The sequence below is a fragment of the Streptomyces sp. NPDC055400 genome, assembly GCF_053644375.1.
The window spans coordinates 6589-62238 of sequence record NZ_JBSHLM010000014.1 but is presented as its reverse complement, the minus strand read 5'-3'; the positions used below and the strand labels follow the sequence as shown (position 1 = coordinate 62238).

The window sequence follows — 55650 nt, the reverse complement described above, 5'->3', positions numbered from 1 at the left end:
AGATCCGGCCGCAGGATGGCGATCCGGTCACTTTCCAGCACGGAACGCACAGCGTGCAGCCGGTGAACGACCAGGTCCGGCACGGAAGCAGGACACAGGACGATCACGTAGCCGTGGTGCTCGATCAGGGTGTGCATCTCTACGATCGCGCGATCGAGGTCGTACGGCTGTGCCCTGCCGCCCTTGTCCTCGGCCGAATGCAGCACGGCGGCGGACGGCGTATGCCGGTCGGACGCGGCGAGGACCAGGTCAGGGCTGGTCACGGCTATCGCGGTCGGCACGCTCGTACACCCCCCGGTCTCTGTGCACTCCTGTCTCAGCACCATATCCGCGCATTGCCCGCTCAACACCCAACTTCCCGGTGTTCACCGGGTGGTTGCCCAGGCGGTCGTTGCGGCCTGGCCAGGAACCGGTAATTCCAGAGGTCTTGACAACCCAAATGGTCTGGACCAGTTTGTACAACCAGCAACTGCCCCTCCCCCCACATCTGAACCGGAGGCAGCAATGGCACGTACGACGGCAGAACCCGCGCGGAAGCGTTCATTCCTAGCGGCGGTGCTGACCACTCTGGCCCTGGCCCTGACCGGCACGGCGACGGCCACCGCCAACCCCGCCAGGGCGGCCGCGGCACCCCCGGCCCACGCCGTCACCGGCTACTGGCAGAACTTCGACAACGGCGCGACGGTCCAGAAGCTCAGCGACGTACCGGGCGACTACGACATCATCGCGGTGGCGTTCGCCGACGCCACGACGACGCCGGGCGCGGTCGACTTCACGCTCGACTCGGCGGGCCTCGGCGGCTATACGGAGGACGCGTTCAAGGCCGACATCAAGGCGAAGCAGGCCGCCGGCAAGTCGGTCGTCATATCGATCGGCGGCCAGAACGGCACGGTATCCGTCAATGACGCGAATTCCGCGACGAACTTCGCGAACTCGGTCTCCTCACTGATGCAGGAATACGGCTTCAACGGCGTCGACATCGACCTCGAGAACGGCCTGAATTCGACGTACATGTCGCAGGCCCTGAAGTCCATTGCCGCGAAGGCGGGTTCGGACTTCGTCCTGACGATGGCCCCGCAGACGATAGACATGCAGTCGACGTCGGCCGAGTACTTCAAGACCGCACTGGCCGTGAAGGACATTCTGACGGTCGTCAACATGCAGTACTACAACAGCGGTTCCATGCTCGGCTGCGACGGCAAGGTCTACAGCCAGGGCTCGGTCGACTTCCTGACCGCGCTCGCCTGCATCCAGCTGGAGGGCGGCCTGGACCCGTCCCAGGTCGGCCTCGGCGTACCGGCCTCCACCAGCGCGGCGGGCAGCGGCTACGTGTCCCCGTCCGTGGTCAACGCGGCCCTGGACTGCCTGACCAAGGGCACGAACTGCGGCTCCTTCAAGCCGTCGAAGACGTACCCCGGCCTGCGCGGGGCGATGACGTGGTCGACGAACTGGGACGCGTCGACGGGCAACAGCTGGTCCTCGACGGTGGGCCCGCACGTACACGGCCTCTGAACCACCACCCCCACCCCCGCCCGAACCACCACCACCCCAACCCCGGCCCGAACGCCCGCAATCTCCCCTCCGATCCGCAGCGCCGCCGCTCCCCCGGCGGCGCTGCCGTGCGTCGGGGGTGCGCGCGCCGGACGGGTTACTCGGCGCGGGAGTGGACGATTGGGGCCACCCCTCCCCCGCCACCGATACAGTCCACTGGCCCAAAACCTCCAATCCCCCCTGGGAGACGTCACCGGGGCTGCGACCATCACCTGGGAAGACGGCGAGGCCGATCACCTGCTCTGATCCGGCTCCGTGACGCGCAACGTGGCGTCCGCGTCCGCGTGGCGGCCCGCCCGTACCGCCCCCGTCGCGCACACGAACGTCGCCGCCAGCAGCGTCCATTCCAGGGTCGCCGTCCAGCCCGGGACCAGGTCGTACGTCCTGCCGTCCGCGTAGACGCACGTCGTCTGCGCGGGGAAGGGCGTGCGCTGGACCGACTCCGCCCGTTCGTAGATGCCCGTGGTGAGCGCCGAGCAGGTCTGGAGCGGGTCACTCTTCGGCGAGCCCGTGGTGAGGAACGCGAGGGCGTAGACGGCGGCGAGTGCGGCGGCGCCGGTGATCGCCAGCTTGCTCAGGCGGGACGCCGCCTTCGCGCCGCGGATGCCGCTGAGTTCCAGGGCGAGTGCGCCCAGGCCGGACACGGTCAGGACCACGAGCGCCGCCCAGAAGAGCCAGACGAGGGCGCCGGCGCTGGAGAGGGTCGTGCCATCCTCGTACACGCAGCTCACGTTGGGCGGGAAGCTGCTTCCCTCCAGGCGGAAGTTGCCACCCGGGCCGATCATTCCCTGGGCGCACCGCTCGTCCTGCTCGGAGATCCCGGTGACGAGCCAGGACACCGCCCACACGACGAACGTGGCCCCTAGGGCAACCCCGAAGACTCCCCACAACCGGTCGGCGTCACGCTGCGATGCACGTATGTTCGGCATGACGCGGGAGCCTAGCCCGTGCCCGGGGGAGGACTCAGAAGAAGTCCGACCAGGGCTGGTCCCAGATCTGCTGGGCGCACAGGACTACGAAGAGCAGGCCCGCCACCGTCAGCATTCCGTTGCTCAGCCAGCTGTTGCGCCACTCCCGGGGCGTGCGGGAGGAGTTGAGGAGCCAGATCAGGGTCAGGGCCAGGAAGGGCATGAAGGCCGCGCCCAGTACTCCGTAGAGGATGATCAGGCGGAACGGCTGGCCCTGGAAGAGGAGGACGATCGGGGGGAAGGTGAGCCAGAGCAGGTAGGCGCGGAACGGCCAGCCCTTCTCACGTCGGCCCGTCGCCACGCCCTCGCCCGTCACCGACACCCGGTCCGCGCGGACGCGGATGCGGCGGTAGCGCTCCACGAAGTCCGCGAACATGAGGCTCACCCCGTGCCATACGCCGATCAGGGACGTGAACGACGTGGCGAAGAAACCGATCAGGAAGAGCTTGGCCGTGGCGGTGCCGTATTGGGTCTGCAGGATGGCTGTCAGGTCGATCAGGCCCTTGTCGCCCGACGCGATGGACGTGTGTGAGGCGTGGAGGAGTTCCGCCCCGACGAACAGCATCGCCACTACGAAGATGCCCGTCGTGATGTACGCGACCCGGTTGTCCAGGCGCATGACCTTCATCCAGCCCGCGTTCGTCCAGCCCTTCGCGTTGACCCAATAGCCGTACGCCGCAAGCGTGATGGTGCCGCCGACGCCGCCGATCAGGCCGAGCGTGTTGAGGACCGAGTCCTTCTCGTCGGGCAGGACCGGGAGCAGGCCCGCGAACGCGTCGCCGAGGTGCGGCGTGACCCGGATCGCCAGGTAGACCGTCACGACGAACATGACGCCCACCAGGGCTGTCATGACCTTCTCGAAGACGGCGTACTTGTTGAACCAGACGAAGGCCAGGCCGACCAGGCCGCAGATGATCGCCCACGGCTTGATCGACCAGTCGGCGGGGAACAGGCCGGGGAACAGCGCCTGGAGCGGGAGCGCGCTCGACGACATCGCCGCCGCGCCGTACACGAAGCCCCAGACGACGACGTAGACCACGAAGAAGTACGTCGTCCAGCGGCCGAGGCTCGCCCAGCCGTCGAACAGGGTGCGGCCCGTCGAGAGGTGCCAGCGGCCCGCCGCCTCCGCCAGGCTGATCTTGACCAGACAGCCGATCACGGCCGCCCACAGGAGCGTGTAGCCGAAGTTGCTGCCCGCGATCAGCGTGGCGACCAGGTCGCCGGCGCCGACGCCCGTCGCGGCGACGACGATGCCGGGGCCGATGTACTTCCAACTCGACTTGCGGGGTCTCGCGTTGAGGCCTGCGGTGCCGGTGCCCGTTCCTGTGGTGCCCGTGGTGTCCGCCATACCGTCAAGGAAGCGTAAAGCGCGGCAGGGGGCAAGAGGGCATGCGGGAACTTGTGCCGGTCAGTCCTCGAAGTACGCGTCCAGGACCTTGTCGAGCTCGTCCGCCCACTCCTGGGCGCGCGCCTTGTCCGGGGCCTCCACGTCGTTCGGGTACCAGCGGCTGTCCGGGGTGTGGACCGTGACGGTGAGACGGCGCCGGGACGTGCCCACCTCGACCGCGCCGATCTCGTCCCAGCGGAACTCGGCCTCCTGGTCGTCGAGTCGGAGGCGTACTCCGGTCGCGTCCGCCGTGATCGAGCCCCGGCGGTCGGAGGCGGTGAAGTCCGTGTCGGCCGTGTCGGCCGTGTCGGCGGAGGTGGGGTCGGCCGGGGCGTCGGCCGGGTCCGCGGCGGGCTCGGACTCGGACTCGCCCTCGGTCTCGGTCTCGGTCTCGGTCTCGGAGACAGACTCCGGCCCCGACTCCGGCTCCGGCTCGTCCGCCGGTTCCGACGGTTCCGCCTTGTCCAGCGGGAGACCGTTCTCCTCCAGGGCCTGGCGCGGGGGCATGAGGCCGGGGACGGAGGCCGGGTCGGCGCCTGCGGCGTCTACGGGCGTGACCTTCTGAGTGTCTATGCGCTGCTCCACGGAGCGAAGTATGGCGGACGAGCCTGTGGGGCGGGAGCCTCAGCCCTGCGGAAGATCCGTGCGCCGCGCGCCGGGGAGCCGGTCATGGTGTGCGCGGTTCTCCCCCTGTTGCTGCTGTGCGTGCAGGTCGTGGCGCTCTGCTGGGTGTACGCGCCTGATCCCTCGGGGGGTTACGGGTGTTCCGGGATCGCGGGCCTCACGCAGTGAGGCGTCGGGTCCGCGGAGTGTTGCTCCGTCGGTCCGACGCCTCAGCCGTCAGTGCACAGCCCGTGTGCTAGACGAACAGGCTGATCACCGCCGCCACCGCGAAGCCCGCCACCGACAGGACCGACTCCAGGACCGTCCAGGTCTTGAGCGTGTCGCGTTCCGAGATGCCGAAGTACTTCGCGACCATCCAGAAGCCGCCGTCGTTGACGTGCGAGGCGAAGATGGAGCCCGCCGAGATGGCCATGATGACGAGGGCCGTGAAGGGCTGGGAGTAGTGGCCCGCCTCGATCAGCGGCCAGACGATGCCGGCCGTCGTGACGATCGCGACCGTGGCCGAGCCCTGGGCGACGCGCAGGACCAGGGAGATCAGGTAGGCGAGGACGATGACGGGCAGGCCCACGTCGTTGAACGTGTCGGAGAGGGCCTGGGCGACGCCGCTGCCCTTGAGGACCGCGCCGAAGATACCGCCGGCACCGACCACCAGGAGGATGTTGCCGACCGGCTTGAGGGAGGCCGTGGACACCGTCTCCAGGGACTTGCGGGACCAGCCGCGGCGGATGCCGAGCAGGTAGTAGGCCAGGAGCAGGGCGATCGTCAGGGCGACGAAGGGGTGGCCGAAGAACTCGATGACCGAGCGGACCGTGGAGGGGTCGAAGGCGATCGAGGAGAACGTGGCCAGGAGGATCAGGACGAGCGGGGTGCCGATGATCGTGAAGACGGTGCCGAGGGGGACCGGCTTCTCGGTCGGCTTCACGCCGGCCTTGCGCTGCTCCTCGGCGAGCGCGGCCTTCGCCTCGTCGGCGGCCTCGACCATGTCCTGCGGGACGGGCACGAAGATGCGCTTGCCGATCCACGCGGACCAGACCCAGGCGGCGAGCACGGCGGGGATGCCGCAGATGATGCCCATGAGGATGACCCAGCCGAGCTGCACGTGGAGCAGTCCGGCGGCGGCGACGGGGCCGGGGTGCGGGGGCAGGAACGCGTGGGTCATCGACAGGCCGGCGAGCAGCGGCATGGCGTAGAGGACGATCGACTTGCCGCCGCGCTTGGCGGCCGCGTAGACGATCGGCGCGAGGACGAAGATGCCGACGTCGAAGAAGACCGGGATACCGAAGATGAGGCCGGTGAGGCCCATGGCGAGGGGGGCGCGCTTCTCGCCGAAGAGGTTCAGGAGGCGGGACGCCAGTACCTCGGCGCCGCCGGAGACTTCGAGCACCGCGCCGAGCATGGTGCCGAGTCCGATGATGATCGCCACATGGCCGAGGGTGCCGCCCATGCCGGACTCGATGAGGGAGACGGCGTCGGACTTCTGGACGGTGCCGAAGAGCTCGGTGACGGAGAGGCCGGCCGCGAGGCCGACGGCTATGGAGACCGTCAGGAGGGCCACGAAGGGCTGGAGTCTGACCTTGATGATCAGGAAGAGCAGAAGGACGATGCCGAGCGCTGCGCAGGTGAGCAGGCCCGCGGTGCCGCCGATGACCGTCAGGAGGCCGCCGGTGTGGGGTGGCGCTGGGGCGGGGGCGGTCGCGGCGAGTGGCAGGAGGGACATGAGGGGGGACCTCGTAATTCCATGCGGCTTTCGGGGCAGGGGGAATCGCGGCGCGGCGCCTCGGGGATCGGCGCCGCACCGTGATGACGTACGGGGGTTACGGGTGTTGCCGGGGCGTCAGCTCAGGACGGCGAGCGCGTCGATCTCGATGAGGAGACCCTTGGGGAGACCGACGTAGACGGTGGTGCGGGCGGAGGCGGGGGCCTTGAGGCCCTGCTCCTCGAAGTACGCGTTGTAGATCGCGTTCATCTCGGCGAAGTGGTCGACGTCGGTGAGGTAGACGCGCATCATCATGACGTCGTCCCAGGTGGCGCCGCCCTCTTCGAGGATCGCCTTGACGTTGGCGAAGGTCTGGAGGGTCTGCTCGCGCAGGGTCGGGCCCGCGGGGGTGGGGGCCTGGCCCTCGACGGCCGGCAGGAAGCCGACCTGGCCCGCGACCTGAAGGATGTTGCCCTTCTTGACGCCGTGCGAGAACTTCGCGGGCGGGGTCGTGTGGGTGGCGGGGGTGAGCGCGGTCTTCTCGGTCATCGTGAAGTGACTTCCTTCGTGGGGGCTTCGTTACTGGTGGCCTTGGTGGCGGCCTTGGTGGCGGCCTCTTTGGAGCCGGGTACGGCTCCGGAGTACTCCCGGCTGATCGCGTCGGCCGTGCGGCGGACCAGCGGGAGCAGGGTGAGGAGTTCCTCGGCCGTGACGACCACGTTCGGCGCGGAGACCGACATGGCGGCGACGACGCGGCCGTCCGCACCCCTGATGGGAGCTCCGACGCAGTTGATCGACTCCTCGTGGCCGCCGAGGTCGGTGGCCCAGCCCTGTTCGCGGACGACGGCGAGTTCCTTGAGGAAGGCGCCGGCGTTCGGGGTCGAACGGGCCGTGTACGTGGGGTAGTCGAGCTTCTCGGCGATGGCGCGGCGCTCGGCTTCGGAGAGGTCGGCGAGGAGGAGCTTGGCGACGGCGGCGACCGTGATGGCCACCGGCTTCCCGATGCGCGAGTACATGCGGACGGGGTAGCGGCTCTCCACCTTGTCGATGTAGAGGACCTCGTTCTCCTCGTACACGGCGAGGTGGACCGTGTGGCCGCACTTCTCGTTGAGCGCGGTCAGGTGGGGGTGGGCGATCTCGCGGACGTCGAGGTTCTCGACGGCTTCCTGGGCGAGGGCGAACAGGCGCGCGCCGAGGCGGTAGCGCTGGTCGGACTGGCGGTAGACCAGGCCGTGTTCGTGGAGGGTGCGCAGCAGGCGCAGGGCGGTGGACTTGTGGACGCCGAGGCGGTCGGCGACCTGGCCCAGGTCGGCGGGGCCCTCGGCGAGCAGCGGCAGGATGCTCAGCGCTCGGTCGACTGTCTGGCTCATGGCCTACGTACCTCCTCGTCGGCCCTCGCGTCGCCGGCGGTCCAGCCGGGGCCGAGGTGCAGTGTGCCCCAGGAGGCGTCGTCGAGGTCGGCGAGCCGGTCGGCGTGGGCGCGGCTCGGGGGTGCGGCGAGGTCGCCGGGGGTGGTGAGGGCGGCGGCGGCCATGAGGTGGCCGTGGCGCAGGCGGGCGGGTACGGGCAGGCCGCGCAGGGCGCCGGAGAGGTAGCCGGCGGCGAAGGCGTCGCCGGCGCCGACCGCGGCGACGACGTCCACGCGGGGGGCGGGCTCGGTGTGGCGTACGCCGTGTTCGTCGTAGGCGACCGCGCCGTGGGCGCCGCGCTTGACGACGAGCGTGGCGGGTTCGGGGAGGGCGGCGCGGATGGCGTCGGGGCCGCCGGTGATGCCCCAGGCGTCCTCGGCCTCGTCCTCGCCGACGAAGACGAGGTCGGCGCCGCGGGCCAGGTCGAGCAGGACGCGGGCGTCGTCGGGGCGGGGCCACAGGCCGGGGCGGTGGTTGACGTCGAAGGAGACCAGGGGCCGGCCGGCGGGGGTGCGGGCGGTGAGGTCGGCGGTGAGGTCGAGGCAGCCGGGCGAGAGCGCGGGCGTGATCCCGGACAGGTGCAGGACGCGGCCGGAGCGGATCGCGGCCAGGTCCATGTTCTGGCTGGTCATCGCGGAGGCGGCGGATCCGGCGCGGTAGTAGGCGACCTCGTGGGCGTCGGTGGCGCGGTCGCCCGCGGTGCGGAAGTAGATGCCGGTGGGGCGGACCGGGTCGCGGCGTACGGCGGAGGTGTCGACGCCGTACGCGCCGATGGTGTCGACCAGGTGGTCGCCGAAGCCGTCGGCGCCGACGCGGCTGATCCAGCGGACGGTGTGTCCGGCGGCGGCGAGCACGCACGCCACGTTGGACTCGGCTCCGCCGATGCCGCGGTCGAAGGACGGTACGTCGGCGAGGCGCCCGGGTACGGAGGGCACGAAGGTGACCATGGACTCGCCGAGCGTGACGACATCCACGGGTGCGTGGTGCGCGGGGGCGGCAGGTCCGGTGGCGGTCACGGTGGTTCGGGCTCCTCGTGGGATCTGGGCTCATGCAGGAGGGGTCAACGGCTCCGTTGACCCGGCGTTGGCTCGGATGTTAGACAGCAGTAAGCGACATACGCAATGACCGTTGCAATATTTGCAACGGCCTTCTTACGAGGAGGCTCCATGGCCGCCGACAGCGCCGTCAACGCCGTAGCCCGGCTCAGGGATCTGGATCTGGAGCGGGTCGACCACCGCTTCAAGGGGCTGCCCCCGGACGCGGAAGGCCTGACCGTCGGCGAGCTCGCGGCCGAGCGCCGCAACCTCTTCACCGGCGGCTTCACCACCCCGGTCCTCGCCCTCTCCGCCGAGCGCCTTGAGCACAACCTCGCGCTCATGGAGACCTACGCCACTCGCCACGGCCTGGCCTTCGCGCCGCACGGCAAGACGTCGATGGCGCCGCAGCTCTTCCACCGCCAGATCGAGCACGGCGCGTGGGGCATCACCCTCGCCGTCCCGCACCAGGTGCGGATCGCGCGCGCCTACGGCATCCAGCGGATCTTCCTCGCGAACGAGCTCGTCGACGCGGCGGCCCTGCGCTGGCTCGCGGGCGAACTCGACCGCGACCCCGGTTTCCGCTTCATCTGTTACGTCGACTCGGTGCGCGCCGTCGAGCTGATGGACGCCGCACTCGCCGAGGCCGGGGCGACGCGGCCGGTCGACGTGGTCGTGGAGCTGGGCGCGGGCGACGGCGCGCGCACGGGCGTGCGGACCGAGGCCGAGTGCTTCGACATCGCGAACGCCATCGCCGCGGCGGACACGCTGCGCCTGGTCGGGATCGCCGGTTACGAGGGCGAGGTGCCGGACGCGTCGCCCGAGACCGTGGGCGCCTGGCTGCGCCGCATGACCGCGCTGCTCGTCGATTTCGACAAGGCGAACCGCTTCGCGGACCTGGACGAGATCGTGGTCAGCGCGGGCGGCAGCGCCTGGTTCGACGCGGTGGCCGAGGTCTTCGCCGAACTGCCCGGACTCTCCGCTCCTGTACTGAAGTTGCTGCGCTCGGGTGCGTACGTGTCGCACGACGACGGCCACTACAAGCACCTCACGCCCTTCAACCGGGTCCCCGAGGAGGGCGCCCTGCACCCGGCGTTCCGGCTGTGGGCGCAGGTCGTCTCGCGCCCGACGGCGGAGCAGGCGTTCACGAACGCGGGCAAGCGCGACGCGGCGTACGACCTCGACCTGCCCGAGGCGCAGGTCGTGCGGGACGCCCGTACGGGCGAGGTGCGCGAGGCCACCGGTGTGACGGTGACGGGGCTTTCCGACCAGCACGGCTGGGTGCGTACGGACGGAGGCGAGGACCTGGCGGTGGGCGACTGGCTCGGCATGGGCCTGTCGCACCCGTGCACGTCCTTCGACAAGTGGCAGCTGATTCCTCTCGTCGAGGCGGACGGCACGGTTGTGGACTACGTCCGGACGTTCTTCTAGGCCCGTGATCTTCTGCGGCTCCGGTGGGGGTTGTCCGCGCCCCGCGGCGGAGCCGCTGAGGGCACAGCCCCGACGCACCCGCACCCGAACACCCGCACCAAGAGAGGCACCCTCCATGGACCTGGTCATCCGTGACGCGCGCGTCATCGACGGCACCGGCACCCCGGAATACCGCGCCGACGTGGCGATCACAGACGGCCGCATCGAGACCATCCACCAGCACCGGGCCGGAGGCCCCCGCCCCTCCGCCCGGAGAACGCTGGAAGCGCACGGCCTCGCCCTGTCCCCCGGCTTCATCGACATGCACGCCCACAGCGACCTGGCGCTGCTGCGCGACCCCGACCACAGCGCGAAGGCCGCGCAGGGCGTCACGCTCGAAGTCCTCGGCCAGGACGGCCTCTCGTACGCGCCTGTGGACGACCGCACGCTCGCGGAGGTCCGCCGCGCGATCACCGGCTGGAACGGTGGTGCGCCCGGGGACACGTCCGTCGACTTCGACTGGCGCACGGTCGGCGAGTACCTGGACCGCCTCGACCGCGGCATCGCGGTCAACGCCGCGTACCTGATCCCCCAGGGCACCGTACGGATGTACGCGGTCGGCTGGGACGACCGGGACGCGACGCCCGAGGAGCTCGACCGCATGCGGCAGCTCGTCGCCGAGGGCATGGAACAGGGCGCCGTCGGCATGTCGTCCGGCCTCACGTACACGCCCGGCATGTACGCGAAGGACGCCGAACTCACCGAGCTGTGCCGGGTCGTGGCCTCGTACGACGGTTACTACTGCCCGCACCACCGCTCGTACGGCGCCGGGGCGCTCGACGCGTACCGGGAGATGGTGGAGCTCACCCGGGAGGCGGGCTGCCCCCTCCATCTCGCGCACGCCACCATGAACTTCGGCGTGAACAAGGGCAAGGCGCCCGAGCTGATCACCCTGCTCGACGCGGCGCTCGCGGAGGGCGCCGACATCTCGCTCGACACGTACCCGTACACGCCCGGCAGCACGACCCTCGTCGCGATGCTGCCGAGCTGGGCCAGTGAGGGCGGCCCCGACGAGATCATGAAGCGGCTGCAGGACGACGCGACCGCGGAGAAGATCCGGCACCACATGGAGGTCATCGGGGCGGACGGCTGCCACGGTGTGCCCATCGAGTGGGACGCCATCGAGATCTCCGGCGTGTCCGACCCGGGGCTCGCGTCCTGCGTCGGCAAGACCGTCCAGGAGTCGGCCGACCTGCGCGGCGAGGCGCCGTGGGTGACCGCGCGCCGTCTGCTCATCGACGACAAGCTGGGCTCGACGATCCTCCAGCACGTCGGCCACGAGGAGAACGTCCGGGCGATCATGCAGCACCCGGTGCACACGGGCGGCAGCGACGGCATCCTCCAGGGCCTCAAGCCGCACCCGCGCGCCTACGGCACGTTCCCGCACTACCTCGGCCGGTACGCGCGCGAGCTCGGCATCATGTCGCTGGAGGAGACGGTCGCCCACCTCACCTCCCGCCCGGCCGCCCGTCTGCGCCTGCCCGACCGGGGCCTGGTCCGCGAGGGCTACCGCGCCGACCTGGTCCTCTTCGACCCGGAGACGGTCGCGGCGGGCTCCACCTTCGAGGCCCCGCGCACCCTTCCCCTGGGCATCCCGCACGTCCTGATCGACGGGAAGTTCGTGATGGAGGACGGCCGCAGGACGGACGTGCTGGCGGGGCGGGCGGTACGCCGGACGCCGTGAGGCCCGGTGCGCCGCCCGCCCCCGACAACCCCTACGGCGTCGGCGTCTTCCAGATCCCCCTTCCGTGCGTCGCCACGTACATCTGGCGGCCGTCCGGGCTCGGCGACAGATAGACGGCCGGCGCGGTCGGCAGGCCGGTGCCGAGGCGCTGCCAGTGGCCGTCCGCGCGGGCGGTGGTGAACACGCCGAGGTCCGTGGCGACGGCGAGGGTGCCCGACGGCGTCATCAGGAGCGCGTTCGCGGGCGCGTCGGGGAAGGAGTCCGCGGCGGTGGGGTCGCCGCTGACGTCCTGCCAGGTCGCCCCGCCGTTCGTGGTGCGCCATACATGGCCGTAGCCGGCGCCGGGGCCTTCGTTCCAGTGCCGCGAGAAGCCGTTGACGACGGCGTAGACCGTCCCGCCCGAGGCGTCGGAGGGGTCGATCGCGACGTCGGAGATGTAGCGGTTGGGGAAGTCGGCCGGGAGGGTCACCTGGTGCCATGTGCCTCCGTAATTGGTGACGATGCCCCGGCCGAACGTGGCGCCCGGGTTGCAGGAGCCGCACCAGGCGCCCCACACGACCCGGTCACGGCTGGCGACGGCGGTCGTGGAGTGGCCCGCGCCGGTGTCGTAGAGCTGCGTCCAGTCGTCGCCGTCCTCGGTGTCCCAGGTCTTGGTGTCGCCCCAGATGTACTGGCCGCCCGCGACCCAGTAGCCGGAGTCCTTGTCGTCCGCGGAGAACGGCGCGATGAAGCGGGCGTTCGGGTCCTCGGGCGCGATGTCGGTGATGACGTCCTCGGCGCCGTCGTCGCTGGCCGTGTAGCCGCAGTTGCGGGTGATCTGGAGGGCGAGGTTCGTGTACTCGCCGACCGTCTCGCAGCCGTTGGCCGGGTTCACGAGCTGGTCACCGCCGTCACCGCCGAAGGGGGCCACCATCTGCCCGTCGGGGTTCAGCCGCTGCCCCTGGTACGTCGACCCCTTCGGCGCGAGCAGGGAGACGCCGTTGTCCTGGAGGCCGCCCCAGACCGCGTCGCCGGAGCCGTCCGTCATCCTGCCCGCGCCCACCGAGTAGTACTGCAGGGAGCGCAGGGTGCCGGACTCGTTGAGGTTGCGCCAGCCGGGCGTCTTCTGGGCCGTGGGCCGGGCGTAGGCGCCGCCGTCGTTGCCGACGTAGACCTGCGAAGTGGCGCCCTTCCACTGGGAGAAGGCGATCGCGTGCTGGTCGGAGTGCATGACGTCGCCGTCACAGGTGTTGCTGTCCTGGTCGTACGAGAAGCAGGAGAGGCCGAAGTTCCAGTAGCGGCCCACCGCATGCCAGTTGGCGCCGCCGTCCCGCGTCTCGAACATCTCCTCAAGACCGAGGTAGACGTGGTCCGGATCGGCCGGGTCGACGGCAACGGTCTGGTCGTACCAGGCCTGGGAGCCGGGCTGGTAGCCGGCGCCTATCTCGTTGACCTTCATCGCGGAGCCGCTCGCGGAGAGCTGCGCGGCGTTCGCGATCTGCTTGAACGGGCCGTCGGCGTTGCCGCTCCGGCTGACGTACACGCCCGCGAGGACGGAGTAGACACCCGAGCCCGAGGCCTTGTTGAGGAGCTTCGGGGACTCCATGGAGACGTAGAGCTTGCTGCCGTCGGCCGCGTACGCGAAGGACGCGTTGCCTATCTCGGCGGGGTTGACCGCGCCGGCCGGGTTGGCGCGGTGCCAGCTGGTGCCCGCGTCCTCGGAGTAGTAGAAGCCGTTGTATCCGGCGCCGCCGCGCCAGGCGACGTCGGCGAGAAGCTTCTTGCCGCCGCTGCCGGGCTGGACCGCGATGTCGTTGGCGATGTCGGCGAACTCGGGGGTCGTGCCGCAGGCGATGCCGCTGACGCCGGTGCCCGCGCAGGGCGCGAGGACCTTCGTCCAGGGCGTCGGCTGCGCTGCCGTGAGCGGGCGCCGGTACACGCCGTGCGAGGAGGCCGCGAAGGCGTATCCGGCCTCCTTGTCGAAGGTGACGGTGTGGATGGAGGTGCTGTCGAGCTCCGTCCCGCCGACCTTGTCGCTCTCGCTGAAGGTGCCGGTGGCCGGGTCGGCGAGCCGGTAGACGCCGCTGCCCAGGTAGTTGTCGGCGGCTGTGTTGGCCTCGCCGGTGGCCAGCCACAGGGAGCCGTCGGACCCGGTGGCGAGGGCGCCCACCGAGAGGGCGGGCAGGTGGTCGGCGATCGGCGTCCAGGTCGCCCCGTCGTCGGTGGAGCGGAACACGCCGCCGCCCGCGGCGCCCGCATACACGACACCCTTGTGTGTCGGGTCGGTGGCGAGCGCGGCGATGCGCCCTGCCGAATGACCCGCGCCGCCCCCGGAGTTGGAGGCGGACTGATCGCGGTAGTGGAGCGCGTCCTCGTTGTACGGGGAGGTGGTGACCTCGCTCCAGGTGCCGGTCTTCACCGGCATGTTCTTGATGTGTTTCCAGGCGTCGGTATAGGCGCCCGCCGCGACCTGGCCGCTGGGTGAGAGCCTCGGGTCGTTGAACGAGTCGATGGACTCCATCAGTTCGTGGGACTCGTCGCCCGCCACCGCGTGTCGGCCGTGCCCCCCGTCGTCCTCCCCGTACGCGGCGACGGATCCCGTCCCCGCGACAAGGAGCGCCGCCGCACCCAGGGCGAGGGCCGTTCTGGCCCGCCCGCCGGGTCTGCGTCCGTCGGAAAACCAGTGCATGGTCTCTCCGGTTTCTTCGGCACGGAGCGGCGGCCGCCCCACACGACCACGCTGGATCTCCTGCTGCCGAGCGCCGGGAGCGTACGCCCGCGTTCCGGATCAACTCCTGGGGTTTGCAAGGACTTTGGAGAACCTGTCAGGCGGGCCAACGGTCCAGGGTCCCGGTAGCCGTTCCGGTGCGCTGCATCCGCTGCAGGCCGAGCCGGTTGCCGAGCAGCGCCGTGACGACGGAGGGCACGACGACGAGGTACATGAGCTGCCGGTAGACGAAGATCTGCAGGGGCAGCGTCCACAGCGGCTCGAACTTCTCCCGGTCGAGGCGGAGCGCGTACACGGCGCTGAAGACCTGTACGGCCGTGAACGCGAGCCACACCGGGGCGGCCTGTCCGGCTCCCTGGAAGAGGAGTCCGTACAGCGCGAAGATGTCGACGAGCGGGGCGAGCAGCGGCAGGATCGTCTGGAGGACCGTGAGGTACGTGAGTCCGCGGCGGCCGAACGTGCCGGCGGGGCCGTTCGATCAGGGCGCGGCGGTGCTTCCACATCGCCCGGAGCGTGCCGTAGCACCAGCGGTAGCGCTGCTTCCACAGCTGGGAGACGGTCGACAGGACCTCGGTTCAGGCGATCGCCGACTCCTCGATGACGGGGCCGCCGGTGAAGAGCCGCTCGGGCGCCTTCCGGCAGGATCCCGCGGGCGGCTGCGTGGCGGCTGTCTCGTGGCGCCCGTAGCCGCTGAACAGCGGGGCGGTGGCGGCGACCGCGAGGGTCAGCAGGAGCAGCACCCAGTGGCCGCGCGGGTTGCGTCTGCGACCTCGCCGGGAGGGGGCGGATCGGGACCGGGTGGGGCGTGAGGGGGTGGAGGTGGTTGAGCGCCTGGCTCGGCTCACTTGGGTCCCTTGGTCGTACCCGAGGAGCTGTGGCCCCGCCCCGGGTTGTCACCGCCGTTTCCCCTGGCCGGTGCTGACGTGGTGGGCGCCGTGGTCGAGGGCGCCGTGCCGGCGGAGGGCGCTGCCGACTGCTTGCCGGTGTCCTTGTCGACGCTCGCGCTGGGGCTCGCGGACGGAGTGCCGGCGGGTGCTGCCGGGTCGCGGGACTTCCCCGGGGTTGCTTCCCGCTCACTGGCGGACGACGAGGGCGAGCGCTCGGCACGCGGCGCCTTCGTGCCGCCCTTGTGCGGCCCCCAGGGCAGCGGGCCGCCGGCAGGTCCCGAGCCGAAGAGCCCGGCGACCACGACGCCGAGAAACACGACGCAGGCCGCGCCGAACCCCACGGCGACGCGCCGCATGAGCTTCCGCCTGCGCCCGGACCCGTCGACGAAGACCGCCCGGCCTTCGTCGGAGGGTACGAGTACGGGCAGGGGCGAGGTGGATATGAGGTCGCCGGCGGGGGCTCCGGCCGGGGCGTCCAGGTATGCCGGGGCGTGGTGCGGCAGGTCCGGGTACGGCTCACTCCGGTAGGGATCACCCTCGTACGGCGCATCCGGGTGCGACCAGGTCGCCGTCGCCGTGCTGGGGGTGCTGCCAGGACATGAGCGCGGAGCGTAGGGAACCGGAGTGCTTCCTGCGAAGCTGTCGGCGAAATGGGGGCAAAGCGACACGCCCGTGATGCCCCACGTGTCCGAAAACACGGAGCGTCCCGCGGTACCCGGCCGTAAGCTCACGGCATGCAGGTGATCCAGTCGACGAAGCTCGCCAATGTCTGTTACGAGATCCGGGGCCCGGTGCTCGAGGAGGCGATGCGTCTGGAGACAGCGGGCCACCGCATCCTCAAGCTCAACACCGGCAACCCGGCCGCCTTCGGCTTCGAGTGCCCGCCCGAGATCCTCGAGGACATGCTCCGCAACCTCGGCGACGCGCACGGCTACGGGGACGCGAAGGGCCTGCTCGCGGCACGCCGCGCGGTGATGATGCACTACCAGACCCTGGGCGTGGAGACCGACGTCGAGAGCGTCTTCATCGGCAACGGCGTCTCCGAGCTGATCGTGATGGCGATGCAGGGGCTCCTCGACGACGGGGACGAGGTCCTCGTCCCCGCGCCGGACTACCCCCTGTGGACGGCCGCGGTCTCCCTCTCCGGCGGCACCGCCGTGCACTATCGCTGCGACGAGCAGTCCGACTGGATGCCCGATCTCGCCGACGTGGAGCGGAAGATCACCGACCGCACCAAGGCGATCGTGATCATCAACCCGAACAACCCGACGGGCGCCGTCTACAGCGACGGCATGCTCCGCGGCCTCACCGACATCGCCCGCCGCCACAACCTCCTGGTCTGCTCGGACGAGATCTACGACAAGATCCTCTACGACGGCGCGACGCACACGCCGACCGCCGCCATCGCCCCGGACCTGCTGACCCTCACCTTCAACGGCATGTCGAAGGCGTACCGGGTGGCCGGCTACCGCGTGGGCTGGATGGCGATCTCCGGGCCGCGCGCGCACGCCGACTCGTACATCGAGGGCCTCACGATCCTGGCGAACATGCGCCTGTGCGCGAACATGCCCGGCCAGCACGGCGTCGTCGCGGCGCTCAGCGGGCGCCAGACGATCAACGACCTGGTGCTCCCCGGCGGCCGCCTGAAGGAGCAGCGGGACACCGCGTACGAGCTGCTGACGCAGATCCCGGGCGTGACGTGCGTGAAGCCGAAGGGCGCGCTGTACCTCTTCCCGCGGCTCGACCCGAAGGTGTTCAAGGTCAAGGACGACCGGCAGATGGTCCTCGACCTGCTGCGCGCCGAGAAGATCATGGTCGTGCACGGTACGGGGTTCAACTGGCCGGAGCCGGATCACTTCCGGGTGGTCACGCTGCCGACGGTCGGCCAGCTCACGGAGGCCGTGACCCGCATCGGCCGCTTCCTGGACGGCTACAGCCAGCCCTGAGCGCCGCCCGCCCCCCTTTCGGGGACAGGACTCAACTTTAGACTGAATCTAAGCTAGGATGGTCTTCAAGCTACCCGCCTGGAGGCCATCCCATGTACGAGCCGATCCGCAGCAAGTCGGTCCATGCCATGGCCGACCCCGGCGACTTTCCGCACCGCTCCCGCGAGGAGGAGCTCGACATCCAGCTCGCGGGGCACCTGGCGGCCCTGCTCGCCGTCACGGACGAGCTGCGCGCCCTGGCTCCGTCCGCCGACCTGGACACGGCGGCCGAGCGCCTCGCCGCACAGGTGGCCCGGCTCCGCGGCGGACGCACCCCCCTGCGGGCGAAGCCGTCCGCAGCGTGCGAGCCCGAGGTTCTGCACGCGCGGGCCCACGCGCTCGCGGGCCGCGCCCTCGTCGTCGCCGCCTCCCGGGCGGACACCGCCGTCGCCATCCTCGCGGCCGAGCGCATGGACGCCCACACCGTCGCGCCGGCCGAGCCGAAGCAGCTCAGCACGGCCCGCTGACCGCTGCGGGTTCCCTCGAACGGCCCCGGTCCGCGTGCACCCTCGCGACGCGCGGACCGGGCGCCCCACAGCATCCGTTCCGGCCGACGACCCCGCCGATCCATCGGCGGGAGCATGAAGAAGGCCGGCCTCCCGTACCCGGGAAGCCGGCCGGACCCCACTGGGCCGATGCTCAGGGGCAACTGATGCGCGTGTCACCCGGGTCAGTGCTGCAGTTGTCGAAGTTGGGGCCACCGTTGGCCGTGTCGTTGCCGGACACGCTGTCGGTGGTGACGATCCGGTCGGAGCCGTAATTGCCGTACACGGTGTCGTTCCCGGCGTTGCCGTACAGGGTGTCGTCGCCGGAGCCGCCGTCGATGTTGTCGTTGCCGTAGTCGCCGTAGACGACGTCGGAGCCGCCGTTCGCGGTGATGGTGTCGTTGCCTCCCAGGCCACAGATCACGTCGCGGCCGGACGTGCCGCTGAGGGTGTCCGCCCCGCTGGTGCCGACGATCGTGCAGCCCCGGGAGTTGCTGACGGTGCTCGTCGCCGTGGTCGTGTTGTTGCCGCTCGCGGGGTCGGTCTCGTTGGCGCGGACCGTGGCGGCGTTCGTGAGCGTGCCGGTGGTCCGGGGTTCGCCGACCACCGTGACCGTGGCGGTCGCGCCCGGGGCCAGCGTGTTCAGGGAGCAGGTGGCGCTGGTGGCGGTGGTGGTGCAGCTGCCCTGCGCGGTCGTGGCCGACACCAGGGTCGCACCGGCTCCGGAGAGCGTGTCGCTCAGTGCGACTCCGGTGGCGGACGCGGTGGAGGTGGCGGCGTTGGTCACGCGCACGGTGTAAGTGGCCCGGTCGCCCAGGGTGACGGAGGACGGCCCGGTCTTGGTGACCGAGAGGTCGGCGGTGGGCGGGGGCGGCGGGGTCCCGCCACCCTGGTAGCGGGCCAGGGCGAAGTCGATGTTCGTTCCGCCCTGGCCGGCGGCGACGATCGCGCCGTCGGACTGGAGCGCCACGCCGTGGGCGACGTCGGTGGCGCCGAAGCCCGTGATCGCCTTGCCGCCGGCGCCGAAGCCGCTGTCCAGGCTGCCGTCGGTGTTGTAGCGCAGGACCGCGAAGTCGTCGCCGGAGCGGCCGGCGACGACGATCCGCCCGTCGCTCTGCAGCTTCATGTCCTCGGCGCTGCCACCGGGGGTGACGACCCGGCCGTCGCCGTCGAAGCTGGTGTCCAGGGTGCCGTTGGTGGTGTAGCGGGCCACCGCGAACCGGTCGCCGCTCGCGCCGGCCGCGACGATCTTGCCGTCGGACTGGACCGCCAGCGCCTCCGCGGAGTCGTAGTCCCCGAGGTCGGTGCGCTGGATGCCGTTGCTGCCGAACCCGGTGTCGAGGCTGCCGTCGTGGTTGTAGCGGATGAGCGCGAAGTCGAAGCGGGTCGTCCCGACCTCGCCCCCGACGAGGATCTTTCCGTCGGGTTGCAGGACCAGGGCCCGCCCGTCGCCGCCTTCCTCCGTGGACGGCCCTGCCGGATTGGTGGTCACCATGCCGTCGCCGCCGCCGAAACTCGGGTCCGGGTTGCCCTCTGAGGTGTAGCGGGCCACCGCGGCCTGGCCACCGACATAGCCGGCGGCGACGATCTTTTCGACGCCGGTGTCGGGGTCGGTCTCGATGGCGACGTCCGTCGCCTCTTCGGGTTGGCCGAAGTCGGTGAACACCCTGCCGTCGCCGCCGCCGAAACTCGTGTCCAGCGAGCCGTTGCTGTTGTACCGGGCCACCACGAACCAGCAGCAGTTCTCGTACCCTCGCCAAGCGCCGCCCGCCACCACGATCTTGCCGTCGGACTGCAGCGCCACGGCGCGGGCCTCGCCCCACTGGAACGGGAACTCTTCGGGCGGGAACCTGTTGTTGATGGCGGTCTTCACCTTGCCGCCGCTGCCGAAGCTGGTGTCCAGGGTGCCATCGGCGTTGTGGCGGGTCAGCGCGAAGTCGCTCTCCTGGCTGGAGCTGTCTTCGGAAGCGCCGACGGAGACGATCTTGCCGTCGGGCTGCACCGTCACGTCGTTGGCGTGGTCGGTGCCGCCGAGACCGGTGAGGACCTTGCCGCCGCTGCCGAAGCCGGGGTCCAGGTCGCCGGGGGCGGCGACCGCCGCGCCGGGCAGGGCCAGGACGAGCGCCAGGACGGTGGCCGCCACCGTCCCGGCGCGGGCCGTGAGGGACCGGTGGCGCGGTGCGGAGCTTCGGCGCCACCCTGATCGCGCAGGACGGGTGAGCGATCTCAGACGAAGTGCGACCGATCGCACCTGAGGTGTGAACATGGGCGACAGCCTCGCGCCCCTCACACACAAGCCCGTCTGCCACGAGCCGCCTTGCGCCCACCGGGCGCAGCAAAGTACCCACGCGGGTGAGGGCCCGGCGCCCGTCGGACGAACAGGGCCCCGCACGCCGTTGTGCGGGGCCCTGTCACCTGTCGTGCTCCGAGGGGCGTCAGCCCAGGCGCTTCACCAGCGCCCGGTACTCGTCCCACAGCTCCTTCGGCGTGTGGTCACCGAAGGTGTTGAGGTGCTCGGGGACCAGAGAGGCCTCATCGCGCCACACCTCCTTGTCGACCGTCAGCAGGAAGTCGAGGTCGGAGTCGGCCAGGTCGAGGCCGTCCGTGTCGAGGGAGTCACGCGTCGGCAGGATGCCGATCGGCGACTCGACGCCCTCGGCCTTGCCCTCCAGGCGCTCGACGATCCACTTCAGGACGCGGCTGTTCTCACCGAAGCCGGGCCACACGAACTTGCCCGCGTCGTTCTTGCGGAACCAGTTCACGTAGTAGATCTTCGGCAGCTTCGCCTGGTCCTTGTCCTTGGCCACGTCGACCCAGTGGGCCATGTAGTCGCCCATGTTGTAGCCGCAGAACGGGAGCATCGCGAACGGGTCGCGGCGCAGCTCGCCGACCTTGCCCTCGGCGGCGGCGGTCTTCTCGGAGGCGACGTTCGCTCCGAGGAACACGCCGTGGTTCCAGTCGAAGGACTCGGTCACCAGCGGCACGGCGGAGGCGCGGCGGCCGCCGAAGAGGATCGCCGAGATCGGCACGCCCTTCGGGTCCTCCCACTCGGGCGCGATGATCGGGCACTGCGAGGCGGGGGTGGTGAAGCGCGCGTTCGGGTGCGCGGCCGGGACGCCCGACTCGGGGGTCCAGTCGTTGCCCTTCCAGTCGGTGAGGTGCGCCGGAGTCTCCTCCGTCATGCCCTCCCACCAGATGTCGTTGTCGTCGGTGAGCGCGACGTTCGTGAAGACGGAGTTGCCCCACAGCGTCTTCATGGCGTTGGCGTTGGTGTGCTCGCCGGTGCCGGGCGCGACACCGAAGAAGCCGGCCTCGGGGTTGATCGCGTAGAGGCGGCCGTCCTCGCCGAACCGCATCCAGGCGATGTCGTCGCCGATGGTCTCGACGGTCCAGCCGGAGATCGTGGGCTCCAGCATGGCGAGGTTGGTCTTGCCGCACGCGCTCGGGAAGGCGGCGGCGACGTACTTCGACTCACCGTGCGGCGGCGTCAGCTTGAGGATGAGCATGTGCTCGGCGAGCCAGCCCTCGTCGCGCGCCATCACGGACGCGATGCGCAGGGCGTAGCACTTCTTGCCGAGCAGGGCGTTGCCGCCGTAGCCGGAGCCGTACGACCAGATTTCGCGGCTCTCCGGGAAGTGCGAGATGTACTTGGTGGAGTTGCAGGGCCACGGCACGTCCTGCTGGCCCTCCTCCAGGGGCGCGCCCAGCGTGTGGACGGCCTTCACGAAGAAGCCGTCGGTGCCGAGCTCGTCGAGGACGGGCCGGCCCATGCGCGTCATGGTGCGCATCGAAACGGCGACGTACGCGGAGTCGGTGATCTCGACGCCGATCGCGGAGAGCTCCGAGCCGAGCGGGCCCATGCAGAACGGGACGACGTACATCGTCCGGCCCTTCATCGAGCCGCGGAAGATGCCGCCGTCGCCCTCGCTGCCCTGAAAGATCTCGCGCATCTCCGCGGGGGCTTTCCAGTGGTTGGTGGGGCCCGCGTCCTGCTCCTTCTCGGAGCAGATGAACGTCCGGTCCTCGACGCGCGCGACGTCGGTCGGGTCGGAGGCGGCGTAGTACGAGTTCGGGCGCTTGATCGGGTCGAGCTTCTTGAACGTTCCCTTGTCGACCAGTTCCTCTGCGAGGCGCTCGTACTCGGCCTCTGACCCGTCGCACCAGACCACCCGGTCCGGCTGCGTCAGTTCAGCGATCTCGTTGACCCACGAGATCAGTTCCTGGTGCTTGGTGGGGACATTGCCCAAAGAAACGGGAGCCGCGATGTCGCGCGCCACGATTGCTCCTAAATGAGGGGTTTTTGTGTTGTTGCCCCTTGGGGGCTGCGACCCGGATGCTTCACGTGTTGATCCCTCTGGCGCTCATCCGGTGCCGACCGCACTCATATGATCATCCGACGCGGGCGCCCATATGTCCAGAGGGCCTCACAGCTGAGCGAAGTGAGGATCGCCACTCGTATGCGTCACTGACCGCCACTCGCATTCGTCACTTACGGTCCCGTAGGTACGATGCGGCACATGACTGCCGCCACGCCATCCGAAGTGACCGCGACAGAGCCCGTTCCGGTGAAACCCCGGCTGCGCGGCTGGCTGCACGCGGGGATGTTCCCCGCAGTCGTCATCTCCGGCCTGGTGCTGACCGCGCTCGCGGACTCCACCCGCGGCCGGATCGCGTGCGGGATCTACGTCCTCACAGCCTGCCTGCTCTTCGGCGTGAGCGCGCTCTACCACCGGGGCAACTGGGGCCCGCGCGCGGACGGCGTACTGCGCCGCCTCGACCACGCGAACATCTTCCTGATCATCGCGGGCACCTACACGCCGCTCACGATGCTGCTGCTCCCCGAGGCCAAGGGCCAGTGGCTGCTGTGGGGCATCTGGGCCGCCGCCGCGGCGGGCATCGTCTTCCGCGTCTTCTGGGTCGGCGCCCCGCGCTGGCTCTACACCCCCTGCTACATCGCGATGGGGTGGGCGGCCGTCTTCTTCCTGCCCGACTTCCTGCACGCGGGCGGCACGGCCGTGCTCGTCTGCGTGATCGTCGGCGGGCTTCTCTACAGCGCGGGCGGCGTGATCTACGGGATCAAGCGCCCGAACCCGTCACCGCGCTGGTTCGGCTTCCACGAGGTCTTCCACTCGCTCACGCTCGCGGCGTTCGTCGTGCACTACGTCGGCATCTCGCTGGTGGCGTACCAGCACGCCTGAGGCCGCCGCCCCGCGGCTGGACCGACCCTGTGGCGCTGGCCCCTGTTCGCGGCCCCCGTCGCCCTGGTCACGGCCCTCGTCCTGCGCGAGCGGCGCAGCGAGCGGCCGCTCCTCGACCTCACCCTGCCGGCCGGCCGCGGCTTCCTGCTCAACACGCTCGCGGCCACCCTCGGCATGAACATCGTGCTGCTCGTCGTGGGCGCCGCGTCGCTGGTCACCGCCCTGCTCGCGGCCGCGCTGCTCCCCCGTACCGCGCCGTCCGCCGGCGTGGCCCCGGCCCCCGGTGATGCCCGAGAATGAGCCCCATGGCCGCCTCCACACGCTCCACCCCCGCCGCCGACCACCCCGGGATGGGCCTACGCGAACGCAAGAAGCTCAAGACCCGGGTCGCGATCAGGGACGCGACGTACCGCCTGATCACCGAGCAGGGGTACGACGCGACGACGGTCGAGCAGATCGCCGAGGCCGCGGAGGTGTCGCCGTCCACGGTGTTCCGGTACTTCCCGACCAAGGAGGACATCGTCCTCACGGACGAGTACGACGCGGTCCTGGAGGCCGAGCTGCGGGCGCGGCCTTCGGACGAGTCGATCATCGACTCGCTGAAGCACGTGACCGCGCAGGCCGTGCACCTCGGGTTCGACGACAATCCCGAGATGTCACGCCTGCGGACCAGGCTCCAGGTCGAGGTGCCCGCAGTGCGCTCCCGGATGATGGAGTCCATGTCCGTCACCGGGCAACTGCTGTGCCGGGTGATCGGCGAGCGCACCGGCCGCGACGCCGACAGCCTTGAGGTTCGCGTCTACGCGATGGCGCTGGTCGGCGCGCTCATGGAAGCCACCCTGTACTGGGCCGAGCACGGCCACCAGGAAGAGCTGCGCGACCTGCTGGACCGGACGCTGGAGACGTTCAGGACCGGCCTCTAGGCGCCGGACACCCCCTGGCGCCTGGCAGCGCCCGGCCCGTTTCAGTCCTGCAGCTTCGCCGCGAGCTCCTGGGCGTCGGTGACAGGGGCGTCGCAGGTGAAGTTGCGGCACACGTACGCGGCCGGGCGGCCGTCGACGAGCGGCCGGTCCGCCAGCAACGGCAGTTCGCCGGAGCCCGCTTCGCCCACCGCGACAACCGCGCCCGGCGCCGTGCCGAGCAGCGCCGTGCGATGAAGTTCACCGCCGATCTCGCCCACGACGGCGACCTCCTTCGGCCCGTCGAGCAGCGCCTCCGCGACGGCGAGCCCGTGCCCGATGAAACGCGGGGCACGCGGCCCGAGCGCCCGCACCACACCCAACGCCCGCTCGGCGGCGGTGCGATGGGGCTCCGAACCGGTCTGAGCCGCGTACGAGAGCAGCGCGCCCGCCGCCGCGCTCCAGCCCGAGGGCGTGGCGTTGTCGGTCGGGTCCTGCGGCCTGCGGATCAGCTGCTCCGCGTCCGCCGCCGTGTCGTACAGGGCGCCGGACTCCGCGTCGGTGAACTGGTCGAGGACGTGGTCCAGGAGGAACCCGGCGAACTCCAGCCAGACCCCCTCGCCCGTCACGGACGCCAGCGTGAGGAAGCCCTCGGCGACATCCGCGTAGTCCTCGAGGACCCCGGCGTTCGCGCCGGCCCGGCCGTCCTTGCTGGTACGGGCGATGCGCGCCCGCGCGTCCATGTGGAGCCGTACGAGCAGGTCGGCGGCGGCGAGTGCGGCCTGCACCAGGTCCGGCCGGTCGAAGTACGCGCCGGTCTCCGCGAGCGCGGCGATCGCCAGGCCGTTCCACGCGGCGACGACCTTGTCGTCCCGCCCGGGGGCCGGCCGCTCGGCGCGCGCGGCGAACAGCCTGCGCCGGACGTCCTCCATGCGCGCGGCGTCGAACTCGGCCTCTTGCTGCGGGAGTTGGAGGACGGAAGCGCCCTCCTCGAAGGTGCCCTGCTGCGTCACGCCGAAGTACTCGGCGGCCAGCTCGGCGTCCGCGTCGCCGAGCACCTCGCGCAGCTGCCCCGGCGTCCACACATAGAACGCGCCCTCGACGTGGCGGCCGTCGGCGTCCTCGCTGTCCGCGTCCAGCGCGGACGCGAACCCGCCCTCGTTCGTCCGCAGCTCCCGCACCATGAAGTCCGCGGTCTCCAGTGCGACCCGCCTGGCCGTCTCCGAACCCGTGGCCCGCCACAGATGCGCGTAGGCGCGGCACAACAGCGCGTTGTCGTAGAGCATCTTCTCGAAGTGGGGCACGACCCATTCGCGGTCGACGGAGTAGCGCGCGAAACCGCCGCCCAGCTGGTCGTAGATCCCGCCGTGCGCCATCCGCTCGCACGTGTCGTCGGCCATCTGGAGCGCGCCCTCGGCGCCGGTGCGGGCGTAGTGGCGCAGCAGGAACTCGATCACCATCGACGGCGGGAACTTGGGGGCGCCGCCGAATCCGCCGTTCGCCTCGTCGTACTCGCGGGTCAGGCCGAGCAGCGCCTGCGCGAGCTCGCCCTCGCCGGGGATCTGCGTGTCCCCGTACGGCAGCTCGCGCCCGGCCAGATCGCCCACGATCTTCGCGGCGACCTCGGCGACCTCGTCCTTGCGCTCGGCCCACGCCTGCGCCACGCCCTCCAGGATCTGCGGGAAGGACGCCATTCCGTGCCGCGGCTCGGGCGGGAAGTAGGTGCCGAAGTAGAACGGCTCGGCTTCGGGCGTGAGGAACACGGTCATGGGCCAGCCGCCCTGGCCGGTGGCGGCCTGCACGGCCTCCATGTAGACGGCGTCGACGTCGGGGCGCTCCTCGCGGTCGACCTTGATGCTGACGAAGCGGTCGTTCATGAGGGCGGCGGTCGTCTCGTCCTCGAAGGACTCGTGCGCCATGACGTGGCACCAGTGGCAGCTGGAGTATCCGACGCTGAGCAGCACCGGGACCCCGCGCCGCCGCGCCTCCTCGAAGGCGTCGGCCGACCAGGGCCACCAGTCGACGGGGTTGTCGGCATGCTGGAGAAGGTAGGGGGACGTCTCATGGGCCAGTCGGTTCGGCATGCGCCCCATCCTCGCGCACACCGGTCGCCGATCGGCCCTTTGATCCCGGGCCTCTCGCGCCGTGACCCCATACGCAGCACACTTGACGCGGAACCGTTGCCGCCGGAGGGGGACCTGAGATGCGAGACAGCCATCGGGCGGAAGCCGAGGGGCTGTTGGCCCGGGCCGTGGAGGAAGAAGTACGGCGTTCGGGCGGGCGCACGGACGGCGGGGTGCTGCTGTCCCGTGCGCGCGGTGCGCTCGACGCCATGGCGGAGACCGCCACCGAGGAGTACACGCAGTACACACACGCCCTGGACGAGGCCGAGGCCGGGCAGATGTCGTTCGGGCAGCGCTTCGCCCAGGAGCGGGGATCGACTCCGCTGCTGGTCACGGCCGTTGCCGCGGTGGGCGCCTGCCTGGCCGACCTGCTGCTCGGCACGGGCGCGGGGACCGCGGTCGGCGCGGGCGCGGCCGTCGCCGTGCTGGGCGCCGCCACGACCGTCGCGAAGGTGACGGCCTCTCACGTGCCCGCCGCGAGCCGCCGCGCCGGGGCGAGGAGCCAGCCCGGCGGGCCCGAACAGCTGAGACTGCAGTGGCTGACGGCGCTCGACGTGCGGGGGATCCGGCCCTTCCTCGATCAGCAGCGCGTCCTCGCCGCCACCGCGGGGACCGGCGCGAAGAAGCCGACACCGCAGTTGCGCCGTACCGACAAGAGCGCGGCGGCCAGGCGGCGCAACGTCCTGGAGCAGTCTTTCGGCCAACTCCCGGAGCCGCAGGGCCCGTTCGCGGGCCGCAGGGCGCAGATGCAGCGCATCGCCCAGTGGGTGCACGCGGCGCGCGCGAGCACCGAGACCCGGCCCACCGTCGTCGTGCTGCACGGCGCGCCCGGCTCCGGCCGCACGACGCTCGCGGTGCGGGCGGCGCACGAGCTGCGCGACCAGTTCCGCGGCGCGTGCGTCGTGGACCTGCGGGGCGACGCGCCCGAGGCCCCGCTGTCGACGCGGGACGCGCTGCTCCATCTGCTGAACCGGCTCGGCGCGCCGCGCGAGCAGCTGCTCTTCCGGGAGCGTTCCTCGCAGGAGCAGCAGGTGCGGCGCCTCAGCGAGCTGTACCACCAGCATCTGACGGGGCTCGCGGTCACGGTCGTCCTGGACGACGCGAACGACGCGGAGCAGGTGCGCACGCTGATCCCCGAGCGGTCCGACAGCCTCGTCCTGGTGACGGCGCGCAAGCCGCTCGACCTGCCGGCGGACGTCCCGGCGTGGGTGCACCAGGTGCCGGTGGACGCGCTGGACGCGGCGGGCTCGGAGGAACTGCTGCGCGAGTCCGCGGAGGACGACTCGGGGCCCTACGACTCCGAATCATCGGACACGGTAAGGGAGTTGTGCGGTGGTCTGCCGCTGGCGCTGTGCATCGCGGGCTCCGCGATCGGGCCGCGCACGACGCGCGCACTGGCGTCCGACCTGGGCGCGTACGGGCCCGTGGAGCCGGTCGAACGGGTGCTGTGGCTGCGCTACACCGACCAGCCGGAGGCGGCCCGGCGGCTGCTGCGGCGGCTCGCGCTGGCCGGGCGGGCCTCGCTCGGTGCGGCCGCGGCGGCCGCGCTCCTCGCGACGGACGAGTCGGAGGCCTCCCGCCATCTGACGGCGCTGTCGCGCGCCGGGCTGATCGACCACGTGCGGGGCAGCCGGTACCGGCTGCACGACCTCGTCCGCTCCTTCGCGCAGGCCCGTCTCCTCGACGAGGAGGAACCGGCCGAGCGGACGGCCGCTCAGGAACGCCTCATCCAGAACTACGCGGAGCTCGCGGACTCGGTGATCCGGCTCGTCGACGGCAAGATGTCGACGCGCGCCGGCCAGGTCGGCCCGCACGGCTTCACCTCGCTGGACGCCGCGCTGCGCTGGCTCGACGACGAGTCCAGCTTCATCACGGCGACGCTGCGTGGCACGGAGGGCGTCGACCAGGCGGCCGTGCTCAATCTGCTCGGCGCCCTGTGCGACTACTGCCTGTTGCGCGGCGACCTCTACCGGCTCGGCGAGATCAGCGAGCTCACCCAGGCCGTCGACCAGGGGCTTCTCGTGCGCTCGGTCCAGTGGCGCACGGGTATCGCGGCGCGCCAGCTCGGCGAGCTCGACAAGGCGCGTACGACGCTGGCGTCCGTGGTGGACCTCTACTTCGAGGCGCACCACAACGCGGGCGCGGCCCGCGCCCTGTGTTCGCTGGGCATCACGCTGCACCACCAGGGTCAGCTCAAGGAGGCGGCGGCGAAGCTCCGCGAGGCCCTCGACCTCCAGGTCACGGAGGAGACGGCGGGCGACCGGGGCTGGACGATGCATGCGCTCGCCGCGGTGGAGCGCGACCGGGCCCACGTACAAGAGGCGCTCGATCTGCTGACCTCGGCGCTGGCCCTGCACCGCGAGAACGAGTCCGTGCACGGCGAGGCGTGGGCGCACTTCCAGCTGGGGCAGCTGTGCCTGCGCATCGGCGACGTGCCGGGCGCGGAGCGTGAGCTGCGCACCGCGCTCGACCTGTACAGCCGTACGCGCGACAGCCGCGGCGAGGCGTGGGCGCTCACGCAGCTGGCGCGGGTGCACCTGGTGGACGGCGATGCGTCGGCGGCCGTCGACGGACTGCGCCAGGCCGCCTCGCGCCACCGCGACAACGAGGACGCGCGCGGCGAGGCCTGGACGCTCTACTACCTGGGCCAGGCCCTGGAGGAGAGCGGCAACCTCGACCAGGCGGTACGCGAGCTGGAGCGCTCCCGCACGATGTTCTCGCGGATGCGCGACGTGTACGGGCTCGCCTGCGCCCGCCACCACTCGGCCCGGGTCACGCGTGACCAGCGCGCCGCGCAGACGGGCTCGCTGCGCAACTCCGGGTTCGCGCGCCAGCTCCTGGTCGACGCCCGCGCCGACTTCCAGCGCATCGGCGTCGCGCACGGCGAGGGGTGGACGTGCCTGGAACTGGCGGTGGTGGACGCGGGCAACGGGCGCGCGGCCCAGGCCCTGACCCTGTGCGAGGAGGCGGCGGCGCTGTTCGCGTCGTACGGCGACCGCCGCGGTGAGGACTGGGCGGACTTCCTGCGGTGCACGCTGCTGCCGTACGCGTCCCCGGGCGGCTCGGAGATCGGCACGGCCGTGGCGCAGGAAGAGCTGTCCCAGCTCGCCCGCGCCACCCACGCCGGCCGGGACGCCAAGCTCGACGACTACGTGGAGGCCTACCAGCTCCTCCTGGAACGCGGCGCGGATCTGGAGGCAGGCTGGCAGGCCTGGCGCCTGGGCATGGTCCCCAAACGCCACGCCCGCGACGTGATGGGCGTGGAGGTGGGGGCGGTGAGGTGAGAGGGCGGGGCACTGCTGGGCGGCGCGTGACGCGAGGACGCTCAGCGCGAGACGGTGCGTGGCGCGAGGGCGCGAGGCGCTTCGGGGGCCTGAGCGCGTAGGGCCGGGGATGTGGCGCCGGATACGAGGGGGCTGCGGGCGCGCGCGAGCGTGCCAGCGCAGCGCGAAAGCGCTCGGCGCGGCTCACTGCCGTGCCGAGCGTGTTCCGTTCAGCGGGGCGTCAGCCCTTGGCGGGCGAGGCCGGGGAGCCGGCCGCGGGGTCCGCGGCGGCGTCCGTCTTCTCCTTGAAGTCGACCTTGCCCATGTGGCGGTTCATCGACTTCATCAGGCCCCAGACGGCGACGGCCATCACCGCGAAGACGATGAAACCGAGGACACCCGGGGTCACCTTGTTCTCGTCGACCTCCTTGGCGAGGGGGACGAGGTGCGTCATTGCCAGGCTTGCGCTTGCGCTCATGTCAGGCATTGTCGCGGATGCCCGCAAAGAGGTCGTCCTCGGGGAGGGAGGTATCGACGAAAGACTTCGCGAGCTCGTACTCCTCGGTCGGCCACACCGCCCGCTGGAGCTCCATCGGGACCCGGAACCAGCCGCCGTCGGGGTCGATCTGCGTGGCGTGCGCGATCAGCGCCTTGTCGCGGATCTCATAGAAGTCGGCGCACGGAATGTGCGTGGTGAGCGTCCGCTCGACCCGCTCGAACTCGTCCCACCGCTTGAGCCACTCCGCGTAGGGCGACTCCAGGCCGTTGTCGAGCATCGCCTGGTGCAGCGCCTCGGTGCGCGGGCGGTTGAAGCCCTGGTTGTAGTAGAGCTTCTGCGGCTGGTAGGCCGCGCCGTACTCGGACTCCGGGTACTTCTCGGTGTCCGCCGCGCCCTCGAAAGCCACCATCGAGATCTTGTGGGTCATGATGTGGTCGGGGTGCGGGTAGCCCCCGTTCTCGTCGTACGTCGTGACGACCTGCGGACGGAACGAGCGGATCTGCCTGACCAGCTCCCCGGCGGCCTTGTCGACGTCCTCGAGCGCGAAGCAGCCGTCGGGCAGCGGCGGCAGCGGGTCGCCCTCGGGCAGGCCCGAGTCGACGAAGCCCAGCCACTCCTGGTCGACGCCCAGGATCTCGCGGGCCTCGTCCATCTCCTTCTTGCGTACCTCGTGGATGTTCTCCTCGATGTACGTGTCCCCCTGAAGCTTCGGGTTGAGGATGGAGCCGCGTTCCCCGCCCGTGCAGGTCACGACAAGGACGGCCACCCCCTCGGACACGTACTTGGCCATGGTGGCCGCGCCCTTCGACGACTCGTCGTCGGGGTGGGCGTGAACGGCCATCAGTCGCAGCTGCTCAGTCAAGACAAGATCCTCAGTGAATGACTCGGTGAATAAGGCGCCCTCGGTCATACAGCGCATTGGGCGGCTTCTATAGTGACGGAACCGGGGGGCGGAAAATTCCGGCAGTCTGTCCGGGGCCGGTCCTCGACCCGCCCCGCGCGAGAGGAACGATCATGAGTGCGGTGAGTGAGCAGCTCCCGGACGGCCGCTACGGCCGCTCCCGCTCCGCCGACGAACGAGCGGACCGCACCCTGAAGATCGTCGGCGCCGTGCTCGGCGCCCTGCTCGTCGTCCTGATCGGCTGGTTCGGCTACCACTACGTCTTCGGTACGAAGATCAGCGCCGAGGTCATCACCTTCAAGGCCTCCGACGCGGCGGTCAAGGTGCACCTCGAGGTCCGTAAGGACAGCGACGCCAAGGGTTACTGCACCATCCGGTCGCAGTCCGCCGACGGCGCCGAGGTGGGCCGCGCGGACTTCCGCTTCGACCAGCGCGACAGCCGGATCGACAAGGTCGTGACGCTGCGCACCACGGCCCGCGGCACCAGCGCGGAACTGCTCGGCTGCCACACGGGGTGACCACACGGCGACCGTACGTTCGGCCGTACTGCGGCCGTACGGGTTTCGGCGCCTGACCTGCGGTGACGAATTCTTGATGGCATATGTCCTCCCCCTTCGGCACGTGAATTGTTAGGCTCGTGGTTTCGCCCACCCGTGAAGGCACATGCTTCTGGGTAGGGCGATGCTTTGTATTCCCAGTACCTACGAGGAGCACCTGTGACCCAGACCAGCGAAGACGTCACCTGGCTCACGCAGGAGGCGTACACCAAGCTCAAGGACGAGCTGGAGTACCTGTCTGGTCCCGCGCGCGCCGAGATCACCGTGAAGATCGCGGCGGCACGCGAGGAGGGCGACCTGCGCGAGAACGGCGGGTACCACGCGGCCAAGGAGGAGCAGGGCAAGCAAGAGCTCCGCATCCGCCAGCTGACCCAGCTCCTGGAGAAGGCCAAGGTCGGCGAGGCGCCTGCCGCGGCCGGCGTCGCCGCCCCCGGCATGGTCGTCACGATCGCCTTCGACGGCGACGAGGACGACACCATGACGTTCCTGCTCGCCTCGCGTGAGTACGCGAGCGCCGACATCGAGACGTACTCGCCGCAGTCCCCACTGGGCTCCGGCGTGAACGGCAAGAAGATCGGCGAGGACGCCCAGTACGAGCTGCCGAACGGCAAGCTCGCCTCGGTGAAGATCCTCGCGGCGAAGCCCTACAACGGCTGAGAAGCCGTACGACGGCTGAACCGACCGTATGGCGAAGGCCCCCGGCGCGTGCTGCGCCGGGGGCCTTCGCGTGTTCGCGCGCGGGGCCGAAGCCGTCAGGCCGTCGCGTTGCGGTACTTGCGGACCGAGAGGGTCCGGAAGACGACGATGATCACGACGGACCAGAGCAGCGAGGCCCACACGGGGTGCTGCATGGGCCAGGCGGGGGAGCCGGAGACGCCGGGGTTGCCGAACAGCTCGCGGCAGGCCTGCACCGTGGCGCTGAACGGGTTCCAGTCGGCGATGTGGCGCAGCCAGGGCGTCATCTGGCTGGAGTCCACGAACGCGTTCGAGATGAACGTCACCGGGAAGAGCCAGACCAGCCCGCCCGACGTGGCCGCCTCGGGGGTGCGTACGGACAGGCCGATGAGGGCGCCGATCCACGTGAACGCGTATCCGAGGAGGAGCAGCAGGCCGAAGGCGCCGAGGGCCTTCGGGACGCCCTCGTGGATGCGCCAGCCCACCAGGAGCGCGACGATCGCGAGGACGAGCAGGGTCAGGGCCGTCTGCACGAGGTCCGCGAGGGTGCGGCCGGTGAGAACGGCGCCACGGGACATCGGCAGCGACCTGAAGCGGTCGATGAGGCCCTTGTGCATGTCGTCGGCGATGCCCGCGCCGGCGCCCGCCGTGGCGAACGTGACGGTCTGGGCGAAGATGCCGGCCATCAGGAACTCGCGGTAGACCGCGGGGTCGGTGGTGCCCCCGATGTTCATCGAGCCGCCGAACACGTAGCTGAACAACACCACGAACATGATCGGCTGGATCAGCCCGAAGATGACGACCTCGGGGATCCGCGTCATCCGGATCAGATTGCGCTTGGCGACGACGAGGGAGTCCCTGGCGGACTGCACGGGGCCGCCCGCGGGGCGGGGGGCGAGGGTCTGGGTGACGGCGCTCACTTGACGGCCTCCTTCTTCCGCTTGGGCTGCCTGGCGGCGCCCGCCCCCGGGCCGTTCTCGTCCTCCTTCTCCTCGGCCACGTGACCGGTCAGGGAGATGAAGACGTCGTCGAGCGTGGGCCGGCGCAGACCGATGTCGTCGATCTCGATGCCGCGGGTGTCCAGCTCCCTGATGACCTCGGCCAGGAGCTTGGCGCCGCCGGAGACGGGGACGGTGAGCTTGCGGGTGTGCTGCTCGACGGTGGTCTCGCCCTTGCCGAACCCGGCGAGGACCTCGGCGGCGGGCGTCATGTGCTCCCGCTCGTGGACCACGAGCTCGACCCGCTCGCCGCCGGTCTGGGCCTTGAGCTGGTCGGACGTGCCGCGCGCGATGACGCGGCCGTGGTCGATCACGCAGATGTCGTGCGCCAGGTGGTCGGCCTCTTCGAGGTACTGGGTGGTGAGCAGCAGGGTCGTGCCGCCGGCGACCAGCTCCTGGATGACCTCCCACAGCTGCAGCCTGTTACGCGGGTCGAGTCCCGTCGTCGGCTCGTCCATGAACATCACGGGCGGCGAGACGACGAGCGCGGCGGCCAGGTCGAGCCGGCGGCGCATGCCTCCGGAGTACGTCTTCGAGGTCCGGTCGGCGGCGTCGGCGAGGTTGAATTTCTCCAGCAGCTCGGACGCGCGGGCCTTCGCCTCCTTGGCCTTCATCTGGTACAACTGGCCGACCATCTGCAGGTTTTCACGACCCGTCAGATACTCGTCGACCGCGGCGAACTGGCCGGAGAGTCCGATCGAGCGCCGCACCTCGTTCGGATGCTTGAGAACGTCGATGCCCGCGACGACGGCCTTGCCGCTGTCCGGCGTGAGCAGCGTCGTCAGACAGCGCACGGCAGTGGTCTTCCCCGCCCCGTTCGGACCGAGCAGGCCGAGGACCGTGCCCTCCGGGACATCGAGATCGACGCCGTCCAGAGCCCTGACGTCGCCGAAGGTCTTCACCAGACCTTCGGCGTAGATGGCGCCTGGCATGTGGCTTCCCCCATGGGTTGTGGGTGACCTGTTTGGTTGCCTTGCTCAGGAAAGCTTAGGTACGTCCGTCCGGGCATGCCCGACGGATGGGTGATGTGCACCACACGGTATCGCGATACATCGCGTCTCATCAACTGGTTTCCGTAATCTCCCGGCGGCTCCGCCGGTCAGTCGATGACGAGGTAACCCGCGTCCCGCAGTGCCGCGCCCACCTCGGCGCAGTGCACCGGCCCCTTCGTCTCCAGGTGCAGCTCGACCTCGGCCTCCGTGAGCCCGAGCCGGGGATCGGTCCGTACATGGCTCACGTCAAGGACGTTGGCGTCGACCACCGACAGCACGCCGAGAAGCGTGGCCAGGGCGCCGGGACGGTCCGTCAACCGCAGCCGCAGCGACAGATAACGGCCGGCGGCGGCCATGCCGTGGCGCAGGATCCGCTGCATCAGGAGCGGGTCGACGTTGCCGCCGGACAGCAGCGCCACGACCGGGCCCTCGAAGGAGCGCGGGTCGCTCAGGAGCGCCGCGACCGGGCTCGCCCCGGCCGGTTCGACGACCAGCTTGGCCCGCTCCAGGCAGAGCAGCAGCGCGCTCGACAGCTCGTCCTCGGAGACCGTACGGACCTCGTCGACCAGCTCCTCGACCAGCCGGAACGGCACGTCACCGGGCCGCCCCACCCTGATGCCGTCGGCCATCGTCGCCGGATACGGGATCGACACCGGCCGCCCGGCCTCCAGCGAGGGCGGGTACGCCGCCGCGCCCGCCGCCTGCACGCCGATCACCTTCACATCGGGGCGCACCGCCTTGACCGCCACCGCGACGCCCGCGGCGAGCCCGCCGCCGCCGATGCCCACGACGATCGTGCGCACCTCGGGGCACTGCTCCAGGATCTCGAGGCCGACCGTGCCCTGTCCGGCGATGATGTCCGGGTGGTCGAAGGGGTGGATGAACACGGCGCCCGTCTCGCGCGCGTACTCCTGCGCCGCCGCCAGCGTCTCGTCGACGACCTGCCCGTGCAGCCGCACCTCCGCGCCGTAGTCACGGGTCGCCGCGACCTTCGGCAGGGGCGCGCCGACCGGCATGAAGACCGTGGAGCGTACGCCGAGGAGAGAAGACGCGTGCGCTACACCCTGCGCATGGTTTCCGGCACTCGCGGCGACCACGCCCGCGGCGCGCTCCTCGGGAAGCAGGCCCGCGATCCTGACGTACGCGCCGCGCAGCTTGAAGGAGCCGGTCCGCTGGAGGTTCTCGCATTTGAGGTGCACCGGCGCCCCGACCAGCCCCGAGAGGTACCGGCTGCCCTCCATCGCCGTCATCCGCGCGACCCCCGAGAGCATCTTCTGCGCGCCGCGCACATCGTCCAGGGTCACCGTCGGCAAGGAGTCAGCCGTGCTGTAGCTCATGACGGCAAGTCTCGCAGCTCACGCCGTACGGCTCCCGCTGTGACCACGGTCCGAGACTGGTTTGCGCAGCGTCGGTACGACCCGCCTTCCGGCCGCGTACCCTGTCCCCCAACCCACCACCCCCGCATGAAGTGAGCCCCCGGCCATGCCCACACCACCGGAAACGATGGACATGACGACCGCCGGCGACACCGGCCTCCTCGAAACGCTCCAGCACGAGGTGGCGGTCTTCGCCCGCCGTGCCGAACAGACCCGGCTCGGCGGGGTCGGGCAGGTACGCAACTCGATGGACCGAGCCGCGTATCTGCTGCTCAACCGCCTGGACAAGGAAGGCCCGATGGGCGTCAAGGCGCTCGCCGCGAGCATGGGCATCGACTCGTCGACGGTGACGCGCCAGGTCGCGCCGCTCGTCGACACGGGCCTCGTCAAGCGGACGTCCCACCCGGAGGACGGACGCGCGGTCGTCCTCCAGCTGTCGCCGCGCGGCCTCGCCCGGCTCGACGAGGTACGCACGTCCAGGCAGTCCCTGATGGCCGAGTTGACGCAGGAGTGGACCCCGCAGGAGCGCGAACAGTTCTGCGCGCTCCTCACACGCTTCAACACCGCGCTGTCCGCGCGGCAGGCGGGCCAGGCCGGCGCCTCCGGGGAAGCCGCTCCCGGCTCTTGACCCCGGGCCCGCACCTGCCCTCATATGAGACCGGGCCCCTGTCGCACGCGGCCGGGGCCCGTCCCGTCCCAGCGACCGGCCGCCGAGCGGCCCGGCTGGAGGTGCGGTGCGAGAACGGCGCGCGTTCCAGGACGCCCGCCGGGCCCGGGAGTTCGAGGCGTTCGTCGCGGGCGCGGCAGGGCGGCTGCTCCATGCCGCGACCCTGCTCACCACGGAGCCGTCCGACGACAACCCGCGCGCGCGGAAGCTGCTCGTGGCGGCGCTCGCGCAGACGTACGCCTCCTGGGACCGGCTGCGCGGCGAGGACCCCTACGACCGCGCCCGCAAGGAGCTCGCCCTGCGCTTCGCCCGCGCGGCCTGGCACCGGCACCGCGGGTACGGCGGCGTACTGCGCCACCTCGGCCCGCAGGCCCGGCTGATCCTGGTGCTGCGCCTCTACGAGGGGGTCGGCGAGGAGCAGGTGGCCGCGCTGCTCGGGCTCCCCACGGAGCGCGTCCACGTGATCCACGCGCGCGCCATGGCGCTCGTCCTCCACCCGCCGCGCGGGCCCGCCCCGGCCCTTGAGGACGAGCCGTCCCTGGAGGAGGTGCCGTCATGAACCCACACGCCCACAGGGAACGCGAGGTCCGCGCGGTCCTGGAGGCCGCTCAGGGAGCGCTGCCGCCCGGGATCCACACCGAGGCGGTGCGCAGGGGCGGACGGATCCTGCGCCGCAGGAGAGTGCTGCGCCGCCTGATGTGGCTCGCGCTGTGCCTGGGGATGACCGCGTTCTTCGTATGGGCCCTGCTGGCCAGGCCCTGGGTGGAGCCGCCGTCCGGGACGACTCCACCCCTCACGGGCTGGTGACGGCGCGCCTCCTCGCGGCGGCCGTCCTCGGTGTCAGCCGAGCGCCTGCTGGAGGTCGGCAAGCAGGTCGTCGGCCGACTCGATGCCCACGGAGAGACGTACGAGATCGCCGGGCACCTCGAGCGCCGAGCCCGCGACCGAGGCGTGCGTCATGCGTCCCGGGTGCTCGATCAGGGACTCCACACCGCCCAGGGACTCGCCGAGAGTGAACAGCTTCGCCCGGTCGCAGACCGCGACCGCGGCCTCCTCGCCGCCCTCGACCTGGAACGACACCATGCCGCCGAACGCCTTCATCTGCTTGGCGGCGACCTCGTGACCGGGGTGCTCCGGAAGGCCCGGGTACAGAACACGCGTCACGCGCGCGTGCCGGGACAGCATGTCGGCGACCTTCGTCGCGTTCTCACTGTGCCGGTCCATGCGCACGGGCAGCGTCTTGATGCCGCGCAGCACCAGCCACGCGTCCATCGGCCCGGCGACGGCGCCCATCGCGTTCTGGTGATACGCCAGTTCCTCGCCGAGCGCCGGGTCGGCGACGATCAGCGCACCGCCGACGACGTCCGAGTGACCGCCCATGTACTTCGTCAGGGAGTGCACCACGACGTCCGCGCCGAGCGCCAGCGGCTGCTGGAGGTACGGGCTCGCGAAGGTGTTGTCGACGACGAGCCGCGCCCCCGCCTCCCGCGCGACGTGCGCGACGGCGGCGATGTCGGTGATCCCGAGCAGCGGGTTGGACGGCGTCTCGACCCAGATGACCTTGGTCTTCGGCGTGAGCGCCGCACGCACGGAGGCCGGGTCGCTGGTGTCGGCGACCGACCACTCCACGCCCCACCGCGAGACGACCTTCGCGAACAGACGGAACGTGCCGCCGTACGCGTCGTTCGGGATGACCACGTGATCGCCGGGGCTGAGCAGCGTACGGAGAAGGCAGTCCTCGGCGGCGAGCCCGGAGGCGAACGCGAGGCCGCGGCGGCCGCCTTCGAGGGCGGCGAGGTTCTCCTCCAGGGCGGTCCTGGTCGGGTTGGCGCTGCGGCTGTACTCGTAGCCGCCGCGCAGCCCGCCCACGCCGTCCTGCTTGTACGTGGAGACCTGGTAGATCGGGGGGACAACGGCGCCCGTCAGGGGGTCGGCCGTGTTGCCCGCGTGAATGGCCACGGTCTCGAACCCGTGACCGTCGTGGGCGTTCTGGCTGTTGTGCGTGTCACTCATGCGGCCAGAGCGTAGTGCGCGCACGGGCCGCGCGGCGGCCCTGCCGGGCCTCATTCGCCAATTGTCCGACCCTTCTGGTTCGCTTGGACGCATGGGAATTCTCTGGGTCCTGATGGCAGTGGTCATGTTGGGGGCGGTGCTGGGCCCGTACCTGCTGCGCAGGCGCGGCGGGATACGCCAGGTCGCGCCCGGTTCGCCGGACGCGGCGGACCCCGCGGAGTACGGCTTCATGCGCCAGGAGGACCTGGACGTGCGGCTCCCGGGCCCCGACCAGGACCTGTTGAACGTGATGTCGGTGGTCCAGCGCAACCAGGACTTCACCGCCGCCAAGCAGCTCCTCGCCGGCACGGGCAAGGAGAGCGAGCAGCGCTGGGAGCGTGTGCAGGCGATCGCCGGCGCCGCCGCCCTGGAGCTCGCGCAGACGCCGCGGCTCGGTGCCGGGTGGCTCCACGCGTGGCGTGCCCAGGAGCCCAAGGACCCGGGCGGGGCACAGGTTTTCGCGGAGTTCCTCGTCCAGCAGGCCTGGCGGAACGCGGGCGGTGAAGCGCAGGCCGACGAGCGGCGGATCATCCTGGAGGAGGCCAGGTCGGCCTGCGAGGACGCGGCGCTCCTGGCCCCCGGCGACCCGGTCCCCCACATCACACATCTCGCCGTGGCCCGCGGCCTCGGGTACTCCCAGCACGACTTCGAGCAGCTCTGGCTCAAGATCCTCGACACGGCGCCCGGCCACATGGGTGCCCACCTGGCGGGCCTGCGGTACTGGTGCGAGAAGTGGCACGGCTCGCGCGAGCTCGCCTTCTCCTTCGCCGAGGCCGCCGCCGCGCGCGCCCCGCGCGGCTCGCTCCTCGCCGCGCTCCCCCTCTTCGCGCTCTACGAGCACCTGCCCGACGTCAATCTGGTGCGCAGCTTCTACCAGAGCGAGGTCGTCACCAAGTCGGTCCACGGCGCGCTCTTCGCCGTCCAGGCCGCCCGCCCGGACGACCCGATGCTCGCCCACGTCCGCCACCTCCTGGTGTTCTTCCTGGTCCGCTGCGAGCGCTGGGCCGAGGCGATGGAGCAGCTGCTCCACGTCGACGGTCACGTCGGCGCGCTCCCCTGGACGGCGGGCTCGGACCCGGCGGCGGACTACGCGGTGTACCGGGCGCTCGCGGTCGCGGGCTACGAGGCGAACGGCGGGAGCCCGGCGACGCTGCGCCACTGACCGCCCCGAGCGGCCCGGAATTCCGGGCCGCTCGCCCGGCGCGGGGCTTCCGTCAGGGCGACGACGTCGGCGGTCAGCCCTCCGCGCGGGCCGGCAGCCGCCATCCCGGGCGCGGGAAGTGGCAGGTGTAGCCGTCCGGGTAACGCTCCAGGTAGTCCTGGTGCTCGGGCTCGGCCTCCCAGAAGGGGCCGACCGGCTCTACCTCGGTGACGACCTTGCCGGGCCACAGTCCGGAGGCGTCCACGTCCGCGATCGTGTCCTCGGCGATCCGCTTCTGCTCGTCGTCCACGTAGTAGATCGCCGAGCGGTAGCTGACGCCGATGTCGTTGCCCTGGCGGTTCTGCGTGCTCGGGTCGTGGATCTGGAAGAAGAACTCCAGGATCGCGCGGAAATCGGTCTTCGCAGGGTCGAAAAGGATCTCAATGCCCTCCGCGTGCGTTCCGTGGTGGCGGTACGTCGCGTTCGGCACGTCACCCCCGGTGTATCCGACCCGGGTCGCCGTCACGCCCGGGAGCCGGCGGATCAGGTCCTGCATCCCCCAGAAGCATCCGCCCGCCAGCACGGCCCTCTGCGTCTGCCCAGCCATCGTGGTCCCTCCAAATATCTGTCAGCTCGGTCACTCGGCTCGCACACCCATCCCACGGCCACTGTCCTCAACACGTGAGGGTTCCCAGCGATTCCGTGCCCGAGGCGCCGACCAGGGGCGCACCCGGCAAGCAGGCGTCATCCTTCAGCCGATAGGTGATCACTTTCGGTCAAGGATCTCCTGCGCTGCACGACAGCACCGCTCGCTTGCCACGATGTCCCTCATGGCGGCTTCGGGGGCAAAGGGCGGGCGTTTCGGCGGACTGGACCGGTGGTGGGGCGTCCTGGCCGGCGCTCTTCTGATCGCGGCATGGATCAACTCCTCCGCTGGTCCGGCGGTGGTCATCACGCTCTCCGCGGCCGTGCTCCTGTGGTGCTTCTTCCAAGCCCCCGTGACGTGCGGCGCACCGGTGCGAGGACGGGTGGACGGCTGCCGCAACAACGCCTCGGGACTGCTGCTGGGCTGCCACATTCACCAGCACCGGTGGCAGAAACTCAAGATGCTGATCTTGCGGCGACAGGTGCGCGCGTTCTGCTCCGGCCTGTTCTCGGACGGCAAGGCGGCGATCGTCACGCTGGCCGGTGTGGGCAGCTTCATTTCAGGTCTGGCGGCTCTGGTCCCTGGCGTAGTCGTCACATGACGGCACCCGCCGCCCGAACCCCCTCCTCCGTCGCCGTCCCGGTCATCGGGTGGTCAACGGGTGGCCAGGTCGTGGCCAAGGCGCCGTATGCGTTCGGCATGTGGCCCTGACGGCAGGCGACATAGCGGGATTCGCCCTTTCCTTTGCTGGCTAGTGTGACGGAACGAAAGCGTCCGCGGCGAAGGGGAGACCAGCGGTGGAGGTGCCGATACGTTCGCGGCTTCTCGACTATGCCGAGCACGCCGAAGCGAAACCTCCCGCAGGGGCCGACACCGGTCCGGCGTACAGGCGTTCACGGCTCCTCGACTACGTGGGCGGCGTCGACGCGGGGGCGCTCGCGCACGATGACGGGTCGGGCCCGAAGCCCGGTGTTCCCGCCTACCACACGGCCGTGTACGTACCGGCGCATCCCCGCTATGCCGACATCACGGACGCGGAGGGCCGCCCCGCCCGCGTTCCTTTCATCGCCTACGAGCTGTTCGCGCACCCCTCGGACAAAAGTGTGGCCCTCGCGTTCACCACGCTGGAGAAGCTGGTGTCCGCGCTCGGCCCGGCCCAGCCGTGGATCGCCGCCTCGATCGGCCCGCTGGCCGAGGGCATGCGTGAGCACGGCGCGCGTGTCCGCCTCGACCCCGAGGTGGCGCCGGGGCACCACAACTGGCAGCCGGCCGACCTGGTCGCCTACGCCCGGGAGGTGTCCTGATGGCCGATCTCAAGGTGGTCATGAGCGACCTCACCTCCATGGCCGGCACCTTCCACCGCGAGGCCGGCCACTACCGGGAGCTGCACCCCCAGGTCGCCCCGCCCCTGGCCGGCGGGGGCGACGCCGGGCTCGATCACGCCGTCAAGGAGGTCGCCGACCTCATCGTCGCCCTGCACACCGGCTTCGCCGACCGGCTCGACGACCACGGCGACAAGGTCACCGCCGCCCGCGACTCGCTGCGGCGGCACGACATCGACGTACACGGCCTGTTCGAGGACCTGATGGCGGGCGAGGGCTGATGGCCGACAGTTGGGTCGGCGGTGACATCGGCGCGCTGCGCACGATGGCCGAGACGTACCGCAACGCCAAGAAGGCGCTCGAAGGCGTCGTCCATCCGCTCGGCGGCGCCGTGGACTCGCTGGTGGACGACGCGGGCTGGAAGGGCGAGGCGGCGGAGAGCTTCCGTGCCGCCTGGAGCGAGGACGCCCTGACCGCGGGCGCCTTCGCGGGCCTCGTGCACGACGCCGGGGACATCCTCGGCACGCTCGTCGACGCGCTCTCCGCCTGTGACACCGCACTGAAGAACGCCGAGCACATCGCCACGCGCAAGGGCGTTCCCATGGGCGACAAGGGCGTTCCGCAGGCGTTCGTCACCGCCGATCCGCCCAGCGCCGACGACCAGAAGACGATCTCCGCGGCCACGGAGTACGACACCGTGCGCAAGGAGGTCCTGCACACCGCCCAGCACGCGCGCCTCGTCGCCGCCGACCGGCTGCGCGGCCTGTACGCCCAGGCCACCGCGAAGGTCTCCCCCGGCGACAAGGTCACCCTCGCCGACTATCTGCGCGGCCTGTACGCCTACGACGCAGAGGACGCGCGGGCCGGCGGCAAGGAGGCACGGGCGAGGATCGACGACGCCAAGTCCGAGGAGAACGCCGCCAAGAAAGCACTCCGCAAGGAACGGAGGACGTTCCAGCAGCAGGGCCGCCGGCTGCCCGACGACCTCCCCGCCAAGGGCGCCTATCGCGACGCCGTCGCGGACGTCGAGTCGCTGGAGCAGGACATCGCCCGCGCCGATCACGGGAGCACCGCGCTGCCCTACGACCGCGCTCTGAACGTGAAACTGGCCGATGCCGCGGACGCGCTGCGCGTCGGCGAGGGAGTGGAGAAGCTCCCGGACTTCCTCAAGGAGATCCCGGTCCTGGATGTCGCCGCCGCGGGCACGTGTGGTCTGCTGGAGGCGTCGGACGACCACGACAAGGGCTGGTCCTGGCAGCACTCGATAGCCGTGGACGGCGGTGCCAACGTCGGCGGCCTCGTGGCCGGTACGGCCATCACCGCGGGCCTGGTGGCCGCCGCACCCTTCGACGTCCCCGTAGCCGTGGTGGCCGGGGTCGGCGGCGCGGTCGTGATCGGCGCGACCGGTGTCGTCGACCACGCCTTCCACGAGCACTGGAGCGAGGACATCCACAAGGACGGCGTGGTGGGCGGCGTGCTGCACGGCAGCGGCCATGTCCTCTCCCAGACCGGGGACGACTTCAAGCGACTCGGGAAGGATGTCTGGGGTGGCATCAAGAGCATCTTCTGAGGTTCCCGCCGCGGGGGCCGCGCCCGCGCCGGGCGGTGGACGGATTCCGGTGCTGCCCGGACTCGGGACCAGTTGGTACGAGCGCGGGGCGCGGTACTGGATGCGGCGTACCGGGACCGGTGTGCTGTGGCTGGTCGTGCTGGCGTTCTTCTGTTTCGTCTCGCTGAGCCTCTACTCGGGGTTTCGTGGGGCGCTGCCGTCGGGCGTGCGCACCGTGTGGGACGTGGCGCAGGTCGTCGCGGGCTGTGTGGGCGCCGTGTGGGGCTGGATCGTGCAGCGGCGGGCGCACCGCAGGGACCTGCTCGACCCGCCCAGGCCCGGGCGGGCGCGTGCCGCGCGGCGTGCTTCCGTCCGGCGCTCCACCGGTCTGGCCGTCCTCGGCCGTGGCCTCGTGGTGATCGCGGCTCCTGTCATGCCGGCGTTCGCCGCGTTCTGCGTGGGGTGGAGCGTCGCCGCGCTCACCGTGCGCGAGTATCCGACCGAGGTCGGCGCGCGGCGGGCGATGCAGGGCTAGGCGGGGCGGGCTCGCCTCATCGGCGGGCGTACCGGCGGGCGTTCCGGCGCGACCACTGACAACGGGATCCTCGTACGCGCGTGTCCGATGCGGCGTCCTCAGGCCGCGAGGCGTACCTCGCCCTGGCGCGGGGCGGCCCGGCGGGCGGTGTGGCGGGCGGGCGGAGTCGCGAGGCGGAGCAGTTCGCACCGGCCGAGGGCCAGGACGTCGGCGAGGCCGAGACCCAGGGCGCGGGCCGCGGCCGCCAGTACCTCGGACGACGCCTCCTTGAGGCCGCGCTCGATCTCGGAGAGGTACGGGAGGGAGATCCGGGCCGCGTCGGCGACGTCCTTCAGCGTGCGTTCCTGGGCGAGGCGCTCGCGGCGCAGGACATCACCCACGACGTCGCGCCAGAGCGGCTCCTTGGGCGGCGCCCCGGCGGGCTCAGCCGGGGCGGGGCGCGGGCCCGGGCGCAGGTCCGGGCGCAGAGGGATGACGCGGGCCTGGTTCGACGCGTGGCTGCTCACGGGCTCAGCGTAGGAGCGGCGCACGGCGTGCGGCACATCGTTCTGCCCGCGGCAGAAAACGATGCCCCCACGTCTTGCGTCCACGTCACGCGCCCCGCCCCGCCTCCGCCCGCATCCGCGCCGCCGTGGTCGACGGGTCGTAGCCCTCCGGAACCCCCTCCACGAAGATCACCTCGCCGTCCAGGTTCCGTGTCCGCAGCGGGATGAGCTCCTGGTAGGCGTCGGAGTCGTACCAGCCGTGGGCCGCGGCCTTGTCAGGGAACGAGATGACGACGACGCCCCCCGGCCACGACCCCTCGATGTCCTCCGGCTGGGCGCCGTGCACGAGGAAGCGGCCGCCGAACGGGTCGAGGGTCGACTGGATGCGCTCCATGTAGTCGAAGACCTCTTCGTTCGGCACGGTGGTGTTGCGCAGGGCGGCGATGGCGTAGGCGGTCATGGGGTCCTCCCCGGCAGGATCGGTTCGATGACTCGATCCTGCCGGGGGACGGCCGGACCGTCGATTACGCCTCAGGTAATGCCCTGGGCAGTGCCCCGGACAAAGCCCCGGACAGGGTCCAGGGGATCAGATCGTCGCCGTGTCGATCACGAACCGGTACCGCACGTCGCTCGCGAGCACGCGCTCGTACGCCTCGTTGATCTGGCTCGCCTCGATCAGCTCGATCTCGGCGCCCAGGCCGTGCTCGGCGCAGAAGTCGAGCATCTCCTGGGTCTCCTGGATGCCGCCGATGCCGGAGCCGGAGAGAGACTTGCGGCCCGCGATCACGGAGAACAGGTTGAGGGAGATGGGCTCCTCGGGGGCGCCCACGTTCACCAGGGCGCCGTCGGTCTTCAGGAGCGAGAGGAACGCGCCGAAGTCGAGCGGGGCCGAGACCGTCGACAGGATGATGTCGAAGGTGCCGGCCAGCTCCTCGAAGGTCTTCGGGTCGCTGGTCGCGTAGTAGTGGTCGGCGCCCAGCTTGAGGCCGTCCTCCTGCTTGCGCAGGGACTGCGACAGGACGGTCACCTCGGCGCCGAGCGCGTGCGCGATCTTGACGCCCATGTGGCCGAGGCCGCCCATGCCGAGGACGGCGACCTTCTTGCCGGGGCCCGCGTTCCAGTGCTTGAGCGGGGAGTACGTGGTGATGCCCGCGCACAGCAGCGGCGCGGCCTCGTCGAGGGCGAGGCCCTCGGGGATGCCGACGGTGTAGTTCTCGTCGACGACGATGTGGGTGGAGTAGCCGCCGTAGGTGGGCTCGCCGTTCTTGTCGAGGGCGTTGTAGGTGCCGACGTTGCCCTTGGCGCAGTACTGCTCGAGGCCCGCCTTGCAGTTGTCGCACTCGCGGCAGGAGTCGACCATGCAGCCGACGCCGGCGCGGTCGCCGACGGCGAACTTGGTGACGCCGGGTCCCACCTCGGTGACGATGCCGGCGATCTCGTGGCCGGGGACCATCGGGAAGATGCCCTCGCCCCAGCCGTCGCGGGCCTGGTGGATGTCGGAGTGGCAGATACCGGCGAACTTGATGTCGATCAGGACGTCGAACTCGCCCACCGGGCGGCGCGGAATGGTGGTGCGCTCCAGCGGGGCCTTTGCGGAGGGTGCGGCGTAGGCGCTGACGGTGGTGATGTCTGAGGTCATGCGTCAAGCCTGCCCCAGCCGGAGGCATCCTCCGAGCTCAGGGCCTTGCCCCGCTTTGCGTACGCCCAGTGGTCCTACTACTGGCGGGGTCAGGATCACCTTCGTACGACTGTGGCCGCCCGGCGATACTTGAGGCATGGACGATGACGGGACCCGCGCCACTCCGGCCGCCGGCGAGCCGATGGACCGGCGTGCCGAGCTGAGCGAGTTCCTGCGCACCCGGCGGGCCCGGCTGAAGCCGCAGGACGTGGGGCTGCCGGACTTCGGGCGGCACCGGCGCGTGCCGGGCCTGCGCCGCGAGGAGCTGGCGCAGCTGGCCGGCGTGTCGGTGGCGTACTACACGCGCCTGGAGCAGGGGAACGGGCGGAACGTGTCCGCGGAGGTGCTCGACGCGATCGCGCGCGCCCTGCGCCTCACGGACGCGGAGCACGCGCATCTGACGCATCTCGCGAAGCCGAAGCAGCACAAGAAGAAGCGGGCCTCGCGGGAGCAGCAGCAGGTGCGCGGGGCGCTGCGGCATCTGCTCGACAGCCTGGAGGGCGTGCCCGCGTACGTGTCCGGCCGCCGCTCCGAGGTGCTCGCCTGGAACCGGATGGCCGCGGCGGTCTTCGGCGACTGGAGCGAGCTGCCGCCGCGGGAGCGGAACTGGGCGCGGATGGTGTTCCTCGCCCCGGCCTACCGCGACCTGTTCGTGGAGTGGGATGCGAAGGCGTCCGACATGGTCAGCTATCTGCGGCTGTACGCGGGCTGCCACCCGGACGACCCGGAGCTGTCGGCGCTGGTGGGTGAACTCTCCGTCAAGAGCGAGGAGTTCAGGCGGCTGTGGGCGACGCACGACGTCAAGGAGAAGAGCCACGGCGTGAAGCGGCTGCGGCATCCGCTGGTGGGTGAGCTGAGCCTGAGTTACGAGAGCATGAGCCTGCCCGACGACGAGGAGCAGTATCTCGTGGTCTACCACGCCGAGCCGGGCTCCCCGTCGGCGGAGGCGTTGCGCCTGCTCGCGAGCTGGGGCACGGACGCGGTCCGGGCGGGCCTCGGCGAGAACCTCGGGATCCACCCCGACCGCTGACGTAAGGCCCACCCGCACCCGTCTCGCAAGGTCCTACGGCTGATAGGGCGGCGCCGCCCCCCAGTTCCACAGCGGTACGGGCTGCTCGGCGGGCCGGGCCGCGTCGGGGCCCGAGAAGTACACGGCGAGCCGGGTGCCCCACTCGATGTAGGCGCTGAACGCGGAGCGGAACTCGGCGTCGGACGGCAGGTCCGCCTCGTCCGCCGCGTCCTGCATCAGATTGACCCAGCGGCGGCGCTGCGGCTCCGTGATGTGCTTGCCGACGTGCTTGGCGACCATGTGGCTGTGGCCGCCCTGCTGTTCGGAGTAGGTGGCGGGCCCGCCGAAGACCTCGCCGATCCACAGGGCGACGTGCCCGGCGTGCTCGGGCGGGAGGTCCGCGAAGAGGGGGCCGAGGAGGTCGTCCTTGAGGACCTTGGCGTAGAAGACGTCGGTGAGCCGTGCGAAGGCGTCGGCGCCGCCGGCCCAGTCGTACAGGCTCGGCACGGACGCGCCGGTGCCGCGCACCGAGGTGGGCTTGTAGTGGCGCATCTCGTCGATGTTCCCGACGTACGGCCTGATCTCGGCGAGGAAGTCCTGGAAGAGCTCGGATGTGCGGAAGCCCTCGAGGTGGTCCTCGGTCGAGGTCCAGGTGATGCGCAGGATGAAGTGCTCGAAGTCCTCCTCGCAGCGCGCCAGTTCGTAGTCGACGCATTGGGGCGCGGCGGCGAGTCCGACGGCGGCGCGCGTGTAGGCCGCGAGGAACTCGGCGGACCGGTCCTCGGGGATCCGGTAGCGGATGTACTCGACGGTCTGATTCGTCATGGCCGACAGACAAACACGGACCGGCTCAGCCGTCGACCGTGACCGGGCGGTCCGCGCGAAGTTCGGCGAAGAGACGGGCCTCCTTCCGCTTGTCCCACACGTCTTCACACGGCGGGAGGGCGGGAGGACGTCGCCGCCCTCCCGCCCTCCCGGGTCAGGACAAGGGTTACTTGCCGTAATAGGCGTTGTAGACCGAGATCGTCGCCTTGTTGCCCTTCTTGTCGGCGATCTTGGCGTGGAAGGAGACGGCCTTGCCCTTGGCCGGGTTCTTCACGGTGACCTTGCCGTTCTTGACGTCCAGCTTCTTCCACGTCTGGCCGTAGTCGTAGGAGACGTACACGGACAGCGACTTGAGGTTGCTGCCCGCGGCCGCGCCCTGGACGGTGACGGGGACCGACTGGGTCCTGTCGGCGGGGACGGTGCTGTCGAGGCCGACGGCCGCGTTGAAGCGGGCCGTGGACAGCGGCAGCCTGACCGCCTCGTTCGACGAGGCCGGCTTCTTCGAGCGGAACGTCCAGCTGGCGTCGACACGGGTGGAGGCCGCGGCGATCTTGACGCTGCGCCTGATGGACGTCGACAGCTTGTACTCGGCGTCGCCGGAGGTGACCTTGAAGGGCTTCTCGCCCACCAGCGGGTCGTCGTTCTCTCCGACCTTGGTGCTGCCCTTGTAGAGCGTGGTCTTCACCGAGAGGTACTGCGAGTAGCCGGCGTGGGTCTTGCCGTCGGCGTACATCGGCAGGTTGCCGTAGATCTCGTTGCCGTCGCGGAAGACGCCGTAGTCACCGCCGATACGGGGGCCGAAGACGCCGGTGTTGAACGTCTTCTCGTACGCCTTGCCGCCCTGGAACGACTGGGGCGTGCCGAGCGTGTAGGAGGCCTCCTCGGTCGGGAAGCCGTCGCTGTCCTCGGGGCCGTTCTGCGAGAACTCCAGGCCCCACTTCACCTTGTCGCCGGTGGACAGGTGCAGGGTGCGGGTGCCGGGGAGCTTCTGGTCGACGGCGATGGACCAGCCGCCGTCGCTGACGGGCAGCATGCCGAGCGCGCCGATGGAGCCGGTCTTGTCCTTGGCCGCCCCGCCGAGGCCGACCTTCACCGTGGCCAGGTCGCTCGCCGTGTAGTGCTTGGTGTAGCCGGTGGCGAGCTTCTTCACGGCGCCGCCGGAGACGGTGTCGTACTCGGTGTCGGCGCCCTTCGTCCACACGCCGGTCCACTGCTGCTGGAGCCCGATACCGGTCGGCTCCGGGCCGATGCCGGCCGTGCGGAAGTTGGTGTACGAGTCCAGGAGCCAGCCGTAGCTGGACGAGGAGTCGGCGGTGTCGACCGTGAACTCGGGCGCGGCCAGGACGCCCTTGGCGGCGGCGTCGGGAACGGTGACGGACACGGGCCTGGTGGTGCGGGCGTCGAGCGTGACCGTCGTGTTCTTGGTGACGTCCAGCTTCGGCTGCACCAGCCAGTCGGCGCCCTTGGAGAAGTCCTCGGGGTCGGCCACCAGGTACTCGTTCAGGATGTAACTGCCCTTGGGAACACGGACCTTGACGGTCCCCGAGGACGGGTCGTACGCGTCGAAGGTCGCGCCCGCCGAGGTGCCCGTCAGGGCGGCCAGGGACGTCTCGTAGCCCTGGGCGTCCTTGCCGTCGCGCCCGATGTGCTTGAGCGTCACGTCGTACGACTCGACCTCGCGCTGCACGGCGGCCGCGGTGCGCACGGACTGGCCGCCGCCCGTCGCCACGACGTACGCGGAGTACGCGCCGTCGACCGTGCCGCCGAGCTTCGTGTTCGCGGTCAGGTCCACGGAGGCGGTGCCGCCCGCGGGGACGGTCAGCTTCGCCGCACCGAGCGTGAAGAAGCCGGCCGGGGCGGCCTGGCCCTTCGGGTTGGTGCCGGTGGCCGTCAGGTCGAGGGTGACGTCCTTGTCACCGGTGTTCCGGTACGTCACCTTCTTGGTGATCGCGGTGTCGTCGGTGTGCGGCCACTGTGCGACGCCGAAGCTCACCGAGACGGGCTCGGCGAACACGGTCTGCCCGATGGCCTTGTCGACCTGGATGCGGCCCGAACCCTGCTCGAAGGGCGTGTACGTGCCGCCCTTGGTGGAGCCGGTGAGGACGCCCTTGAGCTCGGCGGACTTCCAGTCCGGGTGCTCCTGCTTGAGGATCGCGGCGGCGCCCGCGACGTGCGGGGTCGCCATCGACGTACCGGAGATCGTGAGGTAGCCCGCGGGGTTCTCGCCGACCTCCTTGTCGATGACGCTGCCCGGGGCGGCGGCGGCCGTGATGTCGACGCCGGGGGCGGTGACGTCCGGCTTGACGGCGCCGTCCCCGATGCGCGGGCCGCGGCTGGAGAAGTCGGCCAGCTTGTCGTTGCCGTCGACCGCGCCGACGGTCAGGGCGGCGTCCGCGCTGCCCGGGGAGCCGACGGTCGAATCGCCGAACTCGCCCTCGTTGCCCGCGGCGATCGCGAAGAGGATGCCCTTCTCGGCGGACAGCTTGTTGACCTCGGCCTCGAGCGGGTCGATCTCCGGGGTGTCGCCGCCGCCGAGGCTGAGGTTGACGACGTCGGCGCCCTGGTCGGCCGCCCACTCCATGCCGGCGAGGATGCCGGAGTCGTCGCCGTAGCCGTCGTCGCTGAGGACCTTGCCGTTGAGCAGCTTCGCTCCGGGGGCGACGCCCTTGTACTTGCCTCCGGACTTGGCGCCCGTACCGGCGGCGATGGACGCGACGTGCGTGCCGTGGCCGAAACGGTCCACGGCGTCGGCGGAGGTGGAGAAGTTCTTCTCGGCGACGACCTGGCCCTTGAGGTCGGGGTGGGTCGCGTCGACGCCCGTGTCCAGGACGGCGATCTTGACGCCCTTGCCGTCGTAGCCGGCCGCCCACGCCTTGGGGGCGCCGATCTGCGGGACCGACTTGTCGAGGCTGGCCTTGCGCACGCCGTCGAGCCAGATGCGGCTGACGCCGGAGGCGGCGGAGCCCCGGGAGGTCGTGACGGCGTCCCAGAGGCGGGTGGCATCCTGCTTGGGCGTGGTGACGGCGTCCGCGTTCAGCGACTTGAGGGTCCTGCGGACCGTGGTGTCACCGGCGTCGCGCACGTCGGCCCGGGCGGCGGTCGCGGTGCCCTTGTAGCCGACGATCACCTTGAGGCCGTGCTTCTGCGCCTTGCGGTTGGCCGACTCGGAGAGCTCGGTGACGTCGAAGAGCCGCTGGTCGAGCTTGCCGCTCGCGACCAGCCGCTGCGCGTCGGCCGGCACTACCAGGGTGTGGCCGCCGACGGTGCGCGTCTGCGCGGGGATGTGCTCGCGGCCCTTGGCGTGCTGATAGCCGACCGGCTTCCCCTTCGCGTCGACGGTGACGCGGTCGCCGGTGATGAGCGTGATGTGCTGCTGAGGCGCGGCCTTCGCGGCCTCGCCGGGGTGTGCCGCAGGGGCGGCGGCCACGGCCGGGGCGGTCAGACCCGCGGTGAGGACGACGGCCGCCGCGGCGGCCACAGTCGTGGCGCTCATTCTCTTTGAGGTTATTCGTGCCTGTCTGTGCAACTTTCCCCCTGGTGACGGTAGTTCACCGGCGGGAGGCCCGAGTGGCCCCCCTGCAGAGAGATGATGCAGGGGGGTCACAGGTTGTGCACTGAAGTGATTGAAATCAGACAGCTTTTGAGTTTTCGGTGATGGTGATCCGGCCCTTGCGGATGGTGGCGAGCCGCGGCGCCCTGCGGGCGATCGACGAGTCGTGGGTGACCATGATGAAGGTCAGCCCGTGCTCCTTGCACATGGTCTCGAGCACGTCCATGATCTCGTCGCGCATGGACTCGTCGAGATTGCCGGTGGGCTCGTCGGCGAGCAGGACCTTGGGGTTCTTGACGAGGGCCCGGGCGATGGCCACGCGCTGCTGCTGGCCGCCGGACATCTCCCCGGGCAGATGGCCGAGCCGTTCGCCGAGGCCGACCGAGTTCAGGGCCTGCGCGGCGCGTTCGCGGCGGTCGGCGGCCTTGAGGCCGAGCGGCACGAGGGCCGTCTCGACGTTCTCCTGGGCGTTGAGCGTCGGGATCAGGTTGAAGCTCTGGAAGACGAACCCGATGGACTCGGCGCGGAACTTGGTGAGCCGCGCCTCCGGGAGCTTCGCCAGGTCGACGCCGTCGAGCTCGATGCTGCCCGCGGTCGGCCGGTCGAGCCCGCCGAGCATCTGGAGGAGGGTGGACTTGCCGCCGCCGGTGGGGCCCTGGATGACGAGCCGGTCGCCGTCGCCGATGGTCAGGTCCACCCCGGCGAGCGCGTCGACGGTGTCCTTGCCGCGCCGGTACTGCTTGGTGACGCCTCTCAGCTGATACATGGTGCAACTCCTGCGGTACGTAGAGGTGTTCGGGAGGCCGCGCGGCGCGGCTACTCGACGCGGCGCAGGGCGTCGGCCGGGCGAAGGCGGGAGGCGCGCCAGCCGCCGAACGCGCCGGCGATCAGACCTCCGGCGACGGCGAGGCCGACGGCGAGCGTGATGGTGGTGGCGCTGACGGGAGCGCTGAGGGCGATGTCGAGGGTCTTGTCGGCCGCCTGCCGCATGCCGGGGCCGCCCATCACCACGCCACTGCCACCACCCCCGCCACCGGCGCCGAGCTGGGCCGTTAGGGTGGGGCTGATGGCGGTGACGGCGTAGGCGCCCGCGAGGCCGACGGCTATGCCGAGGGCGCCGCCGACGAGCCCGTTGACGACGGCCTCGCCGACGACCTGCCGGGTGACGCGTCCGGACCTCCAGCCGAGCGCCTTGAGCGTGCCGAACTCCCGTACGCGGCGGGAGACCGCCGACGAGGTGAGCAGCCCGGCGACCAGGAAAGCGGCCACGAGCACCGCGATGGACAGCCACTTGCCGACGTTCGACGCGAGGTCGGACGCGGTGGACAGGGAGCCGGAGACGGTGTCGGCGAGATCGGCGGACGTGGTCACCGTCGTGCCGGAGATGTTCTTCTGGATGGTGCTCTTGACGGCGGCGATCTGCTGCGAGTCGGTCGCCTTCACATAGACCGTGGTGATCTTGTTCTTGGCGTCGGCGAGGCTCTGCGCCTGCTTCAGCGGCACGTACAGGTTGGCGGCCGCGTCCCCGCTGTCCGCCGTCGCGATGCCGATGACCTCGTACTTGTCGCCCTTGATCTTGACGGTGTCACCGACGGCGAGCTTCTTCTCCTTGGCGTACGCCGAGTCGACGACGGCCACCTTGGCGTCGGTCTCGGACGTCTTGAACGTACGCCCCTTCGTGATCTTGGAGGAGGTGAGCGGACCGAGGTTCTGCTGGGCGACGTCGGTGCCGTACACGCTGTAGGAGTTGACGTCGAAGGAGGCACCGCCGCCCTCGACGCGGCCCTGCGGACCACCGGTGCCGCCGGGCCCGCCCTTGACGGCCCCGCTGCCCTGGTCCTGCTTGAACTGGCCGCGTTTGAACTCGCCGTTGACCTTCAGGACCTGGAGGCTGAGGCCGCCCACGGAGTCCGCGACGCCCTTCTGCCGGGCGACCTTGTCGACGGTCGAGGAGGCCAGGGTCTGGAAGCCCTGCACCATGACGCGGTCGCTGCTCTGCTCCTCGCCGTCGTCCTTGGCGCCGAACTCGAAGCGCGGCCGCCCGGTCTCACCGCTCTTGGGCGCCTGGGCGGCCTTGGTGACGGTCATGTCGGTGCCGAGGCCGTACAGGGACTGGAGGACCTTGTCCTGGGCCTGGTTCATGCCGGAGGACACGGAGTTGACCACGATGACCAGCGCGATGCCGAGCGCGAGCCCGGAGGCGACGACGAGGGCCGCCTTTCTGCGGCGGCGCAGTTCGCGCCTCAGGTAGGTGAAGAACATGCCGTGAAGCTAGGGACACACCGTGATGTTCGGATAAGCCCGGGATAAGAGACCGATGAGAACTCGCGGAAAGCCCGAAGGCCCGCACCCCGTCCGGGGTGCGGGCCTTCTGCGAGGACTGTCGGACTCGGGACCGTCAGACGGCCGAACCGGCCGTCCACTGCGCCCAGTCCAGGTTCCAGCCGTTGAGGCCGTTGTCGGGCTGGATGGTCTTGTCGCCCGTGTTCTTCACGACGACGACGTCACCGACCATGGAGTTGTCGTAGAACCAGGCACCCGGCGTGTTCGGGTCATCGGCACCCTTGGCGTCGGACAGGCCGACGCAGCCGTGGCTCGTGTTGGCACCACCGAAGATCGACTTGGCGCCCCAGTAGTTGCCGTGGATGAAGGTGCCGGAGTTCGACAGACGCATCGCGTGCGGCACGTCCTTGATGTCGTACTCGCCCTTGCCGTCGTCGTCCTTGAAGCCGACCGTCGAGCCGTCCATGCGGGTCTCCTTGAACTTCTCGGAGATCACCATCTGGCCCTGGTACGTCTTGTTCTCCGGCGAACCGGCCGAGATCGGGATCGTCTTGACGACCTTGCCGTCCCGCGTGACCGTCATGGTCTTGGTCGCCGCGTCGACGGTCGAGACCTGGTTGCGGCCGATCTTGAAGGTGACCGTCTTCTGCTGCACGCCGTAGACGCCGTTCGCACCCTGGACGCCGTCGAGGTTCAGCTTCAGCGTGACCGTGGAGCCGCCGGTCCAGTAGTCCTGGGGGCGGAGGTCGAGGCGCTGGTTGCCGAACCAGTGGCCGACGACCTCCTGACCGCTGCTCGAGGAGACGGTGATGCCCTTCTGGACATCGGCCTTGTTCGTGATCGCCTTGTCGAAGTTGATCGAGACCGGCATGCCGACGCCGACGGTGGAGCCGTCCTCGGGCGTGAAGTTGCCGATGAAGCTGTTGGCCTGCGAGACCGTCGTGAACGAGGCGTTCTCGTGGGCCGCGCGGCCGCTGGAGTCCTTGGCCTCGGCGGCGATCTTGTAGACAGTGGCGCGCTGGAGCTGGCCCGCGGGCTTCCAGCTCTTCTTGTCAGCGGATATCTGCCCCGGGACCGCCGCGCCCTCGGCCGTCGTCATCTTCACGTTCGTGAGCGAACCCTTGCTCACGGTGACAGCTGCGGCGTTGTTGATGCTGGCGTTGTCGGAGCCGTCCTTCGGCGCGATCTTGATCAGCGCCTCCGACGTCTTCTGGGCGGCGGCCTCGTCCACGGCGGCCTGGGACTTCGTGCCGCCGCCATCGGCACCACGGGCGTCGCTGCCGCTTCCGCTGCAGGCGGAGAGCACCAGCACTCCTCCGACCAGAGCGGACGCGGCCATCAGACCCTTGCGCCGCTTACTGTCCGTCATCACACGCATCTCCATCGTCGCCGATTTCCCAACAACCCCGAAGGCCCTGCGGGCCCCGATCCCCGCCAAGCGGGATTCCCCAATAGCCCATGTAACGCCATGACCGGTTCGTCCCGTTCAAATTCCGTCCCCGATGTGGGGGATGCCACGCCCGAACTGCCGTGACCAGGCATTCACCCGTGGTAACAGAACCCTCCCGATGCCCTCTGCGGGACGGGGGAGCCCCGGCCGGCGGCTGCCACCCGGGGCTCCCGGGTCCACACGGTCCGACCCGGCCCCGCATCCCGCCCCAGGACCTTCCGAAAGCCCTAGTCGTCCGCGTCGAGGGCGTCGCCGGAGTCGTCATCATCCACGTCGAGGTCCCAGTCGGGCGAATCGGGGTCGTAGTCGACCTGCTCGCTGGACCAGGAGGCCTGTACGAGGTCCGTCCCGGGCACCTCGCTGACCAGGTCGAACGGGTCGACGAGATAGGCGAGTGCCTCCGCCTCGTCGTCGTTGACGGCGGCCTCGGCATGGGCGCGCTCGTCGCCCGGCATGTCATCGTCCTCGGCGATGCGCTGCAACGCCGCCCCCGTGAGGGCGGCGGTGTCCTCGATCTCCAGGACCAATTCCACGCGGAGCCGAACAAATCGTGATGTCTCAGGGGTGCTCATACGACGGAGCGTAAGCCTCACCCCACTCGTGACTTTCCTGTGACCCGCACCTTTCACTAACATCGCCTCACACGGCCAATTCGCCAGCTCCACAAGGGGGATCGATTCCGTGTCCGCCGCACGACGATCGCTGCTCACCGCCACTGCCGCCGGGACACTCCTGGCTGCTCTGTGGTTCGTTCCGTCCGCCACCGCGACGCCCGAGAAGACAGCGGAGGCAGATCAGCAGCAGGCCGCGACAGCGGTACACACACAGGCCGAGGGCCAACTGCGCCTGGCCGACACGGGGACGGTCGATACGACGCCGTACGTGATCGGCGGCTCGACGTTCCTCGGGATCGGCGCCGGCTTCCTGACGTACTCGGCCAGGAAGAGCCGCGCCGCGGCCTTCTGAGCACAAAAGAGCCGGGGCGCCCCCCCCGGGGGGGGGCCCGCGCGGGGGCCCCCAGCCCGCGGCCCCCGGGCGGGGGCCCCCCCCGCCCCCCGGTGTGCGCCCCCCCCCCCGCGGGGGGCGGCCC

At 70.8% G+C, this 55650-nt stretch carries 52 protein-coding genes and 1 pseudogene (1 of these 53 only partly in view); 22 read left to right on the top strand and 31 right to left on the bottom strand.

All coding sequences use genetic code 11. The annotated features are described in order from the left end of the window. A protein-coding gene (locus ACWIGU_RS31875) for a hypothetical protein (protein ID WP_454405139.1) crosses the window boundary here: on the bottom strand, nt 1-326 show its start. Its footprint begins 724 nt before the window's first position; 326 of the gene's 1050 nt are visible here — the first part of the coding sequence; it begins with the start codon at nt 324-326; its stop codon lies beyond the left edge, outside the window. 178 nt (nt 327-504) lie between these two features. Between ACWIGU_RS31875 and ACWIGU_RS31870 the strand changes: the two genes are divergently transcribed. Continuing rightward, nucleotides 505-1512: a chitinase gene (locus ACWIGU_RS31870; RefSeq protein ID WP_454405138.1), complete on the top strand. Its 1008-nt coding sequence runs from the start codon at nt 505-507 to the stop codon at nt 1510-1512. 272 nt (nt 1513-1784) lie between these two features. Here the strand turns inward: ACWIGU_RS31870 and ACWIGU_RS31865 are convergent, their stop codons facing one another. The 7 genes from ACWIGU_RS31865 to ACWIGU_RS31835 form a co-directional block, all read right to left on the bottom strand. Beyond that, entirely contained in the window at nt 1785-2480 is a 696-nt protein-coding gene (locus ACWIGU_RS31865) for a hypothetical protein (protein ID WP_454405137.1), read from the bottom strand. A 34-nt stretch (nt 2481-2514) separates the two neighbouring features. Continuing rightward, nucleotides 2515-3867: an Nramp family divalent metal transporter gene (locus tag ACWIGU_RS31860; protein WP_454405136.1), complete on the bottom strand. Its 1353-nt coding sequence runs from the start codon at nt 3865-3867 to the stop codon at nt 2515-2517. Between the two features lie 60 nt (nt 3868-3927). Continuing rightward, complete coding sequence (locus ACWIGU_RS31855) at nt 3928-4491, bottom strand: hypothetical protein (RefSeq protein ID WP_454405135.1); 564 nt, start codon at nt 4489-4491, stop codon at nt 3928-3930. 274 nt (nt 4492-4765) lie between these two features. After that, nucleotides 4766-6247 carry a GntP family permease gene (locus tag ACWIGU_RS31850; RefSeq protein WP_454405134.1) on the bottom strand — a complete coding sequence of 494 codons (1482 nt, stop codon included), beginning with the start codon at nt 6245-6247 and terminating at the stop codon, nt 4766-4768. A 117-nt stretch (nt 6248-6364) separates the two neighbouring features. Continuing rightward, on the bottom strand, nt 6365-6775 hold the full coding sequence (locus tag ACWIGU_RS31845) for a RidA family protein (protein WP_100598214.1): 411 nt from the start codon (nt 6773-6775) through the stop codon (nt 6365-6367). After that, the gene (locus ACWIGU_RS31840) at nt 6772-7596 is read right to left on the bottom strand and encodes an IclR family transcriptional regulator (RefSeq protein WP_454405133.1); all 825 of its coding nucleotides are present in this window, start codon (nt 7594-7596) and stop codon (nt 6772-6774) included. The genes ACWIGU_RS31845 and ACWIGU_RS31840 overlap by 4 nt, the downstream gene beginning before the upstream one ends. Then, nucleotides 7593-8651, bottom strand: a complete 1059-nt coding sequence (locus ACWIGU_RS31835) for a sugar kinase (protein ID WP_454405132.1) — start codon at nt 8649-8651, stop codon at nt 7593-7595. Before ACWIGU_RS31835 ends, ACWIGU_RS31840 begins: the two co-directional genes overlap by 4 nt. A gap of 150 nt (nt 8652-8801) precedes the next feature. On the opposite strand from ACWIGU_RS31835, the gene ACWIGU_RS31830 reads away from it, so the two are divergent. After that, nucleotides 8802-10100 carry an alanine racemase gene (locus ACWIGU_RS31830; protein ID WP_454405131.1) on the top strand — a complete coding sequence of 433 codons (1299 nt, stop codon included), beginning with the start codon at nt 8802-8804 and terminating at the stop codon, nt 10098-10100. A gap of 115 nt (nt 10101-10215) precedes the next feature. Continuing rightward, entirely contained in the window at nt 10216-11823 is a 1608-nt protein-coding gene (locus ACWIGU_RS31825) for an N-acyl-D-amino-acid deacylase family protein (protein WP_454405130.1), read from the top strand. Nucleotides 11824-11854: 31 nt separating this feature from the next. On the opposite strand, the gene ACWIGU_RS31820 is transcribed toward ACWIGU_RS31825, so the two are convergent. The 4 genes and pseudogenes from ACWIGU_RS31820 to ACWIGU_RS31805 form a co-directional block, all read right to left on the bottom strand. Further along, on the bottom strand, nt 11855-14491 hold the full coding sequence (locus ACWIGU_RS31820) for a WD40/YVTN/BNR-like repeat-containing protein (RefSeq protein ID WP_454405129.1): 2637 nt from the start codon (nt 14489-14491) through the stop codon (nt 11855-11857). 136 nt (nt 14492-14627) lie between these two features. Then, nucleotides 14628-15132: pseudogene (locus ACWIGU_RS31815) on the bottom strand (glycosyltransferase); the annotation flags it as partial. Then, nucleotides 15106-15270 (bottom strand): hypothetical protein, encoded by a 165-nt coding sequence (locus ACWIGU_RS31810; protein ID WP_454405331.1) that lies wholly within the window; start codon nt 15268-15270, stop codon nt 15106-15108. The pseudogene ACWIGU_RS31815 and the gene ACWIGU_RS31810, both read right to left, overlap by 27 nt. Before the next feature lie 101 nt (nt 15271-15371). After that, entirely contained in the window at nt 15372-16115 is a 744-nt protein-coding gene (locus ACWIGU_RS31805) for a hypothetical protein (RefSeq protein ID WP_454405128.1), read from the bottom strand. Nucleotides 16116-16151: 36 nt separating this feature from the next. On the opposite strand from ACWIGU_RS31805, the gene ACWIGU_RS31800 reads away from it, so the two are divergent. After that, nucleotides 16152-17363, top strand: coding sequence for a pyridoxal phosphate-dependent aminotransferase (locus ACWIGU_RS31800; RefSeq protein ID WP_454405127.1), 1212 nt, complete (start codon nt 16152-16154; stop codon nt 17361-17363). Between the two features lie 92 nt (nt 17364-17455). Continuing rightward, complete coding sequence (locus ACWIGU_RS31795) at nt 17456-17869, top strand: SCO4983 family protein (protein ID WP_454405126.1); 414 nt, start codon at nt 17456-17458, stop codon at nt 17867-17869. A 172-nt stretch (nt 17870-18041) separates the two neighbouring features. Here the strand turns inward: ACWIGU_RS31795 and ACWIGU_RS31790 are convergent, their stop codons facing one another. Together ACWIGU_RS31790 and ACWIGU_RS31785 are read right to left on the bottom strand one after the other, a co-directional pair. After that, complete coding sequence (locus tag ACWIGU_RS31790; protein WP_454405125.1) at nt 18042-20030, bottom strand: calcium-binding protein; 1989 nt, start codon at nt 20028-20030, stop codon at nt 18042-18044. Between the two features lie 292 nt (nt 20031-20322). Then, nucleotides 20323-22164: a phosphoenolpyruvate carboxykinase (GTP) gene (locus ACWIGU_RS31785; RefSeq protein ID WP_454405124.1), complete on the bottom strand. Its 1842-nt coding sequence runs from the start codon at nt 22162-22164 to the stop codon at nt 20323-20325. Nucleotides 22165-22395: 231 nt separating this feature from the next. Here ACWIGU_RS31785 and trhA point away from each other — a divergent pair, with 231 nt between their 5' ends. The 3 genes from trhA to ACWIGU_RS31770 all read left to right on the top strand — a co-directional run bounded on the left by trhA (nt 22396) and on the right by ACWIGU_RS31770 (nt 24008). After that, complete coding sequence (gene trhA / locus ACWIGU_RS31780) at nt 22396-23085, top strand: PAQR family membrane homeostasis protein TrhA (protein WP_326774334.1); 690 nt, start codon at nt 22396-22398, stop codon at nt 23083-23085. A 174-nt stretch (nt 23086-23259) separates the two neighbouring features. Further along, nucleotides 23260-23385 (top strand): hypothetical protein, encoded by a 126-nt coding sequence (locus ACWIGU_RS31775; protein WP_454405123.1) that lies wholly within the window; start codon nt 23260-23262, stop codon nt 23383-23385. 5 nt (nt 23386-23390) lie between these two features. Next, on the top strand, nt 23391-24008 hold the full coding sequence (locus tag ACWIGU_RS31770) for a TetR/AcrR family transcriptional regulator (protein ID WP_454405122.1): 618 nt from the start codon (nt 23391-23393) through the stop codon (nt 24006-24008). A 41-nt stretch (nt 24009-24049) separates the two neighbouring features. Here the strand turns inward: ACWIGU_RS31770 and ACWIGU_RS31765 are convergent, their stop codons facing one another. Continuing rightward, complete coding sequence (locus ACWIGU_RS31765) at nt 24050-26068, bottom strand: thioredoxin domain-containing protein (RefSeq protein WP_454405121.1); 2019 nt, start codon at nt 26066-26068, stop codon at nt 24050-24052. 119 nt (nt 26069-26187) lie between these two features. Between ACWIGU_RS31765 and ACWIGU_RS31760 the strand changes: the two genes are divergently transcribed. Then, complete coding sequence (locus tag ACWIGU_RS31760) at nt 26188-29391, top strand: tetratricopeptide repeat protein (protein ID WP_454405120.1); 3204 nt, start codon at nt 26188-26190, stop codon at nt 29389-29391. A gap of 220 nt (nt 29392-29611) precedes the next feature. Here the strand turns inward: ACWIGU_RS31760 and ACWIGU_RS31755 are convergent, their stop codons facing one another. After that, complete coding sequence (locus ACWIGU_RS31755) at nt 29612-29857, bottom strand: hypothetical protein (RefSeq protein WP_356289583.1); 246 nt, start codon at nt 29855-29857, stop codon at nt 29612-29614. Beyond that, nucleotides 29850-30710, bottom strand: coding sequence for a mycothiol conjugate amidase Mca (gene mca / locus ACWIGU_RS31750; protein WP_454405325.1), 861 nt, complete (start codon nt 30708-30710; stop codon nt 29850-29852). The genes ACWIGU_RS31755 and mca overlap by 8 nt, the downstream gene beginning before the upstream one ends. 173 nt (nt 30711-30883) lie before the next feature. On the opposite strand from mca, the gene ACWIGU_RS31745 reads away from it, so the two are divergent. Both ACWIGU_RS31745 and greA read left to right on the top strand, forming a co-directional pair. Beyond that, nucleotides 30884-31288, top strand: coding sequence for a DUF4307 domain-containing protein (locus ACWIGU_RS31745; RefSeq protein ID WP_454405119.1), 405 nt, complete (start codon nt 30884-30886; stop codon nt 31286-31288). A 198-nt stretch (nt 31289-31486) separates the two neighbouring features. After that, nucleotides 31487-31984: a transcription elongation factor GreA gene (gene greA, locus ACWIGU_RS31740; protein WP_227296969.1), complete on the top strand. Its 498-nt coding sequence runs from the start codon at nt 31487-31489 to the stop codon at nt 31982-31984. A gap of 95 nt (nt 31985-32079) precedes the next feature. On the opposite strand, the gene ACWIGU_RS31735 is transcribed toward greA, so the two are convergent. From ACWIGU_RS31735 to ilvA, 3 genes are all read right to left on the bottom strand, one after another. Beyond that, entirely contained in the window at nt 32080-32922 is an 843-nt protein-coding gene (locus ACWIGU_RS31735) for an ABC transporter permease (RefSeq protein WP_454405118.1), read from the bottom strand. Further along, the gene (locus tag ACWIGU_RS31730; RefSeq protein WP_454405117.1) at nt 32919-33932 is read right to left on the bottom strand and encodes an ATP-binding cassette domain-containing protein; all 1014 of its coding nucleotides are present in this window, start codon (nt 33930-33932) and stop codon (nt 32919-32921) included. Before ACWIGU_RS31730 ends, ACWIGU_RS31735 begins: the two co-directional genes overlap by 4 nt. Nucleotides 33933-34099: 167 nt before the next feature. Further along, on the bottom strand, nt 34100-35329 hold the full coding sequence (gene ilvA / locus ACWIGU_RS31725) for a threonine ammonia-lyase (protein WP_454405116.1): 1230 nt from the start codon (nt 35327-35329) through the stop codon (nt 34100-34102). A 166-nt stretch (nt 35330-35495) separates the two neighbouring features. Between ilvA and ACWIGU_RS31720 the strand changes: the two genes are divergently transcribed. The 3 genes from ACWIGU_RS31720 to ACWIGU_RS31710 all read left to right on the top strand — a co-directional run bounded on the left by ACWIGU_RS31720 (nt 35496) and on the right by ACWIGU_RS31710 (nt 36842). After that, nucleotides 35496-35996 (top strand): MarR family winged helix-turn-helix transcriptional regulator, encoded by a 501-nt coding sequence (locus tag ACWIGU_RS31720; protein ID WP_356289593.1) that lies wholly within the window; start codon nt 35496-35498, stop codon nt 35994-35996. 106 nt (nt 35997-36102) lie between these two features. Next, a complete protein-coding gene (locus tag ACWIGU_RS31715; protein ID WP_454405115.1) occupies nt 36103-36594 on the top strand; it encodes a sigma factor-like helix-turn-helix DNA-binding protein in 492 nt (163 codons plus the stop codon). Continuing rightward, nucleotides 36591-36842 (top strand): hypothetical protein, encoded by a 252-nt coding sequence (locus ACWIGU_RS31710; protein ID WP_454405114.1) that lies wholly within the window; start codon nt 36591-36593, stop codon nt 36840-36842. Before ACWIGU_RS31715 ends, ACWIGU_RS31710 begins: the two co-directional genes overlap by 4 nt. A gap of 33 nt (nt 36843-36875) precedes the next feature. Here ACWIGU_RS31710 and ACWIGU_RS31705 read toward each other — a convergent pair whose 3' ends face one another. Beyond that, nucleotides 36876-38048 carry a cystathionine gamma-synthase gene (locus tag ACWIGU_RS31705; RefSeq protein WP_454405113.1) on the bottom strand — a complete coding sequence of 391 codons (1173 nt, stop codon included), beginning with the start codon at nt 38046-38048 and terminating at the stop codon, nt 36876-36878. Nucleotides 38049-38139: 91 nt separating this feature from the next. On the opposite strand from ACWIGU_RS31705, the gene ACWIGU_RS31700 reads away from it, so the two are divergent. Further along, entirely contained in the window at nt 38140-39249 is a 1110-nt protein-coding gene (locus ACWIGU_RS31700; protein WP_454405112.1) for a hypothetical protein, read from the top strand. Between the two features lie 73 nt (nt 39250-39322). On the opposite strand, the gene msrA is transcribed toward ACWIGU_RS31700, so the two are convergent. After that, on the bottom strand, nt 39323-39835 hold the full coding sequence (gene msrA, locus ACWIGU_RS31695) for a peptide-methionine (S)-S-oxide reductase MsrA (RefSeq protein ID WP_454405111.1): 513 nt from the start codon (nt 39833-39835) through the stop codon (nt 39323-39325). Nucleotides 39836-40058: 223 nt separating this feature from the next. Between msrA and ACWIGU_RS31690 the strand changes: the two genes are divergently transcribed. From ACWIGU_RS31690 to ACWIGU_RS31670, 5 genes are all read left to right on the top strand, one after another. Then, complete coding sequence (locus ACWIGU_RS31690) at nt 40059-40475, top strand: hypothetical protein (RefSeq protein WP_454405110.1); 417 nt, start codon at nt 40059-40061, stop codon at nt 40473-40475. 196 nt (nt 40476-40671) lie between these two features. Next, on the top strand, nt 40672-41178 hold the full coding sequence (locus ACWIGU_RS31685; protein ID WP_454405109.1) for an SAV_915 family protein: 507 nt from the start codon (nt 40672-40674) through the stop codon (nt 41176-41178). After that, entirely contained in the window at nt 41178-41477 is a 300-nt protein-coding gene (locus tag ACWIGU_RS31680; protein ID WP_454405108.1) for a DUF6317 family protein, read from the top strand. Before ACWIGU_RS31685 ends, ACWIGU_RS31680 begins: the two co-directional genes overlap by 1 nt. Then, nucleotides 41477-42766, top strand: a complete 1290-nt coding sequence (locus ACWIGU_RS31675; protein ID WP_454405107.1) for a WXG100 family type VII secretion target — start codon at nt 41477-41479, stop codon at nt 42764-42766. The genes ACWIGU_RS31680 and ACWIGU_RS31675 overlap by 1 nt, the downstream gene beginning before the upstream one ends. 49 nt (nt 42767-42815) lie before the next feature. After that, complete coding sequence (locus ACWIGU_RS31670) at nt 42816-43280, top strand: hypothetical protein (protein WP_454405106.1); 465 nt, start codon at nt 42816-42818, stop codon at nt 43278-43280. Between the two features lie 98 nt (nt 43281-43378). On the opposite strand, the gene ACWIGU_RS31665 is transcribed toward ACWIGU_RS31670, so the two are convergent. From ACWIGU_RS31665 to ACWIGU_RS31655, 3 genes are all read right to left on the bottom strand, one after another. Further along, nucleotides 43379-43786, bottom strand: a complete 408-nt coding sequence (locus ACWIGU_RS31665) for a helix-turn-helix domain-containing protein (RefSeq protein WP_454405105.1) — start codon at nt 43784-43786, stop codon at nt 43379-43381. An 85-nt stretch (nt 43787-43871) separates the two neighbouring features. Continuing rightward, nucleotides 43872-44225, bottom strand: a complete 354-nt coding sequence (locus tag ACWIGU_RS31660) for a DUF1330 domain-containing protein (RefSeq protein WP_454405104.1) — start codon at nt 44223-44225, stop codon at nt 43872-43874. Between the two features lie 126 nt (nt 44226-44351). Further along, complete coding sequence (locus ACWIGU_RS31655) at nt 44352-45392, bottom strand: NAD(P)-dependent alcohol dehydrogenase (RefSeq protein WP_356289591.1); 1041 nt, start codon at nt 45390-45392, stop codon at nt 44352-44354. Nucleotides 45393-45540: 148 nt separating this feature from the next. Here ACWIGU_RS31655 and ACWIGU_RS31650 point away from each other — a divergent pair, with 148 nt between their 5' ends. Beyond that, complete coding sequence (locus tag ACWIGU_RS31650; protein WP_454405103.1) at nt 45541-46473, top strand: helix-turn-helix domain-containing protein; 933 nt, start codon at nt 45541-45543, stop codon at nt 46471-46473. Between the two features lie 33 nt (nt 46474-46506). Here the strand turns inward: ACWIGU_RS31650 and ACWIGU_RS31645 are convergent, their stop codons facing one another. The 6 genes from ACWIGU_RS31645 to ACWIGU_RS31620 all read right to left on the bottom strand — a co-directional run bounded on the left by ACWIGU_RS31645 (nt 46507) and on the right by ACWIGU_RS31620 (nt 55132). Beyond that, nucleotides 46507-47277, bottom strand: coding sequence for a globin domain-containing protein (locus ACWIGU_RS31645; RefSeq protein ID WP_454405102.1), 771 nt, complete (start codon nt 47275-47277; stop codon nt 46507-46509). 166 nt (nt 47278-47443) lie between these two features. Beyond that, entirely contained in the window at nt 47444-50770 is a 3327-nt protein-coding gene (locus ACWIGU_RS31640) for a S8 family peptidase (RefSeq protein WP_454405101.1), read from the bottom strand. Between the two features lie 136 nt (nt 50771-50906). Continuing rightward, complete coding sequence (locus ACWIGU_RS31635; RefSeq protein WP_454405100.1) at nt 50907-51593, bottom strand: ABC transporter ATP-binding protein; 687 nt, start codon at nt 51591-51593, stop codon at nt 50907-50909. A gap of 50 nt (nt 51594-51643) precedes the next feature. After that, nucleotides 51644-53089: an ABC transporter permease gene (locus ACWIGU_RS31630; RefSeq protein WP_454405099.1), complete on the bottom strand. Its 1446-nt coding sequence runs from the start codon at nt 53087-53089 to the stop codon at nt 51644-51646. Nucleotides 53090-53225: 136 nt separating this feature from the next. Beyond that, a complete protein-coding gene (locus tag ACWIGU_RS31625; protein ID WP_454405098.1) occupies nt 53226-54494 on the bottom strand; it encodes a L,D-transpeptidase in 1269 nt (422 codons plus the stop codon). 293 nt (nt 54495-54787) lie between these two features. Next, entirely contained in the window at nt 54788-55132 is a 345-nt protein-coding gene (locus ACWIGU_RS31620; RefSeq protein ID WP_356289534.1) for a hypothetical protein, read from the bottom strand. Between the two features lie 109 nt (nt 55133-55241). On the opposite strand from ACWIGU_RS31620, the gene ACWIGU_RS31615 reads away from it, so the two are divergent. Beyond that, nucleotides 55242-55526, top strand: a complete 285-nt coding sequence (locus ACWIGU_RS31615; RefSeq protein WP_454405097.1) for a hypothetical protein — start codon at nt 55242-55244, stop codon at nt 55524-55526. The last annotated feature ends 124 nt before the right edge of the window (nt 55527-55650 follow it).

What these genes read in the sequence shown, in the direction of transcription:
- ACWIGU_RS31630 (WP_454405099.1), bottom strand. Translation starts at nt 53,089, where the DNA reads ATGTTCTTCACCTACCTGAGGCGCGAACTGCGCCGCCGCAGAAAGGCG.
- ACWIGU_RS31625 (WP_454405098.1), bottom strand. Translation starts at nt 54,494, where the DNA reads ATGGAGATGCGTGTGATGACGGACAGTAAGCGGCGCAAGGGTCTGATG.
- ACWIGU_RS31775 (WP_454405123.1), top strand. Translation starts at nt 23,260, where the DNA reads ATGAACATCGTGCTGCTCGTCGTGGGCGCCGCGTCGCTGGTCACCGCC.
- ACWIGU_RS31830 (WP_454405131.1), top strand. Translation starts at nt 8,802, where the DNA reads ATGGCCGCCGACAGCGCCGTCAACGCCGTAGCCCGGCTCAGGGATCTG.
- ACWIGU_RS31730 (WP_454405117.1), bottom strand. Translation starts at nt 33,932, where the DNA reads ATGCCAGGCGCCATCTACGCCGAAGGTCTGGTGAAGACCTTCGGCGAC.
- ACWIGU_RS31845 (WP_100598214.1), bottom strand. Translation starts at nt 6,775, where the DNA reads ATGACCGAGAAGACCGCGCTCACCCCCGCCACCCACACGACCCCGCCC.
- ACWIGU_RS31660 (WP_454405104.1), bottom strand. Translation starts at nt 44,225, where the DNA reads ATGACCGCCTACGCCATCGCCGCCCTGCGCAACACCACCGTGCCGAAC.
- ACWIGU_RS31745 (WP_454405119.1), top strand. Translation starts at nt 30,884, where the DNA reads ATGAGTGCGGTGAGTGAGCAGCTCCCGGACGGCCGCTACGGCCGCTCC.
- ACWIGU_RS31700 (WP_454405112.1), top strand. Translation starts at nt 38,140, where the DNA reads ATGGGAATTCTCTGGGTCCTGATGGCAGTGGTCATGTTGGGGGCGGTG.
- mca (WP_454405325.1), bottom strand. Translation starts at nt 30,710, where the DNA reads ATGGCCGTTCACGCCCACCCCGACGACGAGTCGTCGAAGGGCGCGGCC.
- ACWIGU_RS31680 (WP_454405108.1), top strand. Translation starts at nt 41,178, where the DNA reads ATGGCCGATCTCAAGGTGGTCATGAGCGACCTCACCTCCATGGCCGGC.
- ACWIGU_RS31795 (WP_454405126.1), top strand. Translation starts at nt 17,456, where the DNA reads ATGTACGAGCCGATCCGCAGCAAGTCGGTCCATGCCATGGCCGACCCC.
- ACWIGU_RS31850 (WP_454405134.1), bottom strand. Translation starts at nt 6,247, where the DNA reads ATGTCCCTCCTGCCACTCGCCGCGACCGCCCCCGCCCCAGCGCCACCC.
- ACWIGU_RS31770 (WP_454405122.1), top strand. Translation starts at nt 23,391, where the DNA reads ATGGCCGCCTCCACACGCTCCACCCCCGCCGCCGACCACCCCGGGATG.
- ACWIGU_RS31690 (WP_454405110.1), top strand. Translation starts at nt 40,059, where the DNA reads ATGGCGGCTTCGGGGGCAAAGGGCGGGCGTTTCGGCGGACTGGACCGG.
- trhA (WP_326774334.1), top strand. Translation starts at nt 22,396, where the DNA reads ATGCGGCACATGACTGCCGCCACGCCATCCGAAGTGACCGCGACAGAG.
- ACWIGU_RS31800 (WP_454405127.1), top strand. Translation starts at nt 16,152, where the DNA reads ATGCAGGTGATCCAGTCGACGAAGCTCGCCAATGTCTGTTACGAGATC.
- ACWIGU_RS31865 (WP_454405137.1), bottom strand. Translation starts at nt 2,480, where the DNA reads ATGCCGAACATACGTGCATCGCAGCGTGACGCCGACCGGTTGTGGGGA.
- ACWIGU_RS31675 (WP_454405107.1), top strand. Translation starts at nt 41,477, where the DNA reads ATGGCCGACAGTTGGGTCGGCGGTGACATCGGCGCGCTGCGCACGATG.
- ACWIGU_RS31645 (WP_454405102.1), bottom strand. Translation starts at nt 47,277, where the DNA reads ATGACGAATCAGACCGTCGAGTACATCCGCTACCGGATCCCCGAGGAC.
- ACWIGU_RS31820 (WP_454405129.1), bottom strand. Translation starts at nt 14,491, where the DNA reads ATGCACTGGTTTTCCGACGGACGCAGACCCGGCGGGCGGGCCAGAACG.
- ACWIGU_RS31620 (WP_356289534.1), bottom strand. Translation starts at nt 55,132, where the DNA reads ATGAGCACCCCTGAGACATCACGATTTGTTCGGCTCCGCGTGGAATTG.
- msrA (WP_454405111.1), bottom strand. Translation starts at nt 39,835, where the DNA reads ATGGCTGGGCAGACGCAGAGGGCCGTGCTGGCGGGCGGATGCTTCTGG.
- ACWIGU_RS31650 (WP_454405103.1), top strand. Translation starts at nt 45,541, where the DNA reads ATGGACGATGACGGGACCCGCGCCACTCCGGCCGCCGGCGAGCCGATG.
- ACWIGU_RS31840 (WP_454405133.1), bottom strand. Translation starts at nt 7,596, where the DNA reads ATGAGCCAGACAGTCGACCGAGCGCTGAGCATCCTGCCGCTGCTCGCC.
- ACWIGU_RS31860 (WP_454405136.1), bottom strand. Translation starts at nt 3,867, where the DNA reads ATGGCGGACACCACGGGCACCACAGGAACGGGCACCGGCACCGCAGGC.
- ACWIGU_RS31640 (WP_454405101.1), bottom strand. Translation starts at nt 50,770, where the DNA reads ATGAGCGCCACGACTGTGGCCGCCGCGGCGGCCGTCGTCCTCACCGCG.
- ACWIGU_RS31825 (WP_454405130.1), top strand. Translation starts at nt 10,216, where the DNA reads ATGGACCTGGTCATCCGTGACGCGCGCGTCATCGACGGCACCGGCACC.
- ACWIGU_RS31710 (WP_454405114.1), top strand. Translation starts at nt 36,591, where the DNA reads ATGAACCCACACGCCCACAGGGAACGCGAGGTCCGCGCGGTCCTGGAG.
- ACWIGU_RS31720 (WP_356289593.1), top strand. Translation starts at nt 35,496, where the DNA reads ATGGACATGACGACCGCCGGCGACACCGGCCTCCTCGAAACGCTCCAG.
- ACWIGU_RS31635 (WP_454405100.1), bottom strand. Translation starts at nt 51,593, where the DNA reads ATGTATCAGCTGAGAGGCGTCACCAAGCAGTACCGGCGCGGCAAGGAC.
- ACWIGU_RS31755 (WP_356289583.1), bottom strand. Translation starts at nt 29,857, where the DNA reads ATGCCTGACATGAGCGCAAGCGCAAGCCTGGCAATGACGCACCTCGTC.
- ilvA (WP_454405116.1), bottom strand. Translation starts at nt 35,329, where the DNA reads ATGAGCTACAGCACGGCTGACTCCTTGCCGACGGTGACCCTGGACGAT.
- ACWIGU_RS31705 (WP_454405113.1), bottom strand. Translation starts at nt 38,048, where the DNA reads ATGAGTGACACGCACAACAGCCAGAACGCCCACGACGGTCACGGGTTC.
- ACWIGU_RS31765 (WP_454405121.1), bottom strand. Translation starts at nt 26,068, where the DNA reads ATGCCGAACCGACTGGCCCATGAGACGTCCCCCTACCTTCTCCAGCAT.
- ACWIGU_RS31870 (WP_454405138.1), top strand. Translation starts at nt 505, where the DNA reads ATGGCACGTACGACGGCAGAACCCGCGCGGAAGCGTTCATTCCTAGCG.
- ACWIGU_RS31760 (WP_454405120.1), top strand. Translation starts at nt 26,188, where the DNA reads ATGCGAGACAGCCATCGGGCGGAAGCCGAGGGGCTGTTGGCCCGGGCC.